Source organism: Marivita sp., from assembly GCF_020055675.1.
GTDB lineage: Bacteria > Pseudomonadota > Alphaproteobacteria > Rhodobacterales > Rhodobacteraceae > Marivita.
In genome coordinates this window covers 1-57099 of sequence record NZ_JAIPUS010000016.1, presented here as the reverse complement: position 1 = coordinate 57099, position 57099 = coordinate 1, and the positions used below count along the sequence as shown (strand labels likewise).

At 63.5% G+C, this 57099-nt stretch carries 53 protein-coding genes and 4 tRNA genes (1 of these 57 only partly in view); 28 read left to right on the top strand and 29 right to left on the bottom strand.

Annotated features, from left to right (window positions below):
• From LCF59_RS11705 to LCF59_RS11690, 4 genes are all read right to left on the bottom strand, one after another.
• Positions 1–331: the 5' portion of a CoxG family protein gene (locus LCF59_RS11705; protein ID WP_292287702.1), read on the bottom strand. Its footprint begins 230 nt before the window's first position; only the first 331 of its 561 coding nucleotides appear in the window; the start codon lies at positions 329–331; its stop codon lies off the left edge, out of view.
• A 230-nt stretch (positions 332–561) separates the two neighbouring features.
• Positions 562–3114, bottom strand: a complete 2553-nt coding sequence (locus LCF59_RS11700) for a penicillin-binding protein 1A (RefSeq protein WP_292287700.1) — start codon at positions 3112–3114, stop codon at positions 562–564.
• Between the two features lie 113 nt (positions 3115–3227).
• Positions 3228–4445 carry an N-acetylmuramoyl-L-alanine amidase gene (locus tag LCF59_RS11695; RefSeq protein ID WP_292287699.1) on the bottom strand — a complete coding sequence of 406 codons (1218 nt, stop codon included), beginning with the start codon at positions 4443–4445 and terminating at the stop codon, positions 3228–3230.
• Between the two features lie 137 nt (positions 4446–4582).
• The gene (locus tag LCF59_RS11690) at positions 4583–5740 is read right to left on the bottom strand and encodes an aminotransferase class I/II-fold pyridoxal phosphate-dependent enzyme (RefSeq protein WP_292287697.1); all 1158 of its coding nucleotides are present in this window, start codon (positions 5738–5740) and stop codon (positions 4583–4585) included.
• Between the two features lie 57 nt (positions 5741–5797).
• Between LCF59_RS11690 and LCF59_RS11685 the strand changes: the two genes are divergently transcribed.
• Together LCF59_RS11685 and LCF59_RS11680 are read left to right on the top strand one after the other, a co-directional pair.
• Positions 5798–7135, top strand: a complete 1338-nt coding sequence (locus tag LCF59_RS11685) for a M48 family metalloprotease (protein WP_292287695.1) — start codon at positions 5798–5800, stop codon at positions 7133–7135.
• Between the two features lie 20 nt (positions 7136–7155).
• The gene (locus LCF59_RS11680; RefSeq protein WP_292287693.1) at positions 7156–7914 is read left to right on the top strand and encodes a DsbA family protein; all 759 of its coding nucleotides are present in this window, start codon (positions 7156–7158) and stop codon (positions 7912–7914) included.
• Between the two features lie 67 nt (positions 7915–7981).
• On the opposite strand, the gene ispG is transcribed toward LCF59_RS11680, so the two are convergent.
• From ispG to hemA, 3 genes are all read right to left on the bottom strand, one after another.
• Positions 7982–9109 (bottom strand): flavodoxin-dependent (E)-4-hydroxy-3-methylbut-2-enyl-diphosphate synthase, encoded by a 1128-nt coding sequence (gene ispG / locus LCF59_RS11675; RefSeq protein ID WP_292287691.1) that lies wholly within the window; start codon positions 9107–9109, stop codon positions 7982–7984.
• A gap of 108 nt (positions 9110–9217) precedes the next feature.
• Positions 9218–10849: a helix-turn-helix domain-containing protein gene (locus LCF59_RS11670; protein WP_292287689.1), complete on the bottom strand. Its 1632-nt coding sequence runs from the start codon at positions 10847–10849 to the stop codon at positions 9218–9220.
• Positions 10850–10976: 127 nt separating this feature from the next.
• On the bottom strand, positions 10977–12200 hold the full coding sequence (gene hemA, locus LCF59_RS11665; protein ID WP_292287687.1) for a 5-aminolevulinate synthase: 1224 nt from the start codon (positions 12198–12200) through the stop codon (positions 10977–10979).
• 308 nt (positions 12201–12508) lie between these two features.
• On the opposite strand from hemA, the gene LCF59_RS11660 reads away from it, so the two are divergent.
• The 3 genes from LCF59_RS11660 to LCF59_RS11650 all read left to right on the top strand — a co-directional run bounded on the left by LCF59_RS11660 (position 12509) and on the right by LCF59_RS11650 (position 15413).
• Positions 12509–13885, top strand: coding sequence for a M20/M25/M40 family metallo-hydrolase (locus LCF59_RS11660; protein WP_292287685.1), 1377 nt, complete (start codon positions 12509–12511; stop codon positions 13883–13885).
• A 125-nt stretch (positions 13886–14010) separates the two neighbouring features.
• Positions 14011–14556 carry a hypothetical protein gene (locus LCF59_RS11655; protein WP_292287684.1) on the top strand — a complete coding sequence of 182 codons (546 nt, stop codon included), beginning with the start codon at positions 14011–14013 and terminating at the stop codon, positions 14554–14556.
• The gene (locus tag LCF59_RS11650; protein ID WP_292287682.1) at positions 14553–15413 is read left to right on the top strand and encodes an alpha/beta fold hydrolase; all 861 of its coding nucleotides are present in this window, start codon (positions 14553–14555) and stop codon (positions 15411–15413) included. The genes LCF59_RS11655 and LCF59_RS11650 overlap by 4 nt, the downstream gene beginning before the upstream one ends.
• Positions 15414–15492: 79 nt before the next feature.
• Here LCF59_RS11650 and LCF59_RS11645 read toward each other — a convergent pair.
• Both LCF59_RS11645 and LCF59_RS11640 read right to left on the bottom strand, forming a co-directional pair.
• Positions 15493–15569, bottom strand: a tRNA-Asp gene (locus LCF59_RS11645).
• Positions 15570–15598: 29 nt separating this feature from the next.
• Positions 15599–15675: transfer RNA gene (locus tag LCF59_RS11640), tRNA-Asp, on the bottom strand.
• Between the two features lie 320 nt (positions 15676–15995).
• Here LCF59_RS11640 and LCF59_RS11635 point away from each other — a divergent pair.
• The gene (locus LCF59_RS11635; protein WP_292287681.1) at positions 15996–16841 is read left to right on the top strand and encodes a LytTR family DNA-binding domain-containing protein; all 846 of its coding nucleotides are present in this window, start codon (positions 15996–15998) and stop codon (positions 16839–16841) included.
• Positions 16842–16871: 30 nt separating this feature from the next.
• Here LCF59_RS11635 and LCF59_RS11630 read toward each other — a convergent pair.
• The 5 genes from LCF59_RS11630 to tgt all read right to left on the bottom strand — a co-directional run bounded on the left by LCF59_RS11630 (position 16872) and on the right by tgt (position 21515).
• A tRNA-Val gene (locus LCF59_RS11630) sits at positions 16872–16947 on the bottom strand.
• A 118-nt stretch (positions 16948–17065) separates the two neighbouring features.
• Positions 17066–17140, bottom strand: a tRNA-Val gene (locus tag LCF59_RS11625).
• 19 nt (positions 17141–17159) lie between these two features.
• Positions 17160–17561 carry an HU family DNA-binding protein gene (locus tag LCF59_RS11620; protein WP_292287680.1) on the bottom strand — a complete coding sequence of 134 codons (402 nt, stop codon included), beginning with the start codon at positions 17559–17561 and terminating at the stop codon, positions 17160–17162.
• A gap of 191 nt (positions 17562–17752) precedes the next feature.
• A complete protein-coding gene (lon, locus tag LCF59_RS11615) occupies positions 17753–20158 on the bottom strand; it encodes an endopeptidase La (RefSeq protein ID WP_292287678.1) in 2406 nt (801 codons plus the stop codon).
• A 223-nt stretch (positions 20159–20381) separates the two neighbouring features.
• On the bottom strand, positions 20382–21515 hold the full coding sequence (tgt, locus tag LCF59_RS11610; protein ID WP_292287676.1) for a tRNA guanosine(34) transglycosylase Tgt: 1134 nt from the start codon (positions 21513–21515) through the stop codon (positions 20382–20384).
• A gap of 69 nt (positions 21516–21584) precedes the next feature.
• Here tgt and rimK point away from each other — a divergent pair, with 69 nt between their 5' ends.
• From rimK to LCF59_RS11595, 3 genes are all read left to right on the top strand, one after another.
• Complete coding sequence (gene rimK / locus LCF59_RS11605; RefSeq protein WP_292287674.1) at positions 21585–22997, top strand: 30S ribosomal protein S6--L-glutamate ligase; 1413 nt, start codon at positions 21585–21587, stop codon at positions 22995–22997.
• An 85-nt stretch (positions 22998–23082) separates the two neighbouring features.
• Positions 23083–23445 carry an SUF system Fe-S cluster assembly protein gene (locus tag LCF59_RS11600; protein ID WP_292287672.1) on the top strand — a complete coding sequence of 121 codons (363 nt, stop codon included), beginning with the start codon at positions 23083–23085 and terminating at the stop codon, positions 23443–23445.
• A 187-nt stretch (positions 23446–23632) separates the two neighbouring features.
• Positions 23633–24031: an iron-sulfur cluster assembly accessory protein gene (locus tag LCF59_RS11595; protein WP_292287670.1), complete on the top strand. Its 399-nt coding sequence runs from the start codon at positions 23633–23635 to the stop codon at positions 24029–24031.
• 32 nt (positions 24032–24063) lie between these two features.
• Here LCF59_RS11595 and LCF59_RS11590 read toward each other — a convergent pair whose 3' ends face one another.
• Positions 24064–24975, bottom strand: coding sequence for a 2-oxoglutarate and iron-dependent oxygenase domain-containing protein (locus LCF59_RS11590; protein ID WP_292287668.1), 912 nt, complete (start codon positions 24973–24975; stop codon positions 24064–24066).
• 127 nt (positions 24976–25102) lie between these two features.
• Here LCF59_RS11590 and tpiA point away from each other — a divergent pair, with 127 nt between their 5' ends.
• On the top strand, positions 25103–25843 hold the full coding sequence (tpiA, locus tag LCF59_RS11585; RefSeq protein ID WP_292287667.1) for a triose-phosphate isomerase: 741 nt from the start codon (positions 25103–25105) through the stop codon (positions 25841–25843).
• A gap of 173 nt (positions 25844–26016) precedes the next feature.
• Here the strand turns inward: tpiA and LCF59_RS11580 are convergent, their stop codons facing one another.
• A complete protein-coding gene (locus LCF59_RS11580; protein ID WP_292287665.1) occupies positions 26017–26472 on the bottom strand; it encodes an Lrp/AsnC family transcriptional regulator in 456 nt (151 codons plus the stop codon).
• 150 nt (positions 26473–26622) lie between these two features.
• Here LCF59_RS11580 and cobA point away from each other — a divergent pair, with 150 nt between their 5' ends.
• From cobA to LCF59_RS11550, 6 genes are all read left to right on the top strand, one after another.
• On the top strand, positions 26623–27399 hold the full coding sequence (gene cobA / locus LCF59_RS11575) for a uroporphyrinogen-III C-methyltransferase (protein WP_367273391.1): 777 nt from the start codon (positions 26623–26625) through the stop codon (positions 27397–27399).
• Positions 27399–27701 (top strand): DUF2849 domain-containing protein, encoded by a 303-nt coding sequence (locus LCF59_RS11570; RefSeq protein ID WP_292287663.1) that lies wholly within the window; start codon positions 27399–27401, stop codon positions 27699–27701. The genes cobA and LCF59_RS11570 overlap by 1 nt, the downstream gene beginning before the upstream one ends.
• Positions 27701–29374, top strand: a complete 1674-nt coding sequence (locus tag LCF59_RS11565; protein WP_292287661.1) for a nitrite/sulfite reductase — start codon at positions 27701–27703, stop codon at positions 29372–29374. The genes LCF59_RS11570 and LCF59_RS11565 overlap by 1 nt, the downstream gene beginning before the upstream one ends.
• Positions 29374–30135, top strand: a complete 762-nt coding sequence (locus LCF59_RS11560; RefSeq protein ID WP_292287659.1) for a phosphoadenylyl-sulfate reductase — start codon at positions 29374–29376, stop codon at positions 30133–30135. The genes LCF59_RS11565 and LCF59_RS11560 overlap by 1 nt, the downstream gene beginning before the upstream one ends.
• A complete protein-coding gene (locus tag LCF59_RS11555; protein ID WP_292287657.1) occupies positions 30132–30527 on the top strand; it encodes a DUF934 domain-containing protein in 396 nt (131 codons plus the stop codon). Before LCF59_RS11560 ends, LCF59_RS11555 begins: the two co-directional genes overlap by 4 nt.
• A 116-nt stretch (positions 30528–30643) precedes the next feature.
• The gene (locus tag LCF59_RS11550) at positions 30644–31504 is read left to right on the top strand and encodes a ferredoxin--NADP reductase (RefSeq protein ID WP_292287655.1); all 861 of its coding nucleotides are present in this window, start codon (positions 30644–30646) and stop codon (positions 31502–31504) included.
• A 236-nt stretch (positions 31505–31740) separates the two neighbouring features.
• Here the strand turns inward: LCF59_RS11550 and LCF59_RS11545 are convergent, their stop codons facing one another.
• On the bottom strand, positions 31741–32727 hold the full coding sequence (locus LCF59_RS11545) for a hypothetical protein (RefSeq protein ID WP_292287653.1): 987 nt from the start codon (positions 32725–32727) through the stop codon (positions 31741–31743).
• 204 nt (positions 32728–32931) lie between these two features.
• On the opposite strand from LCF59_RS11545, the gene infC reads away from it, so the two are divergent.
• Positions 32932–33477, top strand: a complete 546-nt coding sequence (infC, locus tag LCF59_RS11540) for a translation initiation factor IF-3 (RefSeq protein WP_367273392.1) — start codon at positions 32932–32934, stop codon at positions 33475–33477.
• 87 nt (positions 33478–33564) lie between these two features.
• Here the strand turns inward: infC and LCF59_RS11535 are convergent, their stop codons facing one another.
• From LCF59_RS11535 to dksA, 4 genes are all read right to left on the bottom strand, one after another.
• Positions 33565–34563, bottom strand: a complete 999-nt coding sequence (locus LCF59_RS11535; protein ID WP_292287648.1) for a molybdopterin-binding protein — start codon at positions 34561–34563, stop codon at positions 33565–33567.
• Positions 34560–35528, bottom strand: coding sequence for an XdhC family protein (locus LCF59_RS11530; protein ID WP_292287646.1), 969 nt, complete (start codon positions 35526–35528; stop codon positions 34560–34562). Before LCF59_RS11530 ends, LCF59_RS11535 begins: the two co-directional genes overlap by 4 nt.
• A gap of 81 nt (positions 35529–35609) precedes the next feature.
• Positions 35610–36788: an FAD-dependent monooxygenase gene (locus LCF59_RS11525; protein WP_292287645.1), complete on the bottom strand. Its 1179-nt coding sequence runs from the start codon at positions 36786–36788 to the stop codon at positions 35610–35612.
• A 71-nt stretch (positions 36789–36859) separates the two neighbouring features.
• Entirely contained in the window at positions 36860–37282 is a 423-nt protein-coding gene (gene dksA, locus LCF59_RS11520) for an RNA polymerase-binding protein DksA (protein ID WP_292287716.1), read from the bottom strand.
• Positions 37283–37449: 167 nt separating this feature from the next.
• Here dksA and LCF59_RS11515 point away from each other — a divergent pair, with 167 nt between their 5' ends.
• Positions 37450–38292, top strand: a complete 843-nt coding sequence (locus LCF59_RS11515; RefSeq protein WP_292287714.1) for a MoxR family ATPase — start codon at positions 37450–37452, stop codon at positions 38290–38292.
• Between the two features lie 117 nt (positions 38293–38409).
• Here the strand turns inward: LCF59_RS11515 and LCF59_RS11510 are convergent, their stop codons facing one another.
• On the bottom strand, positions 38410–39537 hold the full coding sequence (locus LCF59_RS11510) for a class I SAM-dependent RNA methyltransferase (RefSeq protein WP_292287643.1): 1128 nt from the start codon (positions 39535–39537) through the stop codon (positions 38410–38412).
• 305 nt (positions 39538–39842) lie between these two features.
• Here LCF59_RS11510 and LCF59_RS11505 point away from each other — a divergent pair, with 305 nt between their 5' ends.
• The 6 genes from LCF59_RS11505 (at position 39843) to LCF59_RS11480 (ending at position 44256) form a co-directional block, all read left to right on the top strand.
• Positions 39843–40067 carry a hypothetical protein gene (locus LCF59_RS11505; RefSeq protein WP_292287641.1) on the top strand — a complete coding sequence of 75 codons (225 nt, stop codon included), beginning with the start codon at positions 39843–39845 and terminating at the stop codon, positions 40065–40067.
• A gap of 3 nt (positions 40068–40070) precedes the next feature.
• Positions 40071–41441, top strand: a complete 1371-nt coding sequence (locus tag LCF59_RS11500) for a DUF2927 domain-containing protein (protein ID WP_292287640.1) — start codon at positions 40071–40073, stop codon at positions 41439–41441.
• A complete protein-coding gene (locus LCF59_RS11495; protein ID WP_292287638.1) occupies positions 41438–41605 on the top strand; it encodes an apolipoprotein acyltransferase in 168 nt (55 codons plus the stop codon). Before LCF59_RS11500 ends, LCF59_RS11495 begins: the two co-directional genes overlap by 4 nt.
• A 94-nt stretch (positions 41606–41699) precedes the next feature.
• On the top strand, positions 41700–42884 hold the full coding sequence (locus LCF59_RS11490) for a VWA domain-containing protein (RefSeq protein WP_292287636.1): 1185 nt from the start codon (positions 41700–41702) through the stop codon (positions 42882–42884).
• Between the two features lie 65 nt (positions 42885–42949).
• Entirely contained in the window at positions 42950–43381 is a 432-nt protein-coding gene (locus tag LCF59_RS11485; RefSeq protein WP_292287634.1) for an OsmC family protein, read from the top strand.
• A 182-nt stretch (positions 43382–43563) separates the two neighbouring features.
• Complete coding sequence (locus LCF59_RS11480) at positions 43564–44256, top strand: M48 family metalloprotease (protein ID WP_292287632.1); 693 nt, start codon at positions 43564–43566, stop codon at positions 44254–44256.
• A 75-nt stretch (positions 44257–44331) separates the two neighbouring features.
• Here LCF59_RS11480 and LCF59_RS11475 read toward each other — a convergent pair whose 3' ends face one another.
• Positions 44332–45504 (bottom strand): hypothetical protein, encoded by a 1173-nt coding sequence (locus tag LCF59_RS11475; RefSeq protein WP_292287630.1) that lies wholly within the window; start codon positions 45502–45504, stop codon positions 44332–44334.
• Between the two features lie 3 nt (positions 45505–45507).
• Positions 45508–46287, bottom strand: a complete 780-nt coding sequence (locus LCF59_RS11470; protein ID WP_292287628.1) for an SDR family oxidoreductase — start codon at positions 46285–46287, stop codon at positions 45508–45510.
• A gap of 134 nt (positions 46288–46421) precedes the next feature.
• Here LCF59_RS11470 and LCF59_RS11465 point away from each other — a divergent pair, with 134 nt between their 5' ends.
• The 4 genes from LCF59_RS11465 (at position 46422) to LCF59_RS11450 (ending at position 52200) form a co-directional block, all read left to right on the top strand.
• Complete coding sequence (locus LCF59_RS11465; protein ID WP_292287627.1) at positions 46422–46904, top strand: hypothetical protein; 483 nt, start codon at positions 46422–46424, stop codon at positions 46902–46904.
• Positions 46905–46967: 63 nt separating this feature from the next.
• On the top strand, positions 46968–48575 hold the full coding sequence (locus LCF59_RS11460) for a peptide chain release factor 3 (protein WP_292287712.1): 1608 nt from the start codon (positions 46968–46970) through the stop codon (positions 48573–48575).
• A 126-nt stretch (positions 48576–48701) separates the two neighbouring features.
• Positions 48702–50456: a glycosyltransferase family 2 protein gene (locus LCF59_RS11455; RefSeq protein ID WP_292287625.1), complete on the top strand. Its 1755-nt coding sequence runs from the start codon at positions 48702–48704 to the stop codon at positions 50454–50456.
• 223 nt (positions 50457–50679) lie between these two features.
• Positions 50680–52200: a DEAD/DEAH box helicase gene (locus tag LCF59_RS11450; protein ID WP_292287623.1), complete on the top strand. Its 1521-nt coding sequence runs from the start codon at positions 50680–50682 to the stop codon at positions 52198–52200.
• Positions 52201–52245: 45 nt separating this feature from the next.
• Here the strand turns inward: LCF59_RS11450 and gph are convergent, their stop codons facing one another.
• The 5 genes from gph to LCF59_RS11425 all read right to left on the bottom strand — a co-directional run.
• Entirely contained in the window at positions 52246–52902 is a 657-nt protein-coding gene (gph, locus tag LCF59_RS11445) for a phosphoglycolate phosphatase (RefSeq protein WP_292287621.1), read from the bottom strand.
• Positions 52899–54566 carry a ribonuclease J gene (locus tag LCF59_RS11440; protein ID WP_292287619.1) on the bottom strand — a complete coding sequence of 556 codons (1668 nt, stop codon included), beginning with the start codon at positions 54564–54566 and terminating at the stop codon, positions 52899–52901. The genes gph and LCF59_RS11440 overlap by 4 nt, the downstream gene beginning before the upstream one ends.
• A 3-nt stretch (positions 54567–54569) precedes the next feature.
• A complete protein-coding gene (locus tag LCF59_RS11435) occupies positions 54570–55343 on the bottom strand; it encodes a type III pantothenate kinase (RefSeq protein ID WP_292287617.1) in 774 nt (257 codons plus the stop codon).
• Between the two features lie 11 nt (positions 55344–55354).
• Positions 55355–56089 (bottom strand): biotin--[acetyl-CoA-carboxylase] ligase, encoded by a 735-nt coding sequence (locus LCF59_RS11430; protein WP_292287615.1) that lies wholly within the window; start codon positions 56087–56089, stop codon positions 55355–55357.
• 125 nt (positions 56090–56214) lie between these two features.
• Positions 56215–57099, bottom strand: an 885-nt coding sequence (locus LCF59_RS11425) for an NADH-quinone oxidoreductase subunit N (protein ID WP_292287613.1), incomplete at its 5' end; no start/stop codon positions are given.

The window sequence follows — 57099 nt, the reverse complement described above, 5'->3', positions numbered from 1 at the left end:
CATCCACATCGTAATGCAACTGGGTGCCGCCCTCGACTTCGGTCAGCGTCACATCCGCGCCGCCCTTGGCAAACCCGGCGGCGCCGCCCTTGCCCTCGCCGGTCAATGTGAGCGATTGGCCCTCTATCCTGTCGGACAGCACAACCGTGCCCTTGAAGGTTGCCTTCACGGGGCCGACCTTCTGCACCACCGTTGCTTCGAAGCCGTCTTCGGCGGAGCCCGACATTTCTTTACAGCCGGGGACGCATTGCTTGAGCACCTCGGGATCGAGGATTGCGTCCCACACCTCATTCGGCGGGGCCGCGATCGTTCGGGAATCAGTCATCTGCATGGAACCGGTCCTTTTTTGCTGGCCAGCCTAAGGGGTCGAACCCCGAGGGCATATAAGACCAATGGCTTAGCTTATGTCCAGAGGCTAGCATCCCGACACCGGATGCGTCAGCCCGTAGTTTTCGAAGACTTGGGCGATCCGTCCCCCGGACCGTCCTTGCGCGTTGCACCCGGTCCTGTCTGGCCGATGTCTGGCCAAGGCTGCAAACGAGCCAGGAAAACGGTCCGGGGTCAATACAGCCCGCCCGAGCTGAGCGTGCCAAAGGACGCCTTGGGCCCGACGATCCCGGTTTGCCCGCTTGAGGTGGTCACTTCCTTTGTGCTCCCGCCAGCGTCCTCGTAGAGTTCGAAATTCGATCCCATCGCAAAGCCGCCATCGAACTGGATGCCAAAGACCGGCTCCTCGCCCTCGCGGAAGCATTCGGCCACAACACTGTCGCCGCTGGCGCTGTCGGACAAGCGCGCGCCGGTGTTGCGGTCGATTTTTATGAACTGGCAGCTCTCGGGCGGGCGGAATTCATTGCCGCCGAATTTCGCCACGGCCTTTTGCATGAACGCGTTGAACACCGGTCCGCACATACCACCGCCCGACGCCCCGCGGCCAAGGCTGCGCGGCTGGTCATACCCGATGTAGCACCCCGCCACGATATTCGAGGTGAAACCGACGAACCAGACATCCTTGGCGTCGTTGGTGGTGCCGGTCTTGCCCGCCGTGGGCACCGGCAGGTTGACTGTTCTGCGCGCCGTACCACGGTCGACCACACCCTCCATCATCGAGGTCAGCTGATACGCCGTGACGGCATCCATAACACGTTCGCGGTTGCTGCTGATGGTGGGCGCGCGCCCGGTTTCCAGCACCGGCTGCGCGCAGTCCACGCATGTGCGCTGGTCGTGTTTGTAGACGGTGCGGCCATAGCGGTCCTGCACCCGGTCCACGAGCGTCGGGTCCACACGCTCGCCGCCATTGGCGAACATGGCGTAGGCCGCAACCATCTTGTAGAGCGTGGTCTCGTCTGCCCCCAGTGCATTGGCCAGAACCCGGCCCATGTTGTCATAGACGCCGAATTTCTCGGCATAGCGGGCGACAGTGCCCATGCCGACCTCTTGCGCGAGGCGGATGGTCATCAGGTTGCGCGACTGTTCGATCCCGGTGCGCAACGGCGTCGGGCCGTAAAACCGGTTCGACGCGTTCCGCGGCCGCCAAACCCCTTGCGGCGTGTTGATCTCGATCGGGGCGTCGACGACGATGGTGGCCGGCGAATAGCCACTGTCGAGGGCCGCGGCAAAGACAAAGGGCTTGAAGCTCGATCCCGGCTGGCGCTGCGCCTGGGTGGCACGGTTGAACACCGAATTCTGGTAGCTGAAGCCGCCCTGCATCGCCAGAACGCGGCCCGTATTCACGTCCATCGCCATGAAGCCGCCCTGCACCTGCGGCACCTGCCGCAGGGTCCAGCGGATGAAGCTGCCATCGCTGTCCGACGTCATGCGCCGCACATGCACCACATCGCCCACGTCGAGAAGGTCACCGGCCACCTGCGCGCGCGGGCCAAGCGACCCGTCGTCGTTGCGCTTGCGCGCCCATTGTACGTCGTTGGCAGGGATCCAGTGGCCGTCTTCGTCATCCGGCACGCCCTCGATACCGATACGGGCATCGTTCTGGCCGACCTCGAGAACCACGGCCGGGGACCATGGGTTTTCGAGCCGGATGTCCCGCGCGAGCGTCACCTCCGACAGCGCGTCGCGCCAGCTTTCTTCCGACCCGAGCTGCTCGGCGGGGATCGATTTGCCAGTGCCGCGATAGATGCCCAGCGACCGGTCGTAGCGTTCGAGCGCGCCTTGCAAGGCCTCCGCGGCCTCGGACTGAAGCTCTGGATCGAGAGTGGCGCGCACACTGAGCCCGCCCGAGAAAAACTCGCCCTCGCCGAAGTCCTCGCTCAGTTGGCGGCGAATCTCGTCGGTAAAGTAGTTGCGCGGCGGCAGCGCTTGGCCGAACGGCTCGTAATCGCCGTTCTGAACGGATTTGAGCGGCAATGCCAATTCGCTCTCGTAGGCCGCCCTGTCGAGGTAACCGTTCTCGTACATCTCGCGGAGGACGAAATTGCGCCGCGCCAGCAGCCGTTCTTTTTGCCGTACCGGGTGATAATCTGACGGTGCTTTCGGCATCGACGCCAATGTCGCCGCTTCATGCGGGGCAAGTTCTGTCAGCGCCTTGTTGAAATAGGTCTGCGCGGCGGCGGTCACCCCGTAGGAGTTCTGGCCAAGGAAAATCTCGTTCATGTAAAGTTCGAGGATCTTGTCTTTGCTCAGCGTTTCTTCGATCCGGGACGCGAGGATGATCTCCTTGATCTTGCGCTCGACCCGGCGGTCCCCGGACAGAAGAAAGTTTTTCATCACCTGCTGCGTGATCGTCGAGGCCCCGCGCACGTCCCGCCCGCCGGAGGCGATCGCGTCAAAGCCGGCCGCCGCGATGCCGCGCAGATCATATCCCTGATGGTCGTAGAAATTCTTGTCCTCGGCCGAAATGAACGCCTGCTTGACCAGATCGGGAATCTCGTTGGCAGGTGTGAACAGGCGCCGTTCCTGTGCGAATTCGTCGATGATCTTGCCCTCGACCGAATAGATCCGGCTGATCGTCGGCGGCGAATATTGCGCGAGGCTTTCATGGCTGGGCAAATCGCGCCCATACATCCAGAAGACGCCACCCACGCCAAGCGCCACCATCATCACGCCGAGAGTGACGAGCGTGAAGATCGCGCCGAAGAAAGACAGGATGAATCTGATCACGGGGTGCCCCTGTTGGAATACACCACACCTACGAAATCGCGGCGCGATGGTCAAAACACATTGCCGGTCAGACCGGCGTCGGATTGCCTATGACGCAGTGTCACATGACAGGTTCAGTTGCGCCTGAGCGGCGCCAGCGCGGTATCCTCGCTGCGCCACTCCATCAGGCCATCGCGGATCCCCGCCGCCATGCCCTGGCGCCAGATCGGATCGTTCAGGTTTTTCAGGTCTTCTGCCGTGGACAGGAACCCCACCTCAAGAAGCACCGAGGGGATATCCGCCGCCTTGAGCACGGAAAATCCCGCGCTGCGCATCGGGCGCTTGTGCACGCGGCCCACGGCATTGCGGATCCCTGCAAGCATGTGTTCGGCCAGCGCCGCGCTGCGCGGTGCATTGTCCAGCCGCGCAAGGCTCATCAGCACATTGGCAACCCGGTCGTCGGACTGGCCAAGATCCAGCCCAGCCAGCAGGTCGTCGCGGTTGTGCCGTTCGGCCAAAGCCGCCGAGGCCGCGTCCGAGGCCGCGTCCGACAGGGTATAGACCGCGGCCCCGCTTGCCACGCCTTCGGCCAGCGCATCGGCATGGATCGATACGAAGACATCCGCTCCGGCATCCCGTGCGAGCGCCACCCGCGCCTCGAGCGACACGAAGTAGTCCCCGTCGCGGGTCAACACCACATCGAAGCCACCGGCCCGCCGCAGTACCTCCTGCAATTCGCGGGCAAAGGTCAGCATGAGGTCCGCTTCGCGGACCCCGTCGTGTTCCGCGCCCGGATCGATGCCGCCATGGCCGGGGTCAAGCACCACCCGCAACCGCGACGGGTCACGTGGCGGAATCTCGACCACCTCGGCCGGTGCGGGCAAATCCCAGCGCCGGTCGCGCGGCGCGCCCGATACGGCTGCAAACGCGGCCTGGTCGGTGCGCTCCAGCCGCACCGTGATCCGCGCGGCACCCGTCGTGCTGTCGGTCACCAGTTCAGCGCTCTCGACCGTCATCGGCTCGGCCAGGTCGGCGACCAGCCGCGACCAGCCCGGCCGGTAGCCCCCCATGCGCAGCGATGTCACGCGCTCTGCATCGATCAGAGATTGCGGGTCCACGTCGCCCCATTGCACCTCGCGGAAATCCATCACCAGCCGGTTCGGCTCGGTCAGGGTAAAGACCCGCCACGGCACGCCCTGGCTGATTTCCAGACGCAGCTCCGCCCCGCCCCAGCGGTCTGTAAGCTGCCCGCCCTCGAAGCGAGCGAGCGCGCCAAGGGTCTGCCCCAGCGCCGGAAAAGCGCAGAGCACACAGACGATGGCCGCCAATATCCGTTTCAAAACACCGCTCATGACCTGATTCTCCGGCGGCCTCTTGCGGGCCGTTGCATGCAGCATACCCCAAACAGGCCCGTCGGGAAACGGGGCAGAGTGCCGGGTGCATCTTCTCTTTTCAAACGTGCAAAGATTGCCGACAGCGGCGGCGCGCGTCACTGGTCGATATGGCCTTGCGCCTGCATGAAGCCGCGCAAGCGCTCCAGCCCCTCGACGATATCGGCTGTGGACCGGGCATAGGAAAATCGCAGCGTGCCGCCGCCGCGCGCCGGGTCGAAATCCAGCCCCGGCGTCACAGCGACCCCGGCCTCGTCGAGGATCGCGCGGGCAAAGGCGCGGCTGTCCTGCGTCAGATGAGACACGTCCGCATAGACATAAAAAGCCCCATCCGGCGGCGCGATCCGATCGAACCCGGCCCGTGGCAACCCGTCGATCATCAGTTGCCGGTTGGCGCGGTACACATCCATATTCGCCTCCAGCTCATCGCCGGCGTCAAGCGCGCCCAACGCAGCGACTTGGGCCGCGTGCGGCGCACAGATGAACATGTTCTGCGCCAGTCTCTCCACTTGCCGCAGGTTGGCCTCGGGCAGGACCAGCCAGCCGATACGCCAACCGGTCATGCTGAAATACTTGGAGAACGAATTGATCACGCAGACATCGTCGCTGATCTGAAGCGCGCTGACCGCCTTATGGTCGTATTCGATCCCGTGGTAGATCTCGTCCGACAGAAAGGCAGCGCCCCGCTCCTGCGCCGCCCCGACCAGCGCGCCAAGCGCCTCTTTTCCCAGCATGGTCCCGGTGGGATTGGCGGGCGAGGCCACCATCATCCCCTGGTAGTCGACCGCCGCCAGATCGCTCGGCTCCATCTGGTACCGCGCCTCTGCCCGGGTCTCGATCTCGACCGGAACCAGGTCCAGCGATTTCATGATCTGCCGGTAGGACGGGTACCCCGGCGCCCCCAGCGCGATCCTGTCTCCGGCGTCAAACAGCGCGGTGAAGGCCAGGATGAACCCGCCCGAGGATCCCGGCGTGACGACCACGCGGGCCGGGTCCAGGTCGACATCGTACCACTCTCCGTAAAGCCGCGCGATCCGCTGGCGCAGCGCGGGCAGACCCAGCGCGACGGTATACCCCAGCGGATCGGCGCGCATAGCGCTTTGCAACGCGTCGCGCGCCCTGGCCGGTGCTGCGGTGCCCGGCTGGCCCACCTCCATGTGGATGATGTGCCGCCCCGCATCCTCGGCTTGCCGGGCTGCCTCCATAACGTCCATCACGATAAAGGGATCGACCGATCCACGGCTTGAGTTCCGCATCATTCTCTTCCTACACTGGGTTTGGGCAGACCTATGGGCGAACGCAGGGGCACGTCAATGTATCACGCAACACGACAGCTTGTCCGCAGCGTCGGGCTCGCCCTGTGCCTGACCGCCCTGATCGGCACGATCCCCGCCCGCGCGGCAACGCTGCTGCGCGATGCCGATATCGAGCACGCGCTGAAACAGCTTGGTGCGCCGGTGTTGCGCGCGGCCGGGCTCAGCCCGAACCAGGTGCGCATCCTGTTGATCGACGACAGCACCCTCAACGCCTTTATCATCGACACGCAACACATCTTCATCCATTCCGGCCTGCTGAGCAAGCTGGAGACCGCCGCGCAGGTGCAGGCGGTGATCGCGCACGAGGCGGCGCATATCGCCAATGGCCATATCTCGCGCCGGCTGGGCAACATGCGCTCGGCGCGCACCGCCGCCGGTTTGGGCATGGCGCTGGCCGCAGCGGCGGTCGCCGCGGGCGGCGGACGCGGCGCGGTCGGGCTCGGCATCGGGCTGCAATCGTCAACCTTGCGCAGCCTTCTGGCGCACTCCCGCGCCGAGGAGGCGTCGGCCGATATCAGTTCGGTGCGCTATCTCGTCCGCGCCGGGGTCGATCCGCAGGGCGCGATCGAGGTGCAGAATCTCTTTCGAGGACAGGAAGCCCTCGCCGAAAGCAGACAGGACCCTTACATGCGCTCGCACCCGCTCAGCCGCGACCGGTTGCGCGCGCTCAAGGGTCTGGTCGCGTCGGCATCGGCAAAAGCGGCTCCCGACCCGGCGAGCGCCTACTGGTTCGACCGCGCACAAGGCAAGCTGACCGCCTTCACCCGCGCGCCCGGCTGGACCCTGCGGCGCGCCGATGACAGCGTCAGCGCCGATATCACGCAACTGCGCAGGGCGGTGGCCTACCACAGGCAGAGCGATCTGCGCCGCGCGATCCAGAACATCGACGCCGCGATCGGCGCGCGCCCCAATGATCCCTTCCTCCGCGACATCAAGGGACAGATCCTGCTGGAATCGCGGCGCGCCGCCGATGCTGTTCGGGTTTATTCCGCCGCGGCCCGCCTTGCCCCGCGGGAACCGCTCATCCTTGGCGGTCTGGGGCGCGCCCATCTTGCGGCAGGCAACGCCCCCGAGGCGTTGCGCACGCTCGAAGCCGCACGCGGGCGCGATTTCCGGGATACGCGTCTACTCCGGGATTTGGCCGTGGCCTATGCAAAAACCGACCAGAACGCGATGGCCTCCCTGGTGACCGCGGAACGCTACGCGGTGCAAGGCCGCCTCAAGGACGCGGCGATCCACGCCGAACGCGCCGAGGGCGCCTTGCCGCGCGGATCCGGCCCATGGCAACGCGCCCAGGATGTGTTAAGTGCAGCCCAACGCGCCAAAGCGCGCTGACCCGGATTCTGGAGACCCCGATGTTGAAAAACCGCCTTGCCTCGACCCTTCTGACCCTGGTGCTGGCCAGCGGCGTTCAGGCCGCAGACCTTGACCTCGAGAACATGTCCGACGCTGATCGTGCCGCCTTTGGCGAACAGGTGCGCGCCTACCTTCTGGAGAACCCGCAGGTCATCATGGAAGCGGTTCAGGTGCTTGAGGACCGGCAGGCCGCGCAACAGGCCAGGGGCGACATTGCCCTGATCGAACAACATTCAGAGGCGATCTTCAACGACGGGTATTCCTGGGTCGGCGGCAATCCCGAGGGGGACGTGACCATCGTGGAATTCTTCGATTACCGCTGCGGTTATTGCCGCCGCGCTCACCCGGAGGTCACGCAGCTTCTCGAAATGGATGGCAATATCCGCTACGTCGCCAAGGAATTCCCGATCCTCGGGGAAAACTCGCTCGTGTCCTCGCGCTTTGCGCTTGCCGTGCGGGACGTCGCGGGCGACGCCGCCTACAAGGCCGCAAGCGATGCGCTGATTGCGCTCAACGCCGATATGGACGAGCCTGTGTTGCGGCGGCTGGCCGGAACGCTGGAGCTTGATGCCGACGCGGTGATCGCGGCCATGGACAGCGACGCCGTGACCGCCCAACTGGCGCAGACCCGCGAGCTGGCCCAAACCCTGCAAATCACCGGCACGCCGTCTTTCGTGATGGGGGATCAGTTGATCCGGGGATATGTCCCGCTCGACGCGATGCTACAGATCGTGGACGAGGCGCGCAGCGAAGGCTGAACCTGACGGGATCCGTCGGCAAAGGTCGCCCTGCGGCCTTTGCCATTCGGTCCAAGCCGGCTGATCGCTATTCAGCCGCCTCTTGCGCGACTTGCGCTTCGAGTTCGGCGGCTTTCTTTTCCACTTCCTCGACGATGTGATCAACCATCTGGTCGTTCGTCATCTTGTGGCTTTGCTTGCCCGCGAGATAGACCATTCCGGACCCGTTGCCTCCGCCGGTAAAGCCGACATCGGTCATCAACGCCTCTCCGGGTCCGTTGACCACGCAGCCGATGATCGACAGGCTCATCGGTGTCTTGATATGTTCCAGCCGCTCTTCGAGCTTTTCGACCGTCTTGATGACGTCAAAACCCTGTCGTGCGCAGGACGGGCAGGAAATGATGTTCACCCCCCGGTGCCGCAAGCCCAGTGACTTGAGGATTTCATAGCCGACCTTCACCTCTTCCACCGGATCGGCCGAGAGCGACACACGGATCGTGTCACCGATTCCCATCCAGAGCAGATTGCCCAGCCCGATGGCGGATTTTATCGTGCCGGAGGTCAGGCCACCCGCCTCGGTAATGCCGAGGTGGATCGGGGCATCTGTTGCGTCGGCCAGTTGTTGATAGGCGGCGGCGGCCATGAACACGTCAGACGCCTTGCAACTGATCTTGAACTCGTGGAAATCATTGTCTTGCAGGATCTTGATGTGGTCGAGCCCGGATTCCACCATCGCGTCGGGACAGGGTTCGCCATATTTGTCGAGCAGGTGCTTTTCCAATGATCCGGCATTCACCCCGATGCGGATCGAACAATTGTGGTCGCGCGCCGCCTTGATGACTTCGCGCACGCGGTCTTGCGACCCGATATTGCCCGGATTGATCCGCAAGCAGGCCGCACCGGCCTCTGCTGCCTCGATGCCGCGTTTGTAGTGGAAATGAATGTCGGCCACGATCGGAACCGGGCTTTCGCGCACGATCTGTTTGAGCGCCCGCGAACTGTCTTCGTCCGGTACGGAGATGCGCACGATATCCGCACCAGCGTCCGCAGCCGCCTGCACCTGCGCAACGGTCGCCCTGACATCCGGGGTCAGCGTGTTGGTCATGGTCTGTACGGTGATCGGCGCATCGCCCCCCACCGGGACGTTGCCCACCATGATCTGGCGTGATGTGCGGCGGTAAATATTGCGCCACGGACGAATGTGATTGAGGCTCATGCGACGTTCCTCCGGCCGGAAATGTCACCCAAACGCGACACCGTATCTATGCCATAGCTAGGCCGGCAGTCCAAAGGCTTCAAGCATGAACTGAATGCGATATCCGGGTCAGTCTGTCGCTTGTTGCGGAATGTCCAATTCGGCCACGACCCGTGCCAGATCGCTGTCCGCCTCGATGGATGCAACGGAATAGGCGTCGGACAGCGCGCCCACCGAAAGGGCAAGATCGGATGTCACGGACCCGCGCGGGCCGGCGGGACCATACGTCTGCCCGTTCATCGCGAAATAGACCGCGCCGGATTCGCCGACACGCAGGGTCGGCGGCTCTTCGGTTGCGGGCACCTGGTAGGTGTCGCCCGCATTCATGATCGTTTCATAGATCACGGTCCCGTCAGCGGCACGCACGCGAATCCATGCCGGGCGAACCGCCACCAGCATCACGCCGGGCGCGGTGTCCTCAAGGACCTTGGGCTGGCCGATCGTGGCTTGCCCGCTGCCGGTGCCAAGGTCGGCGAGCACGCGCGACAGGTCCTCATCGCCTTGCGGATCGACCGGCTGAAGCGCCGCGGCCAGCGTCGGCCCGTCCAGCGAAAGATCCGAGGTCACGGTCCCGGACGGCCCCACCGGGCCGACTGTATTGCCGTTCACGGAAAGGTAAATCGCGCCGCTTTCTCCGACATTCAACACGGCGTTCGGCTCTGACGCGGGGACGGTCCAGGTATCTCCGGCCTGCATCACCTGTTCATAGAGAATCGACCGATCCTCACCGCGCACCCGCACCCAAGCAGGGCGCGCCGCGACGAGCACAATGCCCTCAGCCGGCAGCGCGTTGTTCTGCGGCCCCTGCGCGACGCTGTCCGGCGGCGCGGTGTTCACCGATGGCCCAAGATCGACTGTCGGCAACTTTTGCTGCGACGCCTGTGCAAACGCGCCAACGCTGTTGGGATCCAGTGTCGAGATCGGCGCATCCCGCGCCACCAGCACCGGCACATCCAGCGCCTGCGGGCGGTACAGTCGATCAAACGCCTCGACCGTCGCGGGCGGCGTGAACATGCCGACGGCGGTGCTCCGGGAATTGCCGGCGGCTTCGCGCGTGTCGTCCGAGTCCCGATCAGGCTGCGCCGTGGCCGTTTGCAGCGGATCGAGATCGGACAGCACAACAGGTGTCTGATCCACCGGGGTCAACTGTACCCTCTGCACCTCTTGCAGCACGGTATAGCCGCCATAGCCCAGACCGCCCAGAAGCAGGACGAGGACAAGGGTCGATCCGATCGCCCCAGGTTCGATCCGCGACAGGACCGAGTCGTTGCCCGGCGCGAAGGGCAGCGCAGGTTCCGAGAACGGATCGCGTTCCTTTATCGGACCGGGCGTGCCGGCCGGCAAATCCGGCTTGGCGCGCGACGATGCCGCATCGGACATACCATGCGCGGTTTCAAACCCGCTTTCGGCGCAGAACACGGAAAACGTATCATCCGGGTCCATCCCGAGATAGCGCGCATAGGACCGCACATACCCGGCGATAAAACCCGGCGTGTCAAAAGCGGAGGGATCACAATTTTCGATGGCGGCGATGTAATTGGCCCTGATCCGCAGTTCGCGCTGCACATCCAGAAGCGATTTGCCAAGGGTAGCGCGTTCCCCGCGCATGACATCGCCAAGCCTGAGTTCGAAATCATCGAATCCGCGTGGTTTGACGTTATCAGCGTCCTGCGATAGCTTTGGGGATTTCCGCCCAATCATATTCGCTGCCCCTTGCCGTTTAACCGTCTTAACGCTGCCTGAGTCGCGCGTACCACCAAATCGAGTCGCGCGCATTTATTACTACAACGCTAACACACAACAAGGTTTATTGCACTGATTCCACTGGTTATGCACTGAGTTCGGCGCGATTCAGCGCACAATGAGACCATAATTCGTCCATGGCGCGGACCAGCGTGTCGATCTCTTGCGGCCCGTGCACCGGCGACGGGGTAAAGCGCAGCCGCTCGGTCCCGCGCGGCACCGTCGGATAATTGATCGGCTGCACATAAATGCCGTAGCCGTCCAGCATCATGTCGGACAACTGCTTTGTGTGCACCGGGTCGCCGACGATCACCGGGATGATATGGCTGCCGTGGTCGATGATCGGAAGACCCAGCCCCTTGAGCCGCGTCTTCAGAATCCGCGCCTGAAGCTGGTGCTGATCCCGCAGCGTCTGGTCTGACTTCAGATGCGCGACAGAGGCCGCGGCCGCCGCAGCCACCGCGGGCGGCAGCGACGTGGTAAAGATGAACCCCGGCGCGTAGGAACGGATCGCATCGCACATCTTGGCCGATGCGGCGATATAGCCGCCCATGACGCCATAGGCCTTGGCCAGCGTGCCATTGATGATGTCGATCCGGTGCATCAGCCAGTCCCGTTCGGCCACACCCGCGCCACGGGGGCCGTACATACCGACCGCGTGCACCTCGTCGATATAGGTCAGGGCGCCGAATTCGTCGGCCAGATCGCAGATCGCCTCGATCGGGCCGAAATCGCCATCCATCGAATAAATCGATTCGAAGGCGATCAATTTGGGCGCCTCCGGATCGTCGGCGGCCAGAAGCTCGCGCAGGTGATCAAGGTCGTTGTGCCGGAACACACGCTTGGCCCCGCCGTTGCGGCGCACCCCTTCGATCATCGACGCATGGTTCAATGCGTCGGAATAGATGATGAGGCCCGGAAAGAGCTTGGGCAAGGTCGACAGCGTCGCGTCATTGGCAATATAGGCCGAGGTGAACAGCAGTGCCGCCTCCTTGCGATGCAGATCGGCGAGCTCGAACTCGAGGCGCTTGTGAAACACGGTCGTCCCGGAAATGTTGCGCGTTCCGCCAGACCCCGCGCCGGTGGCGTCGATCGCCGCGTGCATCGCATCCAGCACCACGGGATGTTGACCCATCCCGAGGTAATCGTTGCCACACCAGACCGTGATATCCTGCTCCGTGCCATCGGGCTTGCGCCAGACCGCATGCGGGAATTGCCCGTTCTGTCGTTCGATATCAATAAAGGTCCGGTAGCGCCCCTCTTCGTGCAAACGGTCCAGGGCTTGGTCTAGTTGGGCTGCATAGCTCACCGGCGTCTCCTTCAGTCTGCGATCCGCCGCACCAATCGGCGCTGTCGGTATCGCATTCGTAACTTGGAATGGATATAGATCGTATTCCCGCATGACAATATATTTACGGAACGACCAACCGTCGCAGCCTTGATCTGAATCAATCCGCCGGCCCGTCCCGCGACTCCCGCGAAAAATCCCGCAAAAAATCTGAATCTACCCCCTCCATTCTGCGCGACCCTCGTGACAGACCCCGATCCCGGCACCGCTGGACAGCCCGATGCGCGATGATAGGGTCGGCGCAGAATTCGCAAAACAGGAGCCGCGCCATGTCTGTCGATCCCGTCCTTTCCCGCATTGATTCCACGCTGGATGACAGCCTCGAGCGCTTGAAGGACTTTTTGCGCATCCCGTCGATCTCGACAGACCCGGCCTATGCCGAGGCGTGCGACCGCGCGGCCGACTGGCTGGTGAGCGATTTGCAGTCCATGGGCATCGAGGCCGAAAAACGCCCCACATCCGGCCATCCCATGGTGGTCGGCCATGCCGACGGCCCCGGCCCGCATCTCCTTTTCTACGGTCATTACGACGTGCAGCCGGTCGATCCGCTTGACCTCTGGGTCAACGACCCCTTCGACCCCCAGATCGAAGATACGCCCAAGGGCCGCGTGATCCGGGGGCGCGGCACCTCGGATGACAAGGGCCAGCTCATGACCTTTGTCGAGGCGTGCCGGGCGTGGATCGCCGAACATGGCACCCTGCCCTGCAAGATCACCTTCTTTTTCGAGGGCGAGGAAGAGTCCGGCTCGCCATCGCTGATCCCGTTCCTCGAGGATAATGCAGATGATCTCAAGGCGGATGTCGCCCTGATCTGTGACACCACGCTTTACGACAGCCGCGTGCCCGCAATCACCACGATGCTGCGCGGGATGCTGAAAGAGGAGATCACGATCACCGGTCCCGGCCGCGATCTGCATTCGGGCATGTATGGCGGCCCGGCGATCAACCCGATCCGTGTGCTGGCCCGGATCATCGCCTCGCTACACGACGACCAGGGCCGAATCACGGTTCCCGGCTTCTATGACGGCGTGCCCGAAATCCCCGACGAGATTCGCGCGCAATGGGACGGTCTGGGTTTTGACCATACCGCGTTCCTTGGGGGTGTCGGACTTTCGGTCCCTGCGGGCGAGGCCGGCCGCAGCGCGCTCGAAATGATCTGGGCGCGCCCCACCTGCGAGGTGAACGGGATCGGCGGCGGCTACCAGGGGGCGGGTTTCAAGACCGTTCTGCCCGCGCAGGCGCACGCCAAGATCAGTTTCCGTCTTGTCGGCGATCAGGACCCGCACGCCATTGACCAGAGCTTTCGCCAGATGGTGCAGGACATGCTGCCCGCCGATTGCGATGTCACCTTCAACAGCGACGGCGCGGCGCCCGCATCGGTCATGTCGATCGACAACCCGATGTTCGAAACCGCCCGCCAGGCACTGAGCGACGAATGGCCAGACGAGGCGGCCTTTATCGGCTCCGGCGGATCCATCCCGGTGGCAGGTCACTTCCAGACTCTGCTGGGGATGGAATCGATGCTGATCGGTTTTGGCAAGGATGACGACCAGATCCATAGCCCGAACGAGAAATACGACATCGAAAGCTTCCATCGCGGCACGCGCAGCTGGGCACGCATCCTGCAGGCGATTTCGGCCACTTGACCGTCAATTGTGACCGGTGAGGCCAAAGCGATCATTAAAATGCGGTTAACAAATCTCGGTTGCGCCCCACGCCTCTCCAATTCTGGCCACATTTGCGGGGGATTACAGACCCCATGACACGGACCGTGAAGAAACAAGATCGCAACGATTTCATGCGCCGCCTGGAGCGTCTGGACCCGCAGTTCGCAGCAACGCCGGCCAAGGCCCGTGATGACCGCAAACCCTGGGAGACCGAGAAGACCGGATCGCAAAGCCCGATCATCATGATGATGCTGGGGTTCGGTCTTGCGGTTCTGGCGCTCTTTGCGGCCAATGATCCCGAAATGGTCGAAGCCCTGTTGATCCAGAGTGGCTGGCCCGTGCAGTTGATCTCCTACGGCACGAACAGCGTTTCCCTGCTGATCATCGGGCTTGTGATCTTCTACCTGGCCAACCTGGTACGGGTCGTGACCCCCCGCGCCACAGGACGCTGGAACTCCGGCGGTCTCGTGATCGGCGCGGTGGCTGCGCTTGCCTTCACCAGCCTCGACCCGAGCCATCTTCAGGCCGGCTATGATTATGTCGGCATCGACGGCCCCGCCGACATCCTGACATTTGCGCGGACACGCGGCTCGGAGATCGCAGATATTGACTGGGGCAGTGTCGTGATGGTCTCCTCGTCGCCGAAATGACCACTGAACATCACGTTACGACAGACAATCAAGTGATCGCATACGGGGGGACCGGAACCGGGCCGCCCCTTTTGCTGTTGCACGGTTTTCCCCAGACCCGCGCCATGTGGCGCCCGCTGCTGCCCGCGCTGTCCCGGTCCTTTACAGTCATCACCGCCGACCTTCGCGGCTACGGCGACAGCAGCAAACCTGCCACCATGCAAGAGCTGAGCTTTCGCAACATGGCGCGGGACATGGTGTCCCTCATGGCCGCCCTCGGTCACGCGGAGTTTCATGTCGCGGGCCATGATCGCGGCGCGCGCACCGCGCACCGCATGGCGCTCGACCATCCTGAAACAGTCCAGAGCCTGACGGTCATGGACATCGTGCCGACAGAGCACCTGCTGACTCATATGACAACGGGCATCGCCAAGGCCTATTACCACTGGTTCTTTCTGGCCCAGCCCGAGCCGTTTCCCGAAATGCTGATCGGCTCCGACCCGGATATCTATTTCGAACGCTGCCTGCTCGGGTTCGGCAAAGCCAGCCTTGACGATTTCGAGCCCGATCTATTGGCCGCGTACCGCGCAGCCTGGCGCGACCCGCAGTGCATCCGCGCCATGTGCCACGACTACCGCGCGGCCATCGAAATCGACTGGGAACATGACCGCGACGACCTGCACCGCACCGTCGCCTGCCCGGCGTTCGTACTCTATGGCAAAGACGGCGCAATGGCGCAGATGCTGGACCTTCCCGCAACATGGGCCGATCGTCTGGACAGCATGCAGCACGCGGCAATCGATGGCGGACATTTCTTTCCCGATCAATCGCCGACGGCGACCGCAGAGGCGTTGCACAGGTTTCTCGTATCGCAGTGACCGGCGCACATCGCACAAACCCGCGTGCGGATTGCGCTCCCCGTGGGGACTGTGTTTTCAAACCTTTGAAGGAGGGAAATGGCGCGGTTGACGGGGCTCGAACCCGCGACCCCCGGCGTGACAGGCCGGTACTCTAACCATCTGAGCTACAACCGCGCATTTCACGCTGATGCGATTGGCAGTGGTGGCGCGGTTGACGGGGCTCGAACCCGCGACCCCCGGCGTGACAGGCCGGTACTCTAACCATCTGAGCTACAACCGCTCACTGCCGCCCGCATCTGGGCGTGACGCGGGTTCTATGGTCAGTGCCCTGCCCCGTCAAGCGGTTTCACAGGCTTTTCTCACGCAAAAATCAAGTACGTCCGACCGGTTGGGCTGACGCAGCGCATCGCTTCACAAAAGCGGCATCACCCGGCAATCAGGATCGACTGTGCGAATGCACCTCATTTCGATCTCGACGCGACATCTTTGATCTCTCAGACTGCGACGAAAGCAATCTATTGCTATCTTCTTCCGAGTTTGACACATAGAAATTCCGATATGTAATCAGATATCTTTCGATAACTTTCGACAACTTGGTACATGGTACAGAAATTGCGTGTGGGTATGAAACGGTTGTTGGAAACCCGGATCAACTTTTGGGATCTGCTCGGCGGGCGGATGTCGTTCGACATTGCCATTTATAGCCGCGTGCTGTGTCACAAGCGCACCGTTCTTTTTCTGATGCTGTGCCTCGTGACGATTTTCGCCGCCGATCCGTCCGGCGTACGCGATTACGTCCCGCTCTGGTTCAGCGTGTTCGTCTGGCCAGTGGCGTTCGCGCTTTACCTGGGACTGTATTATGTCGGGTTCCTGTTGGCGGCTGCGGTGAGTCGGGTTTTCGCCGGGTTTCGGGTGCCGACACCGCTGATCGGGCTGGTTGCCCTGTTCCCGGTTGCGTCGCTCTGCGAATGCGTGGCCGGCGTCTTGAGCAGCGGAACCTATCCACAGGGGACGCTCTCGCTCATGTTCTATTTCCTGTCGGTTCAGGGGATGGAGACCGTCTTTTACAGATTCATCATGCCCGGTGTCCGGCATGAGATCGAGCAAGCCAAGGCCGAGCGCCATCTGGTCGTCGGGGGTGAAAAGATCAATCTGCGTGACCTGCACCACATCAAGGCCCACGAACATCATGTGCATCTGACGCTGTCCGATACACGCAAGCTCATCCGTGCCCGGTTGGGCGACTTGGTCGCGCAAACGAAACCCGAGGACGGGCTTCAGCCTCACCGCTCGTGGTGGGTGGCCCGGCACCAGGTAAAGACGCACGAACACAGCAACGGACGAATGACCCTGCGCCTGCATGATGACACCATCGTGCCCGTCGCCAGAACGCGTGTCGATGCTGTTCAGGACTGGTTGTCCAGCCATATCGACGGGCCGATATAGCCACCGAGTTCCGGTTTCGAATCAAGGGAATGGTGGGTGATGAGAGACTCGAACTCCCGACATCTTCGGTGTAAACGAAGCGCTCTACCAACTGAGCTAATCACCCGCTGGCGTGCCGTTTAGCCAAGCCGCTCAAGACGCGCAAGTGCTTTTTGTGCCGCGCGTTCCACCGACAGGTCGAAAGCAAAACACGCAGCCCTGTCGGGACTGCGTGCCTGAACACATGGTGGGTGATAAGAGATTCGAACTCCTGACATCTTCGATGTGAACGAAGCGCTCTACCACTGAGCTAATCACCCGTTGGCACGCCTCTTAGCGCTACTCGGCGGCCTGTGCAAGAGGGTCTGCGGCGTCCGCCTGATGGTTCTCATTGCGCCGCAGGCGGGTGGTGATGACATGGGCCTTGGTTGTCTTTTTCATCCGCGTGATCTTGAGCTTGCCCATCGGCGCGAGGTTCAATTCGCGGCCTTCGGCGATGGTCTCGCCCAGCACGGCAAGCATCGCTTCGACCACAGGCTTCGCGTCGCGTTTCTTGATCCCGCTTCGCGCGACCACGGTGTCGATCAGCTCTTTCTTCTTCAACTCGGGCGCGGTGATCGTCGGTGTTTCGTTTACCACCACTTCGGGCTCCGGCGCCTGCGCCGCAGCCTCTTTGGCCGTTTTTGACGCGGCGCTGGTGCGCGTCGATGCTGTCGTGGTGGTTTTGCTGCTCGTCGCCATGGTGGTCATCCTCTGTCTGTTTTGTCGTTTATTGGCGAAATCGCCTCGACAGTAACAGGGATTGTTCCATGATCCAGTATTTCGGATGCCTTGGCATACAAAATACGGGAGCTGTTTGAAAAATACGCCACCGGATCGAAAAACGCCGCCCCGGTCGGGGCGGCGTGTATCGTTGTTTCAAAGCGCGTGGGTCAGTGCGCGATGGCAGAGGTCCCGCCCTGATCCTTGGACAGCGCCTGCGCTGCCGCCTCTTCGGCCTCCTCGTCCCACTCGATGGGTTCAAGGTCTCCGACCAGCGCCAGCTCGAGTACCTCCGACACGTGTTCCACGGGGATGATCTCAAGCCCGTCCTTCACGTTGTCCGGCAATTCCACCAGGTCTTTCTCGTTTTCCTTGGGGATCAGCACCGTCTTGATACCGCCTCGCAAGGCCGCGAGAAGCTTTTCCTTGAGGCCGCCGATGGGCATCGAATTTCCGCGCAAGGAAACCTCGCCCGTCATGGCGATATCGCGCCGCACGGGGAGACCCGACAGCACCGATACGATGGAGGTCACCATCGCAAGGCCGGCCGAGGGGCCATCCTTTGGCGTTGCGCCATCGGGCACGTGGACGTGAATATCCATCTTGTCGAACTTCGTCGGCTTCACACCGATGGTCGGGCTGATCGACCGCACATAGCTGGAGGCCGCGTCGATCGATTCCTTCATCACGTCGCCCAGCGTCCCGGTGGTTTTCATCCGGCCCTTGCCCGGCAGCTGGAGCGCCTCGATGTGAAGCAGATCCCCCCCCACCGAGGTATAGGCCAGCCCGGTCACGACACCGACCTGGTTCTCCTCTTCGGCCAGCCCGTAGCGGTGCTTCCGAACCCCGAGGTAATCGGACAGGTTGTCAGGTGTGACACTCACCGTGTCCTCCTGCTTCTTGATGATCTGCGTCACCGCCTTGCGCGAGACCTTGGAGATTTCACGCTCCAGGTTCCGCACCCCGGCTTCGCGGGTGTAATAGCGGATCATGTCCGTCAGCGCCTCGTCCGTCAGTTCGAACTCGCCCTTCTTGAGGCCGTGATTCTTGACCTGCTTGGAAATCAGGTGCCGTTTGGCGATCTCGGCCTTTTCGTCCTCGGTATAGCCGGCCAGCGGGATGACCTCCATCCGGTCCAGAAGCGGCCCCGGCATGTTGTAGGAGTTCGCCGTGGTCAGGAACATCACGTTCGACAGGTCGTATTCCACTTCGAGATAGTGATCCACGAATGTCCCGTTCTGTTCGGGGTCCAGCACCTCGAGCATCGCCGACGCCGGGTCGCCCCGGAAATCCTGGCCCATCTTGTCGATTTCGTCGAGCAGGATAAGCGGATTCGTCGTTTTCGCCTTTTTCAGCGCCTGGATGATCTTGCCCGGCATGGAGCCGATATAGGTCCGGCGGTGGCCGCGAATCTCGGATTCGTCGCGCACGCCGCCCAGGGAAATGCGGATGAATTCGCGTCCCGTGGCCTTGGCGACCGATTTGCCCAGGCTGGTCTTGCCCACGCCCGGAGGGCCGACAAGGCACATGATCGGGCCTTTCAGCTTTTTGCTGCGCTGCTGCACCGCGAGGTATTCGACGATCCGTTCCTTGACCTTTTCAAGGCTGTAGTGATCCTCGTCGAGGATACGCTCGGCGCGGCTCAGATCCTTCTTCACGCGGGACTTGGTGCCCCACGGGATCGACAGCATCCAGTCGAGATAGTTTCGCACCACGGTCGCCTCGGCGCTCATCGGGCTCATGTTCTTGAGCTTCTTGAGCTCTGCCTCGGCTTTCTCGCGGGCTTCCTTGCTCAGCTTGGTCTCGTTGATCCGCGCTTCCAGCTCGGCCACTTCGTTCTGGCCGTCCTCGCCGTCGCCCAATTCCTTCTGAATGGCCTTCATCTGCTCATTCAGGTAATATTCGCGCTGCGTGCGCTCCATTTGCGATTTGACGCGGGTCTTGATCTTCTTCTCGACCTGCAGAACGCTCATTTCGCCCTGCATCAGGCCATAGACCTTCTCGAGCCGTTCGCTTACCGACAGCGTCTCCAGAAGCTCTTGCTTCTGTTCCACCTCGATGCCCAGATGCCCGGCCACCAGATCGGCCAGCTTGGCCGGCGCGTCGGCATCCGACACTGCGCCCAAGGCCTCGTCGGGGACGTTCTTTTTCACCTTGGCATAGCGTTCGAATTCCTCGCCCACGGTGCGCACAAGCGCCGCGGTGGCCGCTTCATCGCCCGGCGTCTCGGTCAGGTATTCTGCCGCCGCTTCGAAAAAGTTCTCGTTTTCGAGGTATTCGACAATGCGCACGCGACTCTGGCCCTCGACCAGCACCTTGACGGTGCCGTCCGGCAACTTGAGAAGCTGCAACACGTTCGCCAGAACCCCGGCCCGGTAAATTCCGTCGGTCTGCGGATCGTCCTCGGCCGGATCCATCTGGCTGGCAAGCAGGATCTGCTTGTCGTCCGCCATCACTTCTTCCAGCGCGCGCACAGATTTGTCGCGGCCGACAAACAGCGGCACGATCATATGCGGGAAAACAACGATATCGCGCAGTGGAAGCACTGGGTATGATGCGTTCAGGGGGTCTGTCATGCTCGTATCCTTATCATTGGCAAGATGGCACCGGCCCCGCTTGGCGGCAGCTCCGGCCATCTCCGGTCTCGGCTATAAAGGTGGGGCGGGACCCTGAATGTTTCAACCTTGCGCCGTTTGGTGGCACCATATCGGGCTGGTCGGGGCCTGCAAGGTGGCAATTTGCACTATGGTGAACCGCTGGGCACCGGGGTGACGCAGGTACGCACCTGCATCACCCCGGTCAAACCGGCGCAATATCGCCCTCGGCCCGCTGCGCGTGAAACTGCGCTTCGAAGGCTGCGAACCGCCCGGCGGAAATCGCATCGCGCATCCCCTGCATCAGCTCTTGGTAATAATGCAGGTTGTGCCAGGTCAGCAGCATCCCCGATATCATCTCCTGCGCCCGGAACACGTGATGCAGATAGGCACGGGAATAATTCCGGCAGGCCGGGCATGTGCAGTCTTCGTCCAGCGGCCTCGGGTCGTCCTGGTGGCGGGCGTTCTTGATGTTCACCTGCCCGCGCCGCGTCCAGGCCTGCCCGGTGCGTCCCGACCGTGAAGGCAGCACGCAATCCATCATGTCGATGCCGCGCTTGACCGCGCCGACGATATCGTCGGGCTTGCCCACCCCCATCAGGTAACGCGGCTTGTCCAGCGGCAACTGGCCCGGCGCGTAGTCAAGACAGCCGAACATCGCCTCTTGTCCTTCGCCCACGGCCAGGCCGCCCACCGCGTAGCCGTCGAATCCGACATCGCGCAACGCCGCCGCTGATTCCGCCCGCAGGTCCTGTTCCAAACCACCTTGCTGGATGCCGAAAAGCATATGCCCCGGCCGGTCGCCGAACGCCTCTTTCGACCGGGCTGCCCATCGCATCGACAGGCGCATCGACTCCGCGATCCGGGTCCGGTCGGCGGGCAGCGCCGGGCATTCGTCGAAACACATCACGATGTCCGATCCGAGCAACTTCTGGATTTCCATCGACCGCTCAGGTGTCAGCTCGTGGCGTGATCCGTCTATGTGCGATTTGAATGTCACGCCGGTTTCCGTCAGCTTGCGCAGGTCCGAAAGGCTCATCACCTGGAAGCCGCCGGAATCCGTCAGGATCGGCTTGTCCCAATTCATGAAGCGGTGCAGCCCGCCAAGACGGTTGATCCGCTTCGCAGTCGGACGCAACATGAGATGATAGGTATTGCCCAGCAGAATGTCGGCGCCTGTGGCTGCCACGCTTTCGGGCATCATCGCCTTGACCGTCGCAGCGGTCCCAACGGGCATGAATGCCGGCGTGCGGATCGCGCCGCGCGGTGTTTCAATGGTTCCGGCGCGTGCCAAGCCGTCGGTGGCGTGCAGCGTGAAAGAGGAAGAGGAAACAGTCATGATCTCGCCTTGCTTGCAGAGCGCGCCCTTGTGCGCCAAATCAGCAGAATTGCCAAGGAGGCCGCGCCCATGACCGACGACACCCCGCCACAGTCCCTGAAATTCGGCTGGGAGGAATGGGTCAGCCTGCCCGACCTGGGCCTGCCGGCGATCCGCGCCAAGGTCGACACCGGCGCGCGCACCTCGGCCTTGCATGCCGCCGATATCGAAGTCTTCGGGTCGGCCAACAAACCGCGCGTGCGGTTCGCCGTCCATCCGATCCCGGGGCGCGACGACCTGATCATCCCCTGCTCCGCCCCGATCATCGACCGCCGCGAGGTCACATCGTCCAACGGCGAGACCGAAAGCCGCTATGTCATCGCCTCGCGCCTGTCCGTTGCCGGCCAGGACTGGGATATCGAGATCACGCTGACCGACCGTGGCACCATGACCAACCGGATGTTGCTGGGGCGTCAGGCGCTCAGGGACCATTTGAACATCCTGCCCAGCGAACGCTTCCAGCAGCCGGAGCTGGACTACGACGTCTACCACACGTCCCGGATGCGCAAGATTGCGCCCAACCGCGCCCTGCGCATCGCCGTTCTCAGCCGGGAAAACAATTACTCCACCCGCCGCCTTGTCGAAGAGGGCGAGGCGCGTGGTCACGCGGTCGAAGTGATCGACACGACCCGCTGTTACATGGCGATCAACGCGATGGCGCCGGAAGTCTATTACGACGGCAAACGGCTGCCGCGCTACGACGCCGTCATTCCCAGGATCGGCGCCTCGATCACGCCCTACGGCACCGCCATCGTGCGCCAGTTCGAATCCATTGGCACCTATGTCGTCAATGGCAGCAGCGGCATCACCTCCAGCCGCGACAAGCTCCATGCACATCAAATCCTGGCGCGGCACGGCATCGGCATGCCGCCCACGGCCTTTGCCAACTCGCCGAAAGACACCTCCAATCTGATCGGTCTTGTCGGCACCGCGCCATTGATCGTCAAACTTCTGGAATCCACGCAAGGAAAGGGCGTCGTGATGGCCGAAACCAAGAAAGCCGCCGAATCGGTGATCGACGCGTTTCGCGGGCTCAAGGCCAACTTTCTCGTGCAGGATTTCGTCAAGGAAGCGGCCGGCGAAGACATCCGCTGTCTCGTCGTCAGCGGCAAGGTGGTGGCCGCGATGAAACGCACCGGGTCCGATGGCGATTTCCGCTCCAACCTGCATCGCGGCGGCAGCGCCACAAAGGTCCGCATCAGCAAGCAAGAGCGCGACGCCGCTGTCCGCTCCGCGCGCGTATTCGGTCTTGGGCTGGCCGGTGTCGATCTGCTGCGCTCCAATTCCGGACCCAAGGTGCTCGAAGTCAACTCTTCACCCGGCCTTGAGGGGATCGAAACCGCCAGCGGCAAGAACATCGCCGGGCTGCTCTATGACGGGATCGAGGAAAAGGTCCGCCCGGCCCCCGTGCCGCGCCGCAAATCGGCCCGCAAATCTTCCTGAAACAGACCCGCGCGACATCGCCCCCCTTTACCGCTGGGGCGGCATTCCCTATATCTTTCATCAGGAACGGACGGGAAGGACCGACATGAACGATGCCAGCCCAAAAATCGAAGGCGCGCCGCTGATTGCCCCCTCAAGCACCGATCATCCGCTGTATGATCAGGTGGTGGATGCGTGCCGCGCCGTCTACGATCCGGAGATCCCCGTCAACATCTACGACCTCGGCCTCATCTACACGATCGAGATCAGCCCCGAGAACGAGGTCAGCGTGATCATGACCCTCACCGCCCCCGGATGCCCCGTGGCGGGCGAAATGCCCGGTTGGGTGGCCGAGGCGATCGAACCGCTGCCCGGCGTCAAGCAGGTCGATGTTGATCTCACCTGGGAGCCGCCCTGGGGCATGGACATGATGTCCGACGAGGCCCGGCTCGAACTGGGCTTCATGTAAGCCATGACGGGCGGGGACAGGCATATCGCGCTTGTCCCGGCGCATCCGGGCAATTCCCGGATGCACCACCCGCATGATGCCATGCTCAGCATCCACGCCGAAGACCTCGGCGCGTGGACGTGCTGCGCCTTGGCAAAGCCCGACCGAAACCCAACGCTCCGCGTGCAAGACCCAAAGGACAGACCCCATGTTCGGCATCCCCGGCAAGCAAGCAGTCACCCTGACCCCCAAAGCGGTTGCGCAGGTGCGCAAACTAATGGCGTCGAAAGGTCATGCAGGCCTGCGCATCGGCGTCAAGAAAGGCGGCTGTGCGGGAATGGAATATACCATGGATTACGTTGACGCGGCCGACCCGAATGACGAGGTGGTGGATCAGGATGGCGCCACGGTGATGATCGCGCCGATGGCGCAGATGTTCCTGTTCGGCACCGAAATCGACTATCAGACCTCGCTGCTGGAATCCGGTTTCCAGTTCAACAACCCCAATGTTACCGATGCGTGCGGCTGCGGTGAATCCATCAAGTTCAAGGATGTCGAAGAGCTTGAGACCGAACACGCCAACGGCGCACCGAACCTCAAGGCATAGGGTCGGTCAAGATGTCGGGCGGCGGCGACGCGTCACCTTGTGCCTTGCAGATGCACATAGGTTTCGGAAAACCGGCGCGCCAAGTGATCGCCCGCCCGTATCACCTCTTCGGACCCCAAGGGCGCGACATTCGTTTCGACGTTGGGGTTGAAGAACAAAGGTACCGAGATCCGCTCGTCCGGCCCGCCTCTGACACGATGTGGTGTCGCCACCACGCGGCCCTCGGTCCACATCTCGAGCATTTCACCGAAATTGATGATGAACTCCCCCGGCGGAGCCTCTAGCGCAAGCCAGACCTCATGCCCGCGCGGCTGCACCTCCAGCCCCGGTTGGCCGTCCGTGGCCAGAAGCGTCAAACAGCCGTAATCGGTATGCGCGGCAATACCGTAATCCTTCTCTCCGGCCCAATCCGGACGCGGCGGGTAATAATTGCCGCGCAACAAGGCCATCGGGCAATCGAACTTGTCGTCGAAGAAATCCGCATCCGCCCCGATCGACAAGGCGATGCCGCGCAGGATGCCACGCGCCGCCTCCAGCGCATCCGTATAATAGGCGCGGATCACGGCGTCGAACCCGGCGGGCCGGTCCGGCCAATGGTTCGGCGCATACACCGGCAGCGCCGCGCGGAAATCACCGTCGGGCACGGGATAGCCGCAATCGAAGACTTCCTTGTAGTCCGGGTTCGACCCGGGATCGACCTGCTCGGATTTCGGCGCGCCCCAGCCCCGGTTCGCCCCGGTGCGCGCCATGTTCACCTGATCCTTGATCTCGACCGGCAAGGCAAAGAACGCGCGATAGGCCGCCAGAACAAAGCGCATGCGGGTTGGCGAAAAAACGGTATTGTGAACCGTGGCAAAGCCCACATCCTCTGCGGCCCGTCGCATCTGCGCCAAGCTTTCGGCATCGCCTGCCGCAAGCGCCGCCGCATCCAGTCTTGGGATCATTCCGTATCCTTCCCGCCTGATGCCCGTCTTCTTGTCATTCCCCGCGCCGCCGTGCAACGGCCCTTGACCTCGGCCCATGGCCCGCGATGATGCGCGCAACTCGACCAACAGACACAGGATGATCGCCATGCGCCGCAAACTCGCCGCCGGAAACTGGAAGATGAACGGAAGCCCCGCCGCGCTGACCGACCTTGACGCGCTTGCAGATGCCGCAACCGGTGATACCGAAGTTCTGGTCTGCCCGCCCGCGACGCTGATCGCGCAGGCCAGGGCGCGATGCGGCGCCATTGCCATCGGCGGGCAGGATTGCCACAGCGCCACATCCGGCGCGCATACCGGCGATCTCTCTGCCGCCATGCTGCGCGACGCGGGGGCGACCCATGTCATCCTCGGCCATTCCGAACGTCGCGCCGACCACGGCGAAACCGATGCGCTGGTCGCCGCCAAGACGGTCGCGGCCTGGGACGCCGGGCTGACAGCCATCGTCTGTGTCGGCGAAACGCTGGACGATCGCGACGCGGGCAAAACGCTCGACGTGATCGGCGCCCAACTGGCCCACTCGCTGCCCGACGGGGCAACAGACGCCAACACGGTGATTGCCTATGAGCCGGTCTGGGCCATCGGCACCGGCAAGGTTCCGACCTCTGCGCAGATCGCCGAGGTCCACAGCTTCCTGCGCGCCGCCCTTGTTCAGCGTCTCGGCAATGAAACGGCCAGCGCGATCCGCCTGCTCTATGGCGGCAGTGTCAAGCCCACCAATGCCGCCGAGATCTTCGGCGTCACCGATGTCGACGGGGCCCTGGTGGGTGGCGCAAGTCTCACGGCGGATGATTTCACCCCGATTATCACCGCGCTCAACATGGCGTGACAAACCCACCGGGACGCGACGCAAAGCCGGGTCAAAGACCGGGCCCGCGTCCCGGCTTCTTCTCTTTGGCAAATATGCACGCGAAACATCGCCACGCGCGCATCACGGATCGGGCAGTATCACGTCAACGCTGCCCGAAAACGAGCGCGCGGAAGCGCACATCGTGATTGCGCCTACAAGGGCAGCGCCGTGGTCGATTTGATTTCTTCCATCGACAGCAGCGCCGTCACGTTGTGGACCCGCACCTCGGCGATCAGCGCCTGGTAGAACGCGTCATAGGCGCGGGCGTTCTTCACACGGACCTTCAGGATATAGTCGATATCCCCCGCCAACCGGTGTGCTTCCTGCACTTCGGGGCGGTCCTGCAAGGCCTTCAGAAAGGTTCGTTGCCAGTCTGCCTCATGTTCGCTGGTGCGGATCAGGACGAAGAAACAAGCCTCGAACCCCAGCGCATCGGCATCGAGCCGCACGGTCTGCGGCCCCACGATGCCGGCCTCGCGCATCTTGCGAATCCGATTCCAGACAGGGGTCTTCGAGGACCCCACCTTGCGCGCGATATCGTCCAGCGATTGCGCCGCGTCGGTTTGCAGTTCAATCAGGATTTTCCGATCCGTGTCGTCCAGTTTCATCGCTGTTCCAAATCTTGTCCAATCCACGGATCACCTGTCCGCGCACCCGCAGTATGTAGAACATCTGTCCTTAATTTTGCAAGGCACTGGCCCCTTTAAAGAACGTCGTTCTATATTCGTGACAAGAAACGCGCTCAGAAGGGGGTTCCCATGTCACATATTTCACGCCAGAGCCAGGCTCGTCCGGTGCTGTTCGTCGGGGCCGGCCCGGGCGATCCGGACCTGCTGACACTGAAGGCCTTGAAGGCGTTGCAAGCGGCCGATGTGGTGATCCACGACCGCCTTGTCAGCGCCGGCGTGCTTGCACGGATCGGCACCGGGACACGCCTGCGCAACGCTGGCAAGGAGGGGTTCGGCCCGTCCCTGGACCAGGAAACCATCAACAGGCTTATCGTCCAGGAGGCGCAAAGCGGCGCGCGGGTGGTCCGGCTCAAATCCGGCGATTCCACTGTCTTCGGACGGCTCGACGAGGAGCTGGATGCTGTCGCGGCGGCGGGTCTGGAGTTCGATATCCTGCCCGGGCTTACCTCCGCGTCGGCGGCGGTTGCGGCGCTCGGGCAATCTCTCACCAAACGCGGGCGCAACGCGGCTGTGCGCCTTGTCACCGGGCACGACATGAAAGGCTATGCCGATCAGGATTGGCATACGCTGGCCAGTGCCGGAGAAGTTGCGGCGATTTACATGGGCAAGAAGGCTGCGCGCTTCATCCAGGGCCGTTTGCTGATGCATGGAGCCGCCCCCGGCACGCCCGTCACGATCGTCGAGAACGCGTCGCGCAGCGATCAAAGGATCGTCCCCGCAACCCTGTCAAACCTGCCAAACGCGCTGGCGGAGGCTGATATCACGGGCCCTGCCCTGCTCATGCTGGGTCTTGCCCCGCGCGACACCGCCGTCATGGACTTGCCGCACGCTCGGGAGATGATCTGATGGCCGCGATCTTCACGCCAAAAGTGGTCACCGCCAATGCGCTTCTGGAAGGCGATGTGGTCTACCTGACCGACGCCGACACGTGGTCGCGCGACCTCGAACAGGCCGAGGTGCTGACCGATGAAGCCGATGCGCAAATCCGCCTGATCGAGGCCAGCGCCCGCGTCGACGAGGTGGTGGGCGTCTACCTGGCCGAGGTGACCCCGGGCTCGACCGGCCCGGAGCCTGCGCATTTCCGCGAGGCCTTCCGCGCGACAGGCCCCTCTAACTATTCCCACGGCAAACAGTCCGAGGCTCTTTGATGTACCGCTATACCGATTTCGACGCCGCTTTCGTGGCCACACGCAATGCCCAGTTCCGCGCACAGGTGGAACGCCGCATCGACGGCAGCCTGACGGAGGACGAATTCAAACCGCTGCGCCTGATGAACGGGCTCTACCTGCAACTGCATGCCTACATGCTGCGCGTGGCGATCCCCTATGGCACGCTCAACAGCGCCCAGTTGCGGCAGCTGGCCTATATTGCCGAGCGTTGGGACAAGGGCTATGGCCACTTTACCACCCGCCAGAACATCCAGTTCAACTGGCCCAAGCTGCGCGATGTGCCCGACATGCTCGACGCGCTGGCCGAGGTGCAGATGCACGCCATCCAGACCTCCGGCAACACCATCCGGAACGTGACCGCCGACCATTTCGCCGGTGCCGCCGCAGACGAGATCGCCGATCCGCGCCCGGTGGCCGAGCTGATCCGCCAATGGTCGACAGATCACCCGGAGTTCCAGTTCCTGCCGCGCAAGTTCAAGATCGCCGTCACCGGAAGCCCCAATGACCGCGCCGTGACAAAGGCGCATGACATCGGTCTGCGCATGATCCGCAACGATGCAGGCAAGCCTGGATTCGAGGTCATCGTCGGCGGGGGCCTTGGACGCACCCCGGTGATCGGCAAAATCGTGCGCGACTTCCTGCCCGAGGCCGATCTGCTGCCCTATCTCGAAGCGGTGGTCAGCGTCTGGAACCTGCTGGGGCGTCGCGACAACAAGTACAAGAGCCGTATCAAGATCACCGTGCACGAGCACGGCATCGACGACATCCGCGCGCGGGTCGAAGACCGGTTCGCGCTTTTGCGCCCGGCTTTCAGCGGCGTTGACCAGCAGCTTTTCGCGCAGATCAAATCCGATTTCGCGCCGCCCGCGTTCGAGGACCGCGACACCGCGCCCTTCGATCAGGCCTATGAACAGGATTCGGTCTTCCGCTCCTGGGCCGACACGAACCTTAGCGACCACCGCGCGCCGGGCCACGCCATCGCACAGATCAGCCTCAAGGCGCATGGCGCGACACCGGGCGATGCCAGTGCCGACCAGATGCGCGTGATGGCCGATCTGGCGGCGCGGTATGGCCATGACGAATTGCGCATCAGCCACGAACAGAACATCGTGCTTCCGCATGTGCACAAGGCCGACCTGCCCGCGATCCACGCAGCGCTGAAGGAGGCCGGGCTGGCCACCGCCAATATCGGCAGGATCAGCGACATCATCGCCTGCCCCGGCATGGATTACTGCGCATTGGCCACCGCCCGGTCGATCCCGATCGCGCAGGAGATCGCCACGCGGTTCGATCAACTCAAGCTGGAGCACGAGGTGGGCGACCTCAAGATCAAGATCTCGGGCTGCATCAACGCCTGCGGCCATCACCATGTCGGCCACATCGGCGTCCTCGGATTGGACCGCGCCGGGGTGGAGAGCTACCAGATCACGCTGGGCGGGGATCACACCGAGAATGCCGCCATCGGTCAGCGCACCGGGCCGGGATTTGCGGCAGACGAGATTGTGCCCGCCATCGAACGGATCGTGGACACCTACCTGTCGGAACGCCTGAGCGCCGATGAGGCGTTCATCGACACCTTCGCCCGCGTCGGCATGACCCCGTTCAAGACCGCGCTTTACGGCGAGAACGACAAACGCGCAAAGGCTGCCTGATGCTGCACCCGTCACATATCAGCGAAGACCGCGCGCCCGCGATTGACGCGCACTTGGCCGCGAAGGACCGCGTTGCAGCGCTGAACGCGCGCTACCGCCATTTCGGAACGTCCTCCCTGCTGGAGGCCGTCCTGTCGCGCGGTCTCTTTGACCGGATCGCCATGGTGTCCAGTTTCGGCGCGGAATCCGCCGTGCTCTTGCACCTGATCACCCAGATCGACCGCGACCTGCCCGTGCTCTTCATCGACACGGCGCTCTTGTTCGAGGAAACGCTGACCTACCAGCAAGACCTCGCAGAGCATCTTGGCCTGACCAATGTACAGGTGATCCGCGCCACGGACCGCACGGTTGAGGCGGTCGATCCGTACGGTGCCCTGCGCTTCAGCAATCCAGATGCCTGCTGCGACTTGCGCAAGGCGCAGCCGCTGGAAAGCGCGCTCAATGGCTATGACGCCTGGATCACCGGGCGCAAACGCCATCAGGCGCGGACGCGGCTGGACCTGGGTTATTTCAACCTCGACGAGGGCAGCGCCCGGATCAAGATCAACCCGCTGATCGATTGGACGGCAGCGCGCCTCGAGGCACATCTCGCCACGCATGCTCTGCCCCGGCACCCGCTGGTAGCCAAGGGCTACCCGTCCATCGGCTGCGCCCCCTGCACCACCCGCGTGGCCAAAGGCGAAGACCCCCGCGCCGGACGCTGGCGCGGCTTGGGCAAGACCGAATGCGGCCTGCACACACCCAGAGGAGACGCGACATGACCGTTCTCATCAATGACACCGGCTTCCTGACCACCGATCCGACCCGCTGGATCGACCCCGAAGCGCGCATCGACCTGCCACCGGATACCGATCCGGCGCGGCTCAGATGCCTGCTCATCGGCAAGGAACTGGTGCGCATCGCCTTTCCCGGCTTTGCCGACGGGCGCGGCTTTACCCTGGCCCGGATGATCCGGCAGCAGGGTTACAAGGGCTGGCTGCGCGCGCATGGCCACGTGATCGCGGATCAATACGCGATGATCCGGCGGTCGGGCTTTGACGATGTGGAAATCGACGACGACCTTGCCGCCCGCCAGCCCGAGGAGCAATGGCTGTCCCGTGCCGACTGGCAGGCGCATGATTATCAATCGCGCCTGCGCGGCCGCGCTGCGTGACGCGTCACTCGCAACAATGAAGACCCCACCCTGTCGCTGCGGCCACGGGCGGGTTTCATCTGATGTAAATCAAAGATAGATATGAAAAACCGGTTAAGAAAACCGGGATGGACACCATGACAGAGTTGACACCCGTGACAGACGCCACCGCCGCCAAAGCGCCCGCCGCCAAGACCCTCGCCGTTCCAGACGCCCAGACCGTCACATCGGTCACCCACTGGACCGACAAGCTGTTTTCCTTCCGGGTGACACGACCAGCATCCTTGCGGTTCCGGTCTGGCGAATTCGTGATGATCGGGCTGATGCAGACCGACCCCAAGACCGGCAAGGAAAAGCCGCTCCTGCGCGCCTATTCCATCGCATCGCCATCCTGGGACGAGGAACTGGAATTCTACTCGATCAAGGTGCAGGATGGCCCATTGACCAGCCGCTTGCAGCATATCGAACCCGGCGATCAGATCATCCTGCGGCCCAAACCCGTGGGCACGCTGGTGCATGACGCGCTGCTGCCGGGCAAACGGCTCTGGCTCTTTGCGACCGGAACGGGCATCGCGCCCTTTGCCTCGCTCCTGCGCGACCCGCAGACCTTTGAGGATTACGAGGAGGTCATTCTCACCCATACCTGCCGCGAAGTCGGAGAGCTTCAATACGGCAAGGAATTGATCGCCGATATCCGAAGCGACGAAATGCTGGCCGAACTGATGGGAGACGGCTTTCACAAAAAGCTGCGCTATTACCCGACGACCACGCGCGAAGACAGCGCCAAGATGGGCCGAATCACTGATCTGATGCGGTCGGGTGACGTGTTCGCCGATCTGGATGTGCCAGAACCCAACCCGGAAAATGACCGCGCGATGGTCTGTGGCAACCTTGCCTTCAACCTTGAAATCAAGGACATGCTGGAAGCATACGGGTTGGAAGAAGGCGCGAATTCGGACCCCAAGCAATACGTGGTCGAAAAGGCGTTCCTGGATTAGACTTGACCGCCGAAGAGACGCGTCATGCGGTGCCGAAACCGCCTGAAACACCTGCCTGTCAACGCCCGGGGCCTAAAAAAACCGCGCGAGAAACACTCCACGCGCGGTCCATCGTACTGATATCGTGTCAGACCTTGGGGCATGTCGCACAAAAGCGGCACCCGCTTTTGTGCGTCCCGGACGTGGCTGATCAAAAAGTCAGACTGCGTCGCCTGGCAAAGTGACCGCGATACGCCCTAGAATCCCAGTTGGCCGCGCAGTGTCTTCAACAGCCCTTCAAGCTGTTGCGGGCTGTCGCGCATCTGTTCAAGAGCGGTCTTGGTGGTGGACTTGATGACCGGCGACAAGTCGGAATTTTCGACGTATTCGACAACGCGGTCATAGTCGAAGCCATCGACACTGAGCGCCTGCTCCATGTTGCCCGCCGCGTCACCCGCCGTGTCGGCTGTCGCCTCCGCAGCCTCTTCGGTGGCGTCAGCTGCGGTATCGGCGGCGGTATCCGCGTCGCTGGCCACGTCTTCTGCCGCCTCTGTCGCCGTGTCGGCGGCGCCTTCGGCAGCATCCGCAGCTTCATCCGCCGTTTCGGCCGTTGCGTCACCGGCTTCGCCTGCGGCGTCAGCGGCGGCATCGGCTGTTTCTTCGGTTGCCTCGACACCATCGGCCGCAGCGTCACCGGCCGCGTCGACAGCGCCCTCTGCCGCCTCTTCGGTTGCGGTTGCGGCGTCGGACACGGCCTCGCCCGCAGCGTCGGCCGCGTCATTTGCGGTCTCGGCAGTGGTGTCCGCCGCGTCAGTCGCCATGTCGGACGCGGCCTCTGTCGCCTCGTCTACCGCATTTGTCACCGACTCGACCGCGTCATTCACGGCATTGCCGGCGTCCTCCAGAACATCTCCCGCGGCGTCTGTTGCGGCATTCGCGGCCTCGGACACATCTTCGCCCACGCCTTCTGCTGCGCCGGTCGCCTCGTCGATGGCGCCTTCAACGGCCTCTGTCACCTCGTCGACAGCACCGGACACCGTGTTCTGGGCGGAGTCCGCAGCCTCCGACACGGTATCAGCGGCGGCATCGGTCGTCGTCTTTCCCGTCTCTGCCGCGACAGACTCGGTCTCTTCGACCGCGTCAGAGCCGGATTGCACGATCTCGGGTGTGTCCCCGGACTGGGTAAACAGCCAGATGCCTATCCCGACGGCCGCGACCACGGCCAGAATGATTACGTTTTTCATTGTTTGCGGACCTTTTACGTTACGAATTATGCGCCCCACATCAGATCGATGCGGCAGCTTTGCCTGCATGTGCGCGCGACCGATTGCGACATCAAGGGGAAAGACCGCCCTATCCGCCCATTCTCGCCGAAAAGCGGCTTGAAAGGTCTTGGGCAGCCGTTTACTTTACATGCTTGATTTGCAGTGCATCAAAGGAGCAATACCATAGCCCGAAGACCTCATAACGCGCCCCCTACGCGCGACACCGGCCCCCGCGTGAACGACCGCATCAGGTCCGCTGAAATTCGCCTGATCGGGGCCGATGGTGAAAATGTCGGTGTCGTCACTCCCGAACGCGGGATGCAACTGGCCGAACAAGCCGGGCTTGATCTGGTCGAGATTTCGCCGAACGCCAATCCGCCGGTCGTCAAGATCATGGATTTCGGCAAGTACAAGTACGAACAGCAAAAACGCGAATCAGAAGCGCGCAGGAAGCAGAAAGTCATCGAGGTGAAGGAGGTCAAATTTCGACCCAACACCGACACGCATGACTATGAAGTGAAAATGCGCAACGTCTACAAGTTTCTGGAAAACGGTGACAAGGTGAAGGTCACCCTGCGATTCCGTGGGCGCGAAATGGCGCACCAGAACCTAGGCCGAGAGCTGCTTGAACGTGTCGCGGCCGACACCAAGGAGTATGGCAAGGTCGAAAACATGCCCAAGATGGAAGGTCGCCAGATGATCATGATCATCGGGCCATTGCAGCGCTGACGCTGTCCGGGACGGTATGACACGACGCGAAAGCGGCCCTCGGGTCGCTTTCTTTTTTTCGGGGCGTCCGGTCGGTTCCGGCCCCTGTCAGCTCTCGCGCGGCTTCGGGCGGCTTGGTGGCTCCTTGAGCAACCCGCCCACGCCCATGCCCATGATATCCGCCGGGACCACCGGTACATCGCACAGCATGCGTTCAAGCACCCAATCCGCGCCATTCAGCGCCGGAGACCGCGCGCACCCGGGCAGCCCGATCACCGGCACGGATCCGAGATGCCCCCAAAACAGAAGGTTGCCGGGGTCCACGGGCATTCCGTAGTGCACCACCGTGCCGCCTGCGGCGCGCAGCGCCTCGGGTGCTACATCATGAAGATCAGAGGTCGCCGATCCGGTCAGCACACAGATCAGGTCTGTTTGCGCGCAGGCATCGCGCAGCGCATCACACAGGGCCTGCACGCTGTGCGGCACCACCGCGCCCTCTCCCATGGTCACCCCCATCCGGTCGAAACGCGCGGCCATCGCGCGCTGGCCCTTGGGACCAACCGGCTGCTGGTTCACGCTGGTCTGGATCAAGGTCGCCCGGCGGCGCGAAACCGGGCGCAGCCCAAGCGCGGTCTGCCCGGCGGCGCAGGCCGCCTCCAGCGCGTCGCCCGGCGCGGCATAAGAGATGATCTTGACCGTCGCCACCATGCCGCGCGCCGCCACGCGCTGCCATTCCGGCACGGTGGCGACCGTGATCATCGGATGCACCGCATTCACCGCGTTGATCCTGTCGGCGTCGATCGCAACCACGCCGTTCGCCTTTGCGTGGATGTTGACGCGCCCGGTGCTGGCGCGCGCCACACGCAGATGCACCGCCTCCGGATCCGGCACCAGCGCCTGCGCCAGGCGCTCGGCGGCGCGGTCCTCGTGCACATCCCCCGCGGCGAGCTGCGCGACCGTCACCTCGGTGATGCCTGCGGATGACAACCTCTTGAGGGCGCCGGCGTCCAGGGTGACACCTTTGCGCAACCGGCCGTCGGCCAGTTGAACCGAATGCGCAAGGATGCCGCCTTCGGCCTGCGCCAGGGGGACCGTGCCGAACTTCATGCGCCGCGCCGCAGCACGCGGGTCATCTCGGCCAGGATCGACACGGCGATCTCGGCCGGACCCGCGGCACCGATATCAAGGCCCACCGGCCCATGGATGCGTGCAATCTGCGCATCGGTGAACCCCGCCTGCGTCAGCCGGTCCACCCGTTTCGCGTGCGTTCGGGTCGATCCCAGCGCGCCGATGTAAAAGCAATCCGCGCGCAAAGCCTGCTCGAGCGCCGGATCGTCAAGCTTGGGATCATGGGTCAACAGGACCAGCGCGGTGCGCCTGTCGAGCCCGAGCTGCGCCACGGCCTCGTCCGGCCAGTCATTCAGGATGGTCTCGCCGGGAAAGCGGCCCTCCGAGCCGAACGCGTCTCGCGGGTCGATCAGCGTCGGATCATATCCCGCGATACGCGCCATCGGCACCAAGGCCTGGGCGATATGCACGGCCCCCACCACGATCAGGCGCAGGGGCGGGTTGTGTATGGCCACGAAAGTCCGGCTGTCCGCGACAAAGCCGGACCGATCCATGCGGAACGCCTGGTCGTGACCGTCGCGCTCCACCCGACGCCTGCCACTGTCCAGATCAACGACATAGGCAGCGGGAACGCGGTTGGCGCGCAGGTTCACCAGTTGTTCGAGACACTCCTCCGGCATTACCCGGCCCACCGGTTCGACCAGCACACGAATGGTCCCGCCACAGGCCAGGCCAACGGCAAAGGCGTCCTGATCGCTGACCCCGAATTCCAGCTCGCGCGCGGTACCGTCCTCCAGCGCCTCCAGCGCCTCGACAACCACCGCGCCTTCGACGCAGCCGCCCGAGACCGAGCCTTCGATCTCGCCCGCGCCGGAAATCGCAAGCTGCGACCCGATGCGGCGCGGTGCGCTGCCCCATGTCTGGATCACGGTGGCCAGAACCGCGCCCTTGCCGGCGCGGTGCCAGTCAAGCGCCGTCTCGGGGCATATGTCGAAGCGATCCATGGCGACTCTCCTCCTGGTGCGGGCTTCGCGTCATGTCTATCATGCCATGCTGTCCTGTCGCCCCCTGCATTGGTGGCAGGGTCAGCCAGCGGGTTGGGTCACGTCGTGGCCATAAAGCCAGTCGAAGCGGCGCAGCATCTGGCCGGGAGCCACCCGGCTGACAAGGCCAAGCGCAGTATGCGCGGCAAATCGGAACGGCCCCGGTGACAGGTGGTAATTCCGCGCATTGCGGCTGGCCGCATCGATCACCCGCACGACACGGTCGCGGCGGCGGGACTGGTAGCTGGCAAGCCCTGTGGACAGATCCGCAGATCCGGACAGGGCGTCCGCCAGAGCCCACGCGTCCTCCAGCGCCATGTTGGCACCCTGCGCCAGGAACGGCAACGTCGGATGTGCCGCATCCCCCAAGAGCGCGGCGCCGTCCCGGTGCCAGGTCCGGGCGACGGGATGCCGGAACAGCCCCCAGAGCCCTGCGGTCTCGACACCAGACAGCATCTGCTGCACCTCTGGACCGAAACCGGAAAAGGCCTGTCGCAGGTTTTCGGGGTCATCCCTTTGCGACCAGCCCTCGGCCGTCCAGGTGTCGCGCTCTTCAACGGCGACAAGATTGAGGAAATCGCCGCCTCGGAGCGGATAGGTCACCATGTGCCGGCCCGGCCCCATGTGAACCCGCGCCTGGGCCGGGTGATCCATCGTGTTGGGCACGATCGCCCGCCACGCGACCTGCCTGGTAAAGAACGGTTTTTCGGTCTTGCTCAGGACCGGGCGCAGCACCGAATGCAGCCCGTCCGCCCCGATCACGAGATCGGCGATCCGGCGATCACCGGTGGCAAGCGTGATCTGCGGCCGCGGGGCGGTCGACACCGACTGAACCTTTTGCAGCAGACGGATCTGCACCCCTTGGTCGCGCGCGGCCGTGGACAGAAGCCCGATCAGATCGGCGCGATGCACAAACAGGTAGCGTTGATCGGCGGCCAGCCCGGACAGGTCCAGCCGCGCCACCTCCTGTCCCGTGGCACCGTTGCGCAGCGACACCGCGCGCCCGGCGACCGAACAGTCTGCCAGCTTTTGGCCCAGGCCAAGCGCCTCGATCACACGCAGCCCGTTGGGGGACACCTGAAGGCCCGCACCGACTTCGGTGATGGCTTCGGCCTGTTCGAGAACGGTCACGGCCGCGCCGCGCTGGCGCAATGCAAGCGCCGCGGCCAGCCCGCCAATACCGCCGCCGACCACGGCGATATCAAAACTGCTCAGATCCAAGGGGGCCTCCCAAAAGAAAACGCGCCAAAGCACAGGCCCCGGCGCGCGCATCCATTCCCCTGCCGCGCGTATCAGTCGTCGCGATGCACTTTCTCGCGCCGCTCGTGCCGCTCCTGCGCCTCAAGGCTGAGCGTCGTGGTTGGACGCGCCACCAGCCGCTTGAGTGAAATCGGTTCCCCAGTGGCCTGGCAATATCCGAACTCTCCCTCGTCGATTCGGCGCAGTGCAGCGTCGATCTTGGCCACCAGCTTGCGCTGGCGATCGCGAATCCGCAACTCCAGCGCGCGATCCGTTTCCTCGGAGGCCCGGTCGGCCACGTCCGGGATGTTGCGGGTCCCGTCCTGCAGCCCCGCGATGGTGGATTTGCTGTCACTGAGAAGCTCATCGCGCTGTTCGAGCAGTTCGCGGCGAAACCATTCGACTTGCCGCGCGTTCATGAAGGGCTCGTCCTCGGCAGGTCGATAATCATCGGGCAGGAAGGTTTCTGCTTTCATCTCGGTTCCCTTGTCTAGGCCAACATCGGACATGGAAATTCTTTCAGACATCTGGCACCTCTGTGCGCAGGGCTTAACGGAAGGCCCAAGGCTTGTCACTACCGAATAGCGGCACGAACCGGCGACGGTCCAGGCCCGGGACACAGACGCAAAAAGGCACGATGGCTATGAAATTCGAAGGCACCGAAAGCTATGTCGCGACGGATGATCTGACCATCGCGGTCAACGCTGCCGTTACGCTGGAACGACCGCTTCTGGTCAAGGGGGAACCGGGCACGGGCAAGACCGAGCTGGCACGCCAGGTGGCCCGGGGGCTGGGTCTGCGGATGATCGAGTGGAACATCAAATCGACCACCAAGGCGCAGCAGGGACTCTATGAATACGACGCGGTCAGCCGATTGCGCGACAGCCAACTGGGCGATGCGCGCGTGAACGACGTGCGCAACTACATCCGCAAGGGCAAGCTGTGGCAGGCCTTCGAGGCGGATGAGAAAGTTGTTCTGCTGATCGACGAGGTCGACAAGGCGGATATCGAGTTTCCAAACGACCTGCTGCAAGAGCTCGACAGGATGGAGTTCCATGTCTACGAGACCGGCGAGACCGTGACGGCCCGGCATCGCCCCATTGTCATCATCACGTCGAACAACGAAAAGGAGCTGCCAGACGCGTTCCTGCGGCGCTGCTTTTTCCATTACATTCGCTTTCCCGACCCCGAGACGCTGCGCCGGATCGTCGACGTGCACCATCCCGGGCTGAAAGAGGCGCTGCTGACCACGGCGTTGACGCGATTCTACGAAGTCCGCGAACAGCCGGGTCTGAAGAAAAAACCGTCCACATCAGAAGTGCTCGATTGGCTCAAGCTCCTGCTGGCAGAGGACATGACGGCAGAAGACCTCAAGCGTGACGGGGCCGCTGCCCCGCCGAAACTGCACGGGGCGCTTTTGAAGAACGAACAGGATGTGCATCTTTTCGAACGGCTGGCCTTCATGGCCCGGCGCGACGGGCGATAAGGGCGGAGGGCAGATGCGCCACCGCATCTGCACGTTTCCAGTGACCGAAACGATTGGGGGGCCAGCCCCCCCAACCCCCCCCGGGATATTTGCAAACCAGAGAAGCCCGGGACGCGCCTACTTCAGGGGGCCGGTCTGGAACAGCTGGATTTTCAGGCCGCCATGCGGGATCGGCGCGCTGACATTGCGGAAGTGCAGCCCGGTGGCGCGGGCCAGCCCCTTGTCGGAGGTGACGATGCCGACGCGCCAGCCCTTGAACCGCGCCGTCATCACCGCGCCAAAGCTGCCGTAAAGCGCAAAGAGCAACTTGCGATTGCCGATCCGCGCGCCGTAGGGCGGGTTCACGATGACAAGCCCCGGCGGACCATCGGGCGGCGCAAGATCGGCGATGGCCTGATGCGTGAAGCGCGTGCTCTCCGCAACGCCGGCACGCTCCGCGTTTTGCACCGCGTTCGAGATCGCACCGGCGTCGCGATCGAAGCCGTGGAAGGTCAAAGCGGTCCGGTTCGGGGCCAGGGTGTCGCTGCGAAGCTGCCCCCACGCACCCGCATCGAAACACGCCAGATTTTCGAACGCGAAAGACCGGTCCCGGCCCGGTGCGAGGCCCCTCGCGATTTCGGCGGCCTCGATCACGAAACTGCCCGAACCGCACATCGGGTCGACCACCGGTTCAGTGCCGTCATAGCGGCAGGCGCGCAGGAACAGCGCGGCCAGCGTCTCTCGCATCGGGGCTTTTCCGATGGATTGTTTGTGGCCGCGCTTGTGCAAAGCATCGCCGGACGTATCGAGGCTGATATCGCAGAGATCGTCTTCGATCCTGACGCGGACCACCAGCGCGGCCTTGTCCACGGGCGGCTGCCCCAGCGCATCTGCAATGGCATTGCACACGCGTTCGGTGGCGGCGCCCGCGTGGTAGATGCGCGATTTGCGGCAGGTCGCCTCGACCCGGTAGGGAATGTCGGCCCGCAGCAGGCTGGCCCAGTCGACCTTGCGGGCCCGCTTGTCGAGCTGCGCCAGGTGCATCGCACGGAACCGCGCGACCCGGGCCAAAACCCGACCGGCCCCGCGCAGCACAAGATTGGCGCGCCAGACCTCGGGCCAGCCGCCATCGCAGATCACCCCACCCGGCACGACGCGCGGGTTGGCAAAGCCCCGCGCCGCAACCTCGTCGCGCAGCAGCGGTTCCAGACCCGGAGGACCGGAGAGGAAAATCTCGATCGGGGCGTTCGGAGGCGGTGCAGTCATTCCAGCGCTTTATCCGGATTTCCCCCGGTCGGGTAGCCCATGACGATCACAGCTGATCATTTGCGCCAGGGGGGCTACGGGGTCTTCGAAGACAGGCCCGACCCTGGGTCTGTTGCGTCTTTGCACATCCCAAGCGCCTGTTTTCACCGCGTTTCATCGCCGATCGGAGCCAGCCGCGGACATTCTGCCCAGGAGTGATTCGCGGCCTCTGGCCAAAAAACACCGTTTCGCCCTAAGCTGTTCCCAAACGGGACAAAAAAACCGCGAATCATGACGTATTCGCAATGAGCAGGCAGGCTTCAGACATGTCCGACACATCCTTTGACGCGCGCGCCCCGCGTGCGGATGGCCATCATGCGTGGTCCCCGCTTTGGCGCGACGACCGGGCGTTGCATGAAACCCCGGTTGCAGATGCGGTTGATCACCGCCCCTTCGCGCGGCAGCCGGGCCCCGATCCGCGAGCGTTCAATCATGCTGCGCGGCGGGTATCCGGTCGGATCACCACCCTGCCCCCGGACCAAAGGGGCTGACCGATGCGCCGATTGCTCGTGCCGCTATTCCTGCTCTTGGGGGCCTGCCTGCCGGTCACCCAGTCCGAAACCGCGAGCCGCGCCGCCTTCGAGGACAGCAGCCTGCCGCCGATGAAGGTGTTTTCCGTGCCGCGCCCGCAGCCTGTGCAAGCGTCCAACGCGGATCTGGTGCGCGATTTCATGGAACTGTCCATGGCGCTGGAATCAGGGCGCGCGCTGGACAGCTTCACCCGGTTCGAAGGTCCGATCACCGTGCGCCTGCTCGGCGACGTGCCCGCCTCCGTGCCCAGCGATCTGGACCAGCTGCTGCACCGTTTGCGCCGCGAGGCCGGGATCGACATCGGCATCACCACCTCGGCCACGGCAAGCATCACCATCAACGCGGTGACACGCGCGCAAATCCGGCGGTTTCTGCCCCAGGCCGCCTGTTTCGTGGTGCCGAATGTCTCGACCCTGTCGGATTACCGACGGGCGCGCCGGTCGAATCGTGTCAATTGGAGCAAGATCGACAGCCGCACGCGGCTCGCGATTTTCCTGCCCAACGACGCCAGCCCGCAAGAGGCGCGCGACTGCCTGCACGAGGAGCTGGCACAGGCCTTGGGGCCGCTCAACGATCTCTACCGCCTGCCGAATTCGGTGTTCAATGACGACAATGTCCACGCGATCCTCACCGGGCATGACATGCTGATCCTGCGCGCCTATTACGACCCGGCCTTGCGCAACGGATTGTCGCGCTCCGAGGTCATGGACCACATCCCTGAGATCTTCGCGCGTCTGAATCCGCAAGGCGAGTCCCTGCCCCCGCGCCGCCCGGCGCGGACGCCGCGCCCCTGGATCGAGGCGATCCAGACCGCGTTCGGCCCGGGCGCCTCGCCCGGCGCGCGGCGGGCGGCGGCCACCGACGCGCTCAGCATCGCATCCGCCATGGGGTGGCAGGATCACCGCCGCGGTTTCACGCATTACGCGATGGGCCGGATCTATCAGGGCAGTGATCCCGCGAAGGCGCGCAGCCAATTCCTGCTGGCAGACAAGTATTTTTCCCGCACACCCCAGGCCGAGCTGCATCGCGCCTTTGTCGCGTCGCAGCTGGCCGCCTTTGCCCTGACCGAAAACCGCCCGGACGAGGCGATCGCCCTGACCGGGATGTCCATCGATCTCGCGGCACGGCATGAAAACGCGGCCCTTCTTGCAACGCTGCTGATGCTGCGGGCCGAAGCCCTTGATCTGGGCGGTCGTGCCTCGGCCGGCACGGATGTGCGTCTGGACAGTCTGGGATGGGCACGATACGGCTTCGGCTCGGACTGGTCGGTGCGCGCCAAGCTGCGCGAGATCGGTGCACTTAACCCGTTGAACAGGGCCAGGGGCAACTTATGATCGTTATCACCTTCATCATCATAGGCGCCCTTGTGGGCACCCTGACCGCGCGCAAACGCAAGGGCAGCAAGGCGGACATGCTGCAATACGGGACGGTCTACGCCATTGCCTTCGGGCTGGGCGGGCTGATCCTGACAATCCTTATCGAAAAACTGGTATTCTGATCGCGCCGGCACGGCGGCAAGCCCCGGAAGAAAGTGACAGGGCCGCGCCGGTCCATGGCTGGTCAGACCGCTGTGCAATTGCTAGGTCCGGGGCATGTTTGGTCCCTTCTTCGAGACGTTGCGCACCACCGGCGTGCCGGTGTCCTTGCGCGAATACCTGAGCTTTCTGGACGCGATGCGCGCCGGCTTGGCCACCTATGACCCCGAAGCCTTCTATTACCTCGCGCGGGCGGCGATGGTGAAGGACGAACGCCATATCGACCGCTTCGACCGCGCCTTCGCGGCCAGCTTCAAGGGGCTGGAGCATCTCGACGCCGAGGGTGTGCTCGACGCGCTCGACCTGCCGGAAGACTGGTTGCGCAAGATGGCTGAAAAGCACCTGAACGAGGCAGAAAAGGCCGAAATCGAGGCGCTTGGCGGGTTTGACAAGCTGATGGAGACGCTCAAGGACCGCCTAAAGGAACAGAAAGATCGCCACCAGGGCGGCAACAAATGGATCGGCACCGCCGGCACATCGCCGTTCGGCGCCCATGGCTACAACCCCGAAGGCGTGCGCATCGGGCAGGACAAGAGCCGCCACCAACGCGCGGTCAAGGTCTGGGACAAGCGCGAGTTCCGCAACCTCGACGACAGTGTCGAACTGGGCACCCGCAACATCAAGGTCGCTCTCAAACGCCTGCGCCGCTGGGCACGGGACGGGGCCGAGGACGAGCTTGATCTCGATGGCACGATCCGCGCCACGGCGGAACATGGGTATCTTGATGTTCGGACGCGCCCCCAGCGGCGCAACGCCGTCAAGGTCATTCTGTTCCTGGACGTCGGCGGATCGATGGACCCGCATGTCAAGGTGGTCGAAGAGCTGTTTTCCGCCGCGCGGGCCGAATTCAAGCATCTGGACCATTTCTACTTTCACAACTGTCTGTACGAAGGCGTCTGGCGCGACAATCGCCGCCGACGGGATGATGTGACACCGACCATGGAGGTGCTCAACACCTTCGGTCCGGACTACAAATGCATCTTCGTCGGCGATGCCAGCATGTCGCCCTACGAGGTTGCCTTTGCCGGTGGCGCCAATGAGCATTGGAACGCCGAGGCGGGGCAGGTCTGGTTAGAGCGGGCGCGCGCGCAATGGCCCAGCCATCTGTGGATCAACCCGACACCCGAACGGCACTGGCCCTACACGCAATCCATCCAGATGATCCGCCAGATCTTCGCGGAGGCAATGGTGCCCATGACGCTTGACGGCATTTCAAGCGGAATCCGGATCCTGGCCCGGTGACGGCCCGGAACCTTCGATCCCTGCCACGAGTTGGCAGCCAAATGCACGCAGCAGGAGATTCAACCATGATCAAGAAAACCGCAAGCGCCCATTGGAGTGGCGGCCTCAAGGACGGCGGCGGCAAGCTTTCGACCGAAAGCGGAGCACTGCACGATCATCGCTACGGCTTCAACACCCGCTTCGAGGGAGAGGCCGGCACCAACCCCGAAGAACTGATCGGCGCCGCGCATGCCGGGTGCTTTTCCATGGCCTTGTCGATGGTTCTGGGCGATTACGATGCAAAGGCCGAGGACATCGACACGCAGGCGACCGTTCACCTTGGCGAACAGGCCAGCGGCTTCGAGATCACCCGGATCGATCTGGACCTGACCGCGAAAATTCCCGGCATCAGCGAAAGCGATTTCCAGCAGGCCGCGAAAACGGCAAAGGAAAACTGCCCGGTTTCCAAGGTATTGGCCGGGGCAGAGATCACGCTGACCGCGAAACTGGACAGCTAGGCTGCGTCGCGCGAAACCGGGGGCGGTTTTTTGCGCTCTCCGGACAAGCGGGCTCGACCGGTCGCAGCGGGTCGCGTGAATGGCGGGGCCAGACCCCAGGTTTGGCCCGCCGAGGCGAAATCGGGGGCACTTGACGCGCATGTGTCTTGCCCCCGGCCCCGCCCCGCCCCATATCTGGTGGTATGTTGAAGCTCACCCCGATCATTCTTGCCGTTCTCTATGCGCTGGCAATGTACCATTTCTCGGTCTGGCGGACGAAACGCGAACTCGACGGCAAATCCACGGAATTGGCCGATCCCCGCCTCAAGGCCTTGACCGACCGTCTGGCCAAGGCGCTCGACCTGGAGCGTATCCGGGTGCACATATACGAAATCGACCCGGTGAACGGGCTTGCCGCCCCCGATGGCCGCATTTTCATCACCCGCGGGTTTTACCGCAAATACCAGAACGGCGACGTCACGGGCGAAGAACTGGCCAGCGTGATCGCGCATGAATTGGGGCATGTCGCCCTTGGCCATACCCGCCGCCGGATGATCGATTTTTCCGGCCAGAACGCCCTGCGCACCGCCTTGGCGATGATCTTGTCGCGGTTTCTGCCCGGTATCGGCGTCTGGATCGCCAATGGCCTTGCCACCTTGCTGGCCGCGGGCCTGTCTCGGGGCGATGAATACGAGGCGGACGCCTATGCGGCGGCGCTGCTGCACAAGGCGGGGATCGGCATCGACGCGCAGAAGTCACTCTTTACCAAGCTGGATGCGCTCACCCAATCGCGGGCCGGCGTGATGCCGGCCTGGCTCATGTCGCATCCCAAGACGACTGAGCGGATCGCGGCGCTGGACAAGCTCGAATCGCGCTGGTCCAACGCAACCTCCTGATCTTCTTCTCTTTCCAAATATGCAAATTCAACAGGGACCGCGGGCGCGGCGTCTGAAGTATCGCCGCGTCGGATGTCACCCCGATGGGTCCCGCCCCAACGGGGCCGCCAGCAGCTCGAACACGTCCTCGGCCCGGTCCTGTCCGTTCACCTGAACGACCACCCGATGCGGTCCCGGATGCAATGTGAAGGTCGAGGCGCGCCCCTTCAGCTTGTGCCGCTTGCTCAGCGTCACCGGAACGCCGGCGCGCAGCCGAGCCGTTTTCAGCTCGAACACCTTTTCGCCGCCGCGCCCGTTCGGGCGGTGGAACCGGAGTCGGTAATCGACCAGCACCGGAAGATCGTCCGCCGCCTCCAGCGTCACCGACACCTGCACAGCCTCTCCGACCGCAACCGGATCGGGGGACAGCGACAGACGCACCGAGATCTCGCGATCCTGCGCATAGCCCAGCAGGGTCAGCGCGCCGGGCTCACCGCGCTTGACCGCCGTGCGCAATGCGTGGCGCGTGATCCAGTCAAGCTCGCGCGGGGCCTGTCGCCCTTCGGCGGACCAGCCACGCAAACGCGCCACGACCCTGTCTGGCGCGGCGCGGGTCAGGTCGTTCAGGTGGTTCGCCACCGAGCGCGTCACGAACCGGGTCGGATCGGCATGCAGCGCATCGAGAAACCGCAGGGGCACACAGGGGTCCAGCGAGATGTTCTTTGCCCATGGCAGCCGCGGCCGCGTGCCCTCGCTCACCAATCTGCGGACATGGTAATTGTCATGCTCCACCCAGTGCTCCAGCCGCGCAAGCGTGGCTTCGGGCCACCGGTTGAGGAACGGCCGGATGTAGAACTCCATCGAGAACCGCTGCGTCGCTGCCTCCAGCAGATCAAGCGCCCGGTCGCGGTGATCTTCCAGCCCGTGTCGAACCGCCAGTATTCCGGGCACCGCATGGATGAAGCGCCCGAAATCATCATCAGTCAGGGTCGGATCGAGGATCGGCGGCATTGCCGCCTCAAGCGCCTCTGCCATGGCCGGAAAGCGCTGCGGCAACTGCGCCTCCAGGCAGGTCGCCAGCCACTCCATCCGCTGCATCAGCCCCCGCGATCGCAACCCCGCGAGGGCCTCTGCCTTGAACCTCTGCGCGTCGAACCCCGGCAGAACCGAAAACTCGGCGGCCAGGTCCGCAATGCTGCCGGCATTGAACAGCTCGTCCTTCAGCAAGACCCCCTGCGCCTGCCCCTTGCCGTCCGGTCCGCGCGCCACGGGTCAGATCGTGGCGTTTGTGGCGCCGCCATCCACGAGAATGTTCTGCCCCACGATGAAGCCGGCTTTTTCGGAACACAGGAACGCGCACATTGCGCCGAATTCCGACCGAGTGCCATACCGGCGTGTCGGGATTGTCGCCTGCCGGTTCTTGCGTGCATCCTCGACCGAGATGCCCTGCGCCTTGGCGACGCCGCCATCAAGCTGGTCGGCCCGGTCGGTCGCGTGGATGCCGGGCAGCATGTTGTTCACCACCACGCCGCTCGGCGCCACCTGACGCGCCGTGCCCGCGACATAGCCCGTCAGACCGGTGCGCGCCGCGTTCGACAGGCCAAGCGCCGGGATCGGAGCCTTGACCGACTGAGAGGTGATGTTGACCACCCGGCCCCAGCCGCGATCCATCATCCCCGGCATCAGCGCGGTCATTAGCGCGATCGGGGTCAACATGTTGGAATCAAGCGCGTTGATGAAATCCGTCCGGTCCCAATCCGACCACATTCCAGGAGGCGGGCCACCGGCGTTTGTCACAAGAATGTCTACATCTCCGGCCGCCTCGAGCACCCTGGCGCGGCCCTCTTCACTCACGATATCGGCGGCAACCGTGGTCACCTCGACCCCGTATTGTGTCCGGATTTCCTCGGCCGCGGCCTCCAGCGCCTCTGAACCGCGCGCATTCATGACGAGATTCACCCCGGCTTCGGCCAATGCCTCCGCGCAACCCCGTCCCAATCCCTTGCTCGACGCGCAGACAAGCGCCCGTTTTCCGCTGATCCCCAGATCCATTCGATCTCTCCACTGTGGTTATGATTGTCCGTTTAATACCACGGCACGCCCACAGCAGTGCCACAATTCCACGCGACCTTAAAGGCACTCGGGCTGGGAGCGTCCGAGATAGCCACTAGAATGAGTGTTTGGAAATGATGGTTGTACCGAGTACCCGCGAAACACAGTACCACGTCTGCTCAGCCGACGGGATTCGCGCCGAATTCGGCGTGTGCCGCGGCGAACCGATCCGCCAGTTTCAGGACCTTGTCCTGGGCGACATCTACCTTGCGAAACCCGACGCCACATGGACCGAAGCCGGCGCGCAGGACGATAACCTGAGTGGCTTTACCATAGACCTGGCAGCCAACCTTCCGCTGCGCGGATTGACCAATCTCGCGCATCTGGTGTTCATGACGACAACCGGTCGCCGCGCGGATGCCTATGCCGCAGTCTGCGACGGGCATCTGTATTTCGTCTGCGAACATCCCTTCCAGCACGCCACCGAATATGTCCTGATCGACATCAACGCCCGCAGCGATGGCTTCGTGCCCGCGGTCGTGCCCACCCCAGCGAGGCAGGCCGACGCGCCCGCCCCAAGACCGCAGGTGGTGGAAACCCTGCGCAAGATCGGCTGATCCGGGGCCGCGACAGCGGCACCGCTTATGGACAATGCGGCACCCGCCGCCTATACGCGCGCCATGCTGGACACCGTTTCAAATCGCCCCGACCTGCCCGCCGAAATCGCCCGGCGGCGCACCTTTGCCATCATCTCGCACCCCGATGCCGGCAAGACGACACTGACCGAGAAATTCCTACTCTACGGTGGCGCGATCCAGATGGCGGGACAGGTGCGCGCCAAGGGCGAAGCGCGGCGCACGCGCTCGGATTACATGAAGATGGAACAGGACCGGGGCATTTCGGTCTCGGCCTCGGCCATGTCCTTCGATTTTCGCGACTTCCGGTTCAACCTGGTGGACACCCCCGGTCACTCCGACTTCTCGGAGGACACGTACCGCACGCTCACCGCGGTGGATGCCGCCGTGATGGTGATCGACGGGGCGAAAGGGGTGGAAAGCCAGACGCAAAAGCTGTTCGAGGTCTGCCGCCTGCGCGACCTGCCGATCCTGACCTTCTGCAACAAGATGGACCGGGAAAGCCGCGATACATTCGATATCATCGACGAGATCCAGGAAAACCTCGCCATCGACGTGACCCCTGCAAGCTGGCCCATCGGCGTGGGGCGTGATTTTCTTGGCTGCTATGATCTGTTGCGCGACCGGCTGGAACTGATGGACCGCGCCGACCGCAACAAGGTCGCGGAAAGTATTGAAATCAACGGGCTGGACGATCCGAAACTGGCCGAACACGTGCCTGCGCAATTGCTCGACCAATTGCGCGAAGAGGTCGAAATGGCGCGCGAACTGTTGCCGGCCCTGAACCCGCAAGCGGTGCTCGAAGGCCATATGACCCCGATCTGGTTCGGATCGGCGATCAACTCTTTCGGGGTCAAGGAATTGATGGACGGGATCGGCACATACGGGCCCGAACCACAACCGCAAAAGGCAACACCACGGCAAATTCTTCCCGAAGAAACAAAGGTTTCCGGCTTTGTCTTCAAGGTTCAGGCCAACATGGATCCCAAGCACCGGGACCGCGTTGCGTTCCTGCGCATGGCGTCGGGGCACTTCAAGCGCGGCATGAAACTGACCCATGTGCGCAGCAAGAAACCGATGACCGTATCAAACCCGGTTCTGTTCCTCGCCGCCGACCGCGAACTCGCCGAAGAGGCCTGGGCCGGCGACATCATCGGCATTCCGAACCACGGCCAGCTGCGCATTGGCGACACGCTCACCGAGGGCGAAGCGTTGAAGGTGACAGGGATTCCGTCCTTTGCGCCGGAATTGCTGCAATCGGTCCGCGCCGGCGATCCGATGAAAGCAAAACACCTGGAAAAAGCGCTCAACCAATTCGCCGAGGAAGGCGCCGCCAAGGTGTTCAAGCCGATGATCGGGTCCGGCTTCATCGTCGGTGTCGTCGGCGCCCTGCAATTCGAAGTGCTGGGCAGCCGGATCGAGCTGGAATACGGCCTGCCCGTCCGGTTCGAAGCGTCGCAATTCACCTCCGCCCGCTGGGTGCATGGTGACAAGGCCGCGGTGGACAAGCTGGTCAACGCCAACAAGCAGCACATGGCCGAGGACAACGACGGCGACATGGTCTACCTGACCCGCCTGCAATGGGACATTGACCGCATCGGGCGGGATTACCCGGATGTGACCCTGTCGGCGACCAAGGAAATGATGGTGTGACGCAAGACCGCCGCGCCGCACGCCAGTCCGACAACGCGTGCCGCGCGGCGGGCAAACCGCTTCAAAAAGGCGGATCGACACGTCTTTTCCGTTGATCCAACCGACCCGCTTCGGCACTCTGCCGCCATGAGCAGACGCGACACGCCGAACCCCGCCTATCCCGATGGGCTGCCCGGCATTCTGGAGCATATGAACACCCGCCGCGCGCCGCTTGGATTTGCCGAGGGCGAAGCGCTTCCTCCGCTCGATTGTGATCTGGATGCGCTGGCCCGGACCACCGTGACCCTGCCCGGCGACAGCCCCCGCACGCGGTCGGACAATTCGCGGAAAACCTGGGACCTCGCGCGCGAACTGGAAGGCCAGAGCGCACTTTTGCACCTCAATGCCCTGCTCATCGCGCATCTGCGCAAACGCAGCCAGCCAGCCCACACCGCCGACCTGTTCGTGCGGCTGTGGACCGAACACGCCCGGACCCTGATCGACACGATGGACCTGCGCTGGAAAGTCTCCAGCCTCACCACCTTCGGCGATCACGGCAAGACACCGGCACAGCGCAGCGCGGGCCTGGGTCTGTCGACCCTGTTCAACATGATGAAGCTCTACGAAAGCGAACGCTTGTATTCCGGACGCGCGGCAGAGCGGCCCTTCACCCTCGATGGCCGGTCCAACAGCCCCCTGCCGCTCGAGATGGACGCGTTTTCGCTCATCGATGGCGGGCTGGACATGAACCTGATCGGACGGCTGTGGCAAGAGGCGGACCGCGATCCGGTGATCCGCCCATTGGCGCATGACATGCTGGAGCGGCTGATCGACGATCCCCGCACCGTGTTCCGCCGGCTGCGCCGTCTGCGCAGCCGCAAGCTGCGCCGCATGGAGCAGGCAAAGGACAGCGCGCCCCCGGCGCGCGGCGTGACCGTGACGATTCCGAAACCGCGCGGCGGCACACCGCGCTGGGGGGTGGTCTGCACCACCAACGCCCCCGTGCACGAGGTGGTCCGCTTCGTCGCACATCACCTCGATATCGGCGCGACGCGCATCTATCTCTATCTCGATGCCCCGGACCCCGAGACGACACGGCGGCTCAAGCCGCATCCGCAAGTGGACCTGACGCTTTGCGACGCCGCCTATTGGCAAGAGACGGGCAAGAGCCGACCCGACGCGCACCAGGTGCGCCAGATCTTCAACGCCACGCGCGCCTTGAAACGCGCCGCCGCCGATCTGGATTGGCTCGGCCATATCGATACCGATGAATTCGTGCTGAGCGCGCACGCCCTCTCGGATTTGCTGAAAGCCGTGCCAGCCGACATCGCCGGTGCGCGTCTCCACCCGGCCGAGGCGCTGGCGTCTGCCAAACCGGGGGTCAGCCCGACGCATTTCAAGCTGCGCACCATTTCCGACGGCGTGCCGCCCACCGCCATTCACGATGTCTATCCCACGTTCGGCAGCTACCTGCGCGGCGGCTTTCTCAGCCATCTCGCCGGCAAGGTCTTCGTCCGAACCGGGCTCGGCGATATCCGGCTCGCCATTCACCGCCTGCGTTTCAATGGCGAGGACGTGAGCAACATGGCTGTGCTGGACGGCGCCCATATCGGCCACCTGCACGCGCCGGATTGGGACAATTTCCAATCCAAGCTCGATTTTCGCCACTCGAAAGGCTCTTATCGACCCAAGAACAACGACCCGGAAAAGAGCATCGGGCATCTGCTGCAATACCTGCGCGACGAAGAGGGCGAACCCGGTTTACGCCAGTTCTTCGAGGAAATGTGCCTCGACACGCCTGCCCTGCGCAACCGGCTGAAACGGCACAACCTGTTGCTCGACCCCGGTTTCGATCCCGACAGCGCCGTCAAACGCGTGTTCGGCGACCCGGGCTCACCTTGACAGCCCGGGAACGATCCATCTCCCCAACCCGTTATTGTTGCGAGAACGCTACCCCAAGCCGCGTTTTGCGCGCTCATCACTGCGGGCACATGCAGGTGCATTGACCCGCCTTGAAAGCCAGAGTAAACACGCCCGTGATCGAAACCGTGGACAGACACGGGGCCGGACGGGCCGGATCACAACAGACGCACGGGCACAGTCGGTCCGTGAACAACGGATACACATGACAAAATTCTCTGAGCTGAACCTCAACCCGAAAGTTCTCAAAGCTGTCGAAGAGGCCGGCTACGACACGCCGACCCCCATTCAGGCAGGCGCCATTCCACCCGCTCTCGAAGGGCGCGACGTTCTGGGTATCGCCCAGACCGGCACTGGCAAGACCGCCAGCTTCACATTGCCGATGATCACCCTTCTGGCCCGTGGCCGGGCACGCGCGCGGATGCCCCGCAGCCTCGTGCTCTGCCCGACACGCGAACTCGCAGCCCAGGTGGCGGAAAACTTCGACACATATGCAAAACACGTGAAGCTCACGAAAGCGCTGCTTATTGGCGGCGTCAGCTTCAAGGAACAGGACGCGTTGATCGACAAGGGCGTGGATGTGCTGATCGCCACGCCGGGCCGCCTGCTCGACCATTTCGAACGCGGCAAGCTGTTGCTGACCGGCGTGCAGGTCATGGTCGTCGACGAGGCTGACCGCATGCTCGACATGGGGTTCATTCCCGACATCGAACGCATCTTCTCGCTCACCCCGTTCACCCGCCAGACGCTGTTCTTTTCCGCCACCATGGCCTCCGAGATCGAGCGCATCACCAACACGTTCCTGTCGGGCCCGGCCCGGATAGAAGTGGCCCGGCAAGCCAGCGCCTCAGAAACCATCGAACAAGGCGTTGTCAAGTTCAAGGCATCCCGCCGCGACCGCGAGGGCACCGAGAAACGCAACCTGCTGCGCGCATTGATCGACGGCGAAGGCGAACGGTGCACCAATGCCATCGTCTTCTGCAATCGCAAGTCGGACGTGGATATCGTCGCCAAATCGCTGAAGAAACATGGCTACGACGCGGCTCCGATCCATGGCGATCTTGACCAGTCACAGCGCACCAGGACCCTTGACGGGTTCCGCGACGGCAGCCTCAAGTTCCTGATCGCGTCGGACGTGGCCGCGCGCGGGCTCGACGTTCCAGCCGTGAGCCACGTGTTCAACTTCGATGTGCCGAGCCATGCCGAAGACTACGTCCACCGGATTGGCCGCACCGGCCGTGCCGGGCGCGATGGCAAGGCGTTGATGATTTGCGCGCCGAAGGATGAAAAGAATTTGGACGCCATCGAACGTCTGCTGGAAAAGGCCATCCCGCGTGTCGACAACCCGCTGGGCGAACCATCCGCCGAGGCCGCCGAAGACGACAACACCAAAGCGGCCAGCGCCAAGGACGACAGCTCCGGCAAAGCGCGCCGATCACGCGGGGGGCGTGGCCGCTCCAAAGCCTCGGACAAGACCACGGCAGAACCGCAGACCCAAAGTGCGAAGCCAGATGCCCCCGAAGCCCAGGCTGACGCGCAGACAACCGGCAGCCAGGAGGAAAAATCCCCCGACAAGCCGGTGGAAAAGCCGGCGGACAAGTCGACCAGCCCCAAAACGCGCAATCGCCGCAATGATCGCGGCGGGCGGGACAACAATGTCGTCGGTATGGGCGACCACCTGCCCTCGTTCATCGCCATGAGCTTTGACCAGCGCCGCGCGGGGTAATCCGCCCGGCGAAACGGCAACAGCCTACCGGATCAGACACCGGTCTCAGAACCGGCGGATATGCCGCGTGCAAAGCTCCGGCAGGTGGCTGAAATCGCCGAACAGGGCGTCATGCGGGATATCCGATACCGGCATTGTCCGAATCCCCCCGGTGAAAAGCAGGAACGGAATCGCCGCTCTTTGCGCTGTTTCGGCATCCACGTCACTGTCCCCGACATAGACGCCCTCGGTCGCGCCCATCCGCTCGAACCCCAAATGCAAAGGCGCCGGATCGGGTTTGCGCATCGGCAAGGTATCGCCCGCGATAATCGTATCGAACCAGCGGCCCAGATCAAGCGCGTCCAGCACGGCCTGCAACGGGCCACTCGGCTTGTTGGTGCACAGGCCCAGGGCAAGTCCGCATTCCCGCAGGGTCGACATCATGTCCAGCACACCGGGAAAGACCCGCGTGCGCCCGGTATTGGCCTTGTATAGCACCATGAACCGCGCCATCAGGGCATCATAGCGTGCCCTTTCAAGACCTGTCGCCGTGATCAAACGGTCAAGAAAGACCTTTTCGCCCATGCCGACAAAACTCCCGATCCGCGATTGAGGAAGGGGGGCGACCCCTTCCTCCTCCAGAAGCGCATTGGCGGCGGCCGCAATGTCCGGCAGGCTGTCGATCAGCGTGCCGTCCAGATCAAAGACAACCGCGCGTGTCACGCCACACGGCTGACGACCACGGTCACCTCGGGCTTCTTGCCGATCTCGGCCTGCGCGGTCTGGCGCGCAATCCGGCGCAACCCTTCCTCGAGCTTGCCGTCATCCGCGAGCGTCTTGTCCCCGGCGCGCCCGATGAATTGCGACAGGTCCTCTTCCAGCGCATCCACCAGCGGCGCAGTGTTGCGGCCCGTCTCCGGCAGGCCCATCACCTCGCACCAGGGCTCACCCAGCATCTCGTCATCTTCGTCAAGGATCACGGTGATGATCACATGCCCGTTCAGCGCCATGCGAATCCGGTCCCGCACGATCCCGTCCAACGCACCGATCTTCACCGATCCATCCAGGTAGGTCCGGCCCGTATCGACATATTCAGCCACCACCGGCTCTTTGCCCGACAGGTCCATCATCATGCCATTGACCGCGAGCACACCCTTGCGGCCCGCCGCCCCGGCCAGCTTGACATGCGCGCGCAAATGCCGGTGCTCGCCATGCATCGGCACCACAAGCTGCGGGTTGACCAACGTATGCATCGTCTCCAGGTCGGGCCGGTTCGCATGCCCCGACACGTGATACTTCCCCGAACTGTCATCCACCACGTCCACCCCCTGCTCGGAAAAGGCATTCATGATCTGGATCACACCGCGCTCGTTGCCCGGAATGGTCTTGGACGAGAACAGGAAAAGATCGCCTTCGGCCATGGTCAGCCCCTGGAACTTGCCACGCGCCAGTTGCGCAGACGCCGCGCGCCGTTCCCCTTGGCTGCCCGTGACGATCAGCATCAGGTTCTCGCGCGGGATCTGCGTGGCCTCCTCGGGGCTGACAACGCTGGGAAACCCATCCAGCACCCCGGTCTTGATCGATGCCTCGATCATGCGCCGCATCGCGCGCCCCATAAGACAGACCGACCGCCCGGCGCGCACCGCCGCCTCGGCCAGTGTCTTTACCCGCGCCACGTTGGACGCAAAGGTCGTTGCGACAACCATGCCGGTCGCATCCCTGACCAGCGCTTCGATCTCCGGACCCACGCTGGATTCGGACCGCCCTTCGTGCTCCGAGAACATGTTGGTGGAATCGCAGACCAGCGCCTTGACGCCCGATTTGCCGATCTCTTCCCACATGCCGCGATCGAACGCTTCGCCCACCACCGGTGTCTCGTCGATCTTGAAATCCCCGGAATGCACCAAACGCCCCTGCGGCGTGTCGATCACAAGGCCCGAGCTTTCGGGGATCGAATGCGAAATCGGCACGAACCCGACCGTGAACGGTCCCGCCGCGACAGTCTCTGGCCAGGGCGACACGGTCCGCACCGTCTCCGGGGAATGGCCATGCTCATCCATCTTGAGCCGCGCGATATGCGCCGTGAACGGCCGCGCGTAGATCGGCGCGCCCAGCTCCTCCCAGAAATGGCCCACCGCGCCGACATGGTCCTCATGCGCATGCGTGATGAAGATCGCGTCAAGCCGGTCCCGCCGCTCCTTGAGCCAGGCTATATCCGGCAGGATCAGGTCCACACCCGGCGTGCTGTCCATGTCCGGGAAGGTCACACCCAGGTCGACGAGGATCAATCGCTCCTTCCCGGGTTTGCCATAGCCATAGACATAGGCATTCATACCGATTTCCCCCGCCCCGCCCAGGGGCAGATAGATGATCCGTTCACCGCTCATGATTTATCCGTTCGCTTTGTTATAGGCATGTATGACCGTCAATCCATGCATTGTCAGATCATCTTCCACCGTGTCAAATAGCAGCTCACCCTGCGCGAACAAGGGGGCAAGCCCGCCAGTTCCGATCACCTGCATGGGGCGTCCGTATTCCGCCTTGATCCGCGCCGTGATCCCTTGGATCAGCCCGACATAGCCCCAGAACACACCCGACTGGATACAGGCCACCGTGTTGGTGCCGATCACGCGCTCGGGCTGCGAAATATCCACATGCGGCAAAGCCGCTGCGCCCTGGTGCAACGCCTCCAGGCTCAGGTTCACGCCCGGCGCGATCACGCCGCCGACATAGGCGCCATCCTCTGCCACCACGTCGAAATTGGTGGCTGTGCCGAAATCCACCACCACGGTGTCACCGCCATGCCGGTCGAACGCCCCGGCCGCATTGGCCAGACGGTCCGGCCCCACGCCGGTGCCCGGATCCACTCGCGGCGCATGTGGCAACAGGCATTCCGGCTTGCCCACCACGACAGGCCGCACGCCGAAGAACCGATCGGAAAACACGCGCAGGTTCCAGACCACGCGCGGCACGGTGGACGAGATGATCACGTCCGAGATATCGGGCTTGATCCCGTAATGGCCGATCAAGGTCGAAAACCATGTGAAATAGGCATCGGCCGTGCGTCCATGATGGGTCGAGGTGCGCAGCGTGCACAGGAACCGCTCCCCGTCCCAGATCGAAAACACGGTGTTGGTGTTGCCGCAGTCGATACACAAAAGCATGGCCCAGCCCTTCAGAAGAAGATGTCCGCCGCCGCGATGGATTGGCGGGATGACGCCGTGTTTAAGACGATCCGCCCCTCTGCGTCCACTGTCTCGAACGTGCCGGTGATCTCCGTCGTGCCGAACCGCGCGGTCACCACCTCGCCCAACCGCGCTGCGCGGTCCAGCCAGGCGGCGCGAATCGGCGAAAACCCGTAGGTCACGAACTGCGCCTCATGCCGGGCATAGGCCGCCGCAAGCCGGTCCAGGAAGACCTCCGGCGCCACCTCGACACCAAGCACCGATTGCACCGATACCGGCGCAACCGCACCCGGCTCCACCTCCGCACTGCCCGGCGCGGCCGCAAGGTTCACGCCAAATCCGATCGCCAGGTGCCCGCCACGGCTCTCCAGCAGGATGCCCGCCACCTTGCCACCGGTTAAAAGCACGTCATTCGGCCATTTCAAAGCCAGTCCCGCGACGCGACCCGACACCGAGACAAGCGCATCGTAAAGCCCCAGCGCCGCCACGAAACTGCGCAGCGCCCGCCGGTCCGGCGCATCCGGGGTCGGCAACACAAGCGTGGCCGCGAAATTTCCCGCCAAACTGACCCAGGGCCGCCCGCGACGTCCGCGCGCCGCCGTCTGCCGTCGCGCGCAAATCCAAGTCGGCCCGGCCAGCGTTGGCGCCTGCCGCGCCGCCTCCGCCATGGTGCTCTCCACCGCGTCCAGCATCTGCCGGTCGTATCCCGCCGGCCAGTCAGCCACCCGCCGCTGCGCCTTCATCTTGCCGGGTAAACTCCCGCCGGAGGCACCGCGCGCCGCGCAGCGGTGCGCAATAATCGACGAGACGCGCCAAGGGCGCGTCACATCTTGTGGGGCCGGACACCGGGTCAGTCGACAAGAGTCGCCGCAGCCGCAGCCGCAGCCCCTTCGATCCCGAAAAGATTGACGACCCCCACCACCATGATCGCGGCGCTGGCCATCAACATGCCCCAGAGTACCGGCGATTTGGCCTTGTCCAGCACGTCGTCGCGCTCTTCGCCGAAATACATGTAAAAGACGATCCGCAGGTAATAAAACGCCCCGATCACCGAGGCGACGACCCCGGCAATCGCCAGCCAGGCCAGTCCGGCGTCATAGGCCGCGCGCAGCACGTAGAATTTGCCGAAAAATCCCACCAGGGGCGGCACCCCGGCCAGGCTGAACAACAGGATCAGCATCGCCAGTGCCTTGCCCGGCTCACGCTTGGAATACATGTTCAGCGACGCGATGTTCGACACCGGCTGGCCGTCCCGTTGCATCGACAGGATAAAGGCAAAGGTGCCGACGTTCATGGTCACATAGATCGCCATGTAGATCAGCATCGCCTGCACACCGAACGCCGTACCGGCCGCAAGCCCCATCAGCGCATAGCCCATATGGGCAATCGACGAAAACGCCATCAGACGCTTGATGTCAGTCTGGCCGATGGCGGCAATACCGCCAAGGAACATGGACAGCACCGACAAAAGCGCGATCACCTGGCTCCAGTCGCCGACCGCTTGCCCGAACGCATCATGCATGACCCGTGCGAACAGCGCCATCGCCGCGACCTTGGGCGCGGTGGCAAAGAACGCCGTGACGGGTGTGGGCGAGCCTTCGTAGACATCGGGCGTCCACATGTGGAACGGCACCGCCGAGACCTTGAACGCAAGGCCCGAGATCAGGAACACGAGGCCAAACAGCAACCCGAGCGATACCTCGCCCCCGGCCGCGGTCTGGATGATCCCCGAGAA

Excerpts from the sequence above, each read along its gene's own strand:
- LCF59_RS11695 (WP_292287699.1), bottom strand. The coding sequence starts at position 4,445 with ATGAGCGGTGTTTTGAAACGGATATTGGCGGCCATCGTCTGTGTGCTC.
- LCF59_RS11690 (WP_292287697.1), bottom strand. The coding sequence starts at position 5,740 with ATGCGGAACTCAAGCCGTGGATCGGTCGATCCCTTTATCGTGATGGAC.
- LCF59_RS11685 (WP_292287695.1), top strand. The coding sequence starts at position 5,798 with ATGTATCACGCAACACGACAGCTTGTCCGCAGCGTCGGGCTCGCCCTG.
- LCF59_RS11680 (WP_292287693.1), top strand. The coding sequence starts at position 7,156 with ATGTTGAAAAACCGCCTTGCCTCGACCCTTCTGACCCTGGTGCTGGCC.
- ispG (WP_292287691.1), bottom strand. The coding sequence starts at position 9,109 with ATGAGCCTCAATCACATTCGTCCGTGGCGCAATATTTACCGCCGCACA.
- LCF59_RS11670 (WP_292287689.1), bottom strand. The coding sequence starts at position 10,849 with ATGATTGGGCGGAAATCCCCAAAGCTATCGCAGGACGCTGATAACGTC.
- LCF59_RS11660 (WP_292287685.1), top strand. The coding sequence starts at position 12,509 with ATGTCTGTCGATCCCGTCCTTTCCCGCATTGATTCCACGCTGGATGAC.
- LCF59_RS11650 (WP_292287682.1), top strand. The coding sequence starts at position 14,553 with ATGACCACTGAACATCACGTTACGACAGACAATCAAGTGATCGCATAC.
- LCF59_RS11635 (WP_292287681.1), top strand. The coding sequence starts at position 15,996 with ATGGTACAGAAATTGCGTGTGGGTATGAAACGGTTGTTGGAAACCCGG.
- LCF59_RS11620 (WP_292287680.1), bottom strand. The coding sequence starts at position 17,561 with ATGGCGACGAGCAGCAAAACCACCACGACAGCATCGACGCGCACCAGC.
- lon (WP_292287678.1), bottom strand. The coding sequence starts at position 20,158 with ATGACAGACCCCCTGAACGCATCATACCCAGTGCTTCCACTGCGCGAT.
- tgt (WP_292287676.1), bottom strand. The coding sequence starts at position 21,515 with ATGACTGTTTCCTCTTCCTCTTTCACGCTGCACGCCACCGACGGCTTG.
- rimK (WP_292287674.1), top strand. The coding sequence starts at position 21,585 with ATGACCGACGACACCCCGCCACAGTCCCTGAAATTCGGCTGGGAGGAA.
- LCF59_RS11600 (WP_292287672.1), top strand. The coding sequence starts at position 23,083 with ATGAACGATGCCAGCCCAAAAATCGAAGGCGCGCCGCTGATTGCCCCC.
- LCF59_RS11595 (WP_292287670.1), top strand. The coding sequence starts at position 23,633 with ATGTTCGGCATCCCCGGCAAGCAAGCAGTCACCCTGACCCCCAAAGCG.
- LCF59_RS11590 (WP_292287668.1), bottom strand. The coding sequence starts at position 24,975 with ATGATCCCAAGACTGGATGCGGCGGCGCTTGCGGCAGGCGATGCCGAA.
- tpiA (WP_292287667.1), top strand. The coding sequence starts at position 25,103 with ATGCGCCGCAAACTCGCCGCCGGAAACTGGAAGATGAACGGAAGCCCC.
- LCF59_RS11580 (WP_292287665.1), bottom strand. The coding sequence starts at position 26,472 with ATGAAACTGGACGACACGGATCGGAAAATCCTGATTGAACTGCAAACC.
- cobA (WP_367273391.1), top strand. The coding sequence starts at position 26,623 with ATGTCACATATTTCACGCCAGAGCCAGGCTCGTCCGGTGCTGTTCGTC.
- LCF59_RS11570 (WP_292287663.1), top strand. The coding sequence starts at position 27,399 with ATGGCCGCGATCTTCACGCCAAAAGTGGTCACCGCCAATGCGCTTCTG.
- LCF59_RS11565 (WP_292287661.1), top strand. The coding sequence starts at position 27,701 with ATGTACCGCTATACCGATTTCGACGCCGCTTTCGTGGCCACACGCAAT.
- LCF59_RS11560 (WP_292287659.1), top strand. The coding sequence starts at position 29,374 with ATGCTGCACCCGTCACATATCAGCGAAGACCGCGCGCCCGCGATTGAC.
- LCF59_RS11555 (WP_292287657.1), top strand. The coding sequence starts at position 30,132 with ATGACCGTTCTCATCAATGACACCGGCTTCCTGACCACCGATCCGACC.
- LCF59_RS11550 (WP_292287655.1), top strand. The coding sequence starts at position 30,644 with ATGACAGAGTTGACACCCGTGACAGACGCCACCGCCGCCAAAGCGCCC.
- LCF59_RS11545 (WP_292287653.1), bottom strand. The coding sequence starts at position 32,727 with ATGAAAAACGTAATCATTCTGGCCGTGGTCGCGGCCGTCGGGATAGGC.
- LCF59_RS11535 (WP_292287648.1), bottom strand. The coding sequence starts at position 34,563 with ATGAAGTTCGGCACGGTCCCCCTGGCGCAGGCCGAAGGCGGCATCCTT.
- LCF59_RS11530 (WP_292287646.1), bottom strand. The coding sequence starts at position 35,528 with ATGGATCGCTTCGACATATGCCCCGAGACGGCGCTTGACTGGCACCGC.
- dksA (WP_292287716.1), bottom strand. The coding sequence starts at position 37,282 with ATGAAAGCAGAAACCTTCCTGCCCGATGATTATCGACCTGCCGAGGAC.
- LCF59_RS11515 (WP_292287714.1), top strand. The coding sequence starts at position 37,450 with ATGAAATTCGAAGGCACCGAAAGCTATGTCGCGACGGATGATCTGACC.
- LCF59_RS11510 (WP_292287643.1), bottom strand. The coding sequence starts at position 39,537 with ATGACTGCACCGCCTCCGAACGCCCCGATCGAGATTTTCCTCTCCGGT.
- LCF59_RS11505 (WP_292287641.1), top strand. The coding sequence starts at position 39,843 with ATGTCCGACACATCCTTTGACGCGCGCGCCCCGCGTGCGGATGGCCAT.
- LCF59_RS11500 (WP_292287640.1), top strand. The coding sequence starts at position 40,071 with ATGCGCCGATTGCTCGTGCCGCTATTCCTGCTCTTGGGGGCCTGCCTG.
- LCF59_RS11495 (WP_292287638.1), top strand. The coding sequence starts at position 41,438 with ATGATCGTTATCACCTTCATCATCATAGGCGCCCTTGTGGGCACCCTG.
- LCF59_RS11490 (WP_292287636.1), top strand. The coding sequence starts at position 41,700 with ATGTTTGGTCCCTTCTTCGAGACGTTGCGCACCACCGGCGTGCCGGTG.
- LCF59_RS11485 (WP_292287634.1), top strand. The coding sequence starts at position 42,950 with ATGATCAAGAAAACCGCAAGCGCCCATTGGAGTGGCGGCCTCAAGGAC.
- LCF59_RS11480 (WP_292287632.1), top strand. The coding sequence starts at position 43,564 with ATGTTGAAGCTCACCCCGATCATTCTTGCCGTTCTCTATGCGCTGGCA.
- LCF59_RS11470 (WP_292287628.1), bottom strand. The coding sequence starts at position 46,287 with ATGGATCTGGGGATCAGCGGAAAACGGGCGCTTGTCTGCGCGTCGAGC.
- LCF59_RS11465 (WP_292287627.1), top strand. The coding sequence starts at position 46,422 with ATGATGGTTGTACCGAGTACCCGCGAAACACAGTACCACGTCTGCTCA.
- LCF59_RS11460 (WP_292287712.1), top strand. The coding sequence starts at position 46,968 with ATGCTGGACACCGTTTCAAATCGCCCCGACCTGCCCGCCGAAATCGCC.
- LCF59_RS11455 (WP_292287625.1), top strand. The coding sequence starts at position 48,702 with ATGAGCAGACGCGACACGCCGAACCCCGCCTATCCCGATGGGCTGCCC.
- LCF59_RS11450 (WP_292287623.1), top strand. The coding sequence starts at position 50,680 with ATGACAAAATTCTCTGAGCTGAACCTCAACCCGAAAGTTCTCAAAGCT.
- LCF59_RS11440 (WP_292287619.1), bottom strand. The coding sequence starts at position 54,566 with ATGAGCGGTGAACGGATCATCTATCTGCCCCTGGGCGGGGCGGGGGAA.
- LCF59_RS11435 (WP_292287617.1), bottom strand. The coding sequence starts at position 55,343 with ATGCTTTTGTGTATCGACTGCGGCAACACCAACACCGTGTTTTCGATC.